The organism is Bradyrhizobium sp. SMVTL-02, from assembly GCF_051853005.1.
GTDB lineage: Bacteria > Pseudomonadota > Alphaproteobacteria > Rhizobiales > Xanthobacteraceae > Bradyrhizobium.
In genome coordinates, this window is record NZ_CP182469.1 from 6,783,923 (window position 1) to 6,832,500 (window position 48,578).

The 48,578-nt window shown below is 64.4% G+C and carries 45 protein-coding genes (2 of these 45 running past the window's edge); 23 read left to right on the top strand and 22 right to left on the bottom strand.

Going from position 1 to position 48,578, the window contains the following annotated elements; translation table 11 throughout:
• The 6 genes from ACNJYB_RS32420 to urtA form a co-directional block, all read right to left on the bottom strand.
• On the bottom strand, positions 1 to 560 hold the 5' portion of the coding sequence (locus tag ACNJYB_RS32420; protein WP_439370570.1) for an urease accessory protein UreD. 271 nt of this gene lie to the left of the window's left edge; 560 of the gene's 831 nt are visible here — the first part of the coding sequence; it begins with the start codon at positions 558 to 560; its stop codon lies beyond the left edge, outside the window.
• A gap of 36 nt (positions 561 to 596) precedes the next feature.
• Entirely contained in the window at positions 597 to 1,292 is a 696-nt protein-coding gene (gene urtE, locus ACNJYB_RS32425; RefSeq protein ID WP_439370571.1) for an urea ABC transporter ATP-binding subunit UrtE, read from the bottom strand.
• Positions 1,293 to 1,295: 3 nt separating this feature from the next.
• Positions 1,296 to 2,057, bottom strand: coding sequence for an urea ABC transporter ATP-binding protein UrtD (gene urtD, locus ACNJYB_RS32430; protein ID WP_439370572.1), 762 nt, complete (start codon positions 2,055 to 2,057; stop codon positions 1,296 to 1,298).
• A gap of 6 nt (positions 2,058 to 2,063) precedes the next feature.
• Positions 2,064 to 3,233, bottom strand: coding sequence for an urea ABC transporter permease subunit UrtC (gene urtC / locus ACNJYB_RS32435; protein WP_439370573.1), 1,170 nt, complete (start codon positions 3,231 to 3,233; stop codon positions 2,064 to 2,066).
• The gene (gene urtB / locus ACNJYB_RS32440) at positions 3,230 to 4,837 is read right to left on the bottom strand and encodes an urea ABC transporter permease subunit UrtB (protein WP_439370574.1); all 1,608 of its coding nucleotides are present in this window, start codon (positions 4,835 to 4,837) and stop codon (positions 3,230 to 3,232) included. The genes urtC and urtB overlap by 4 nt, the downstream gene beginning before the upstream one ends.
• Positions 4,838 to 4,921: 84 nt before the next feature.
• On the bottom strand, positions 4,922 to 6,250 hold the full coding sequence (gene urtA, locus ACNJYB_RS32445; protein WP_439370575.1) for an urea ABC transporter substrate-binding protein: 1,329 nt from the start codon (positions 6,248 to 6,250) through the stop codon (positions 4,922 to 4,924).
• A gap of 480 nt (positions 6,251 to 6,730) precedes the next feature.
• On the opposite strand from urtA, the gene ACNJYB_RS32450 reads away from it, so the two are divergent.
• The 3 genes from ACNJYB_RS32450 (at position 6,731) to ACNJYB_RS32460 (ending at position 9,118) form a co-directional block, all read left to right on the top strand.
• On the top strand, positions 6,731 to 8,317 hold the full coding sequence (locus ACNJYB_RS32450) for a DEAD/DEAH box helicase (RefSeq protein ID WP_439370576.1): 1,587 nt from the start codon (positions 6,731 to 6,733) through the stop codon (positions 8,315 to 8,317).
• Positions 8,318 to 8,340: 23 nt separating this feature from the next.
• Positions 8,341 to 8,631 (top strand): translation initiation factor IF-1, encoded by a 291-nt coding sequence (infA, locus tag ACNJYB_RS32455; protein WP_439370577.1) that lies wholly within the window; start codon positions 8,341 to 8,343, stop codon positions 8,629 to 8,631.
• Between the two features lie 274 nt (positions 8,632 to 8,905).
• Positions 8,906 to 9,118, top strand: coding sequence for a cold-shock protein (locus ACNJYB_RS32460; protein WP_011084262.1), 213 nt, complete (start codon positions 8,906 to 8,908; stop codon positions 9,116 to 9,118).
• 192 nt (positions 9,119 to 9,310) lie between these two features.
• Here the strand turns inward: ACNJYB_RS32460 and ACNJYB_RS32465 are convergent, their stop codons facing one another.
• A complete protein-coding gene (locus tag ACNJYB_RS32465) occupies positions 9,311 to 9,808 on the bottom strand; it encodes a pilus assembly protein N-terminal domain-containing protein (RefSeq protein ID WP_439370578.1) in 498 nt (165 codons plus the stop codon).
• Positions 9,809 to 10,058: 250 nt separating this feature from the next.
• A complete protein-coding gene (locus tag ACNJYB_RS32470) occupies positions 10,059 to 10,886 on the bottom strand; it encodes a sterol desaturase family protein (RefSeq protein ID WP_439370579.1) in 828 nt (275 codons plus the stop codon).
• A 269-nt stretch (positions 10,887 to 11,155) separates the two neighbouring features.
• Here ACNJYB_RS32470 and ACNJYB_RS32475 point away from each other — a divergent pair, with 269 nt between their 5' ends.
• The 10 genes from ACNJYB_RS32475 to ACNJYB_RS32520 all read left to right on the top strand — a co-directional run bounded on the left by ACNJYB_RS32475 (position 11,156) and on the right by ACNJYB_RS32520 (position 20,089).
• Positions 11,156 to 11,320: a Flp family type IVb pilin gene (locus ACNJYB_RS32475; RefSeq protein WP_018646598.1), complete on the top strand. Its 165-nt coding sequence runs from the start codon at positions 11,156 to 11,158 to the stop codon at positions 11,318 to 11,320.
• Positions 11,321 to 11,389: 69 nt separating this feature from the next.
• Positions 11,390 to 11,536: a hypothetical protein gene (locus tag ACNJYB_RS32480; RefSeq protein ID WP_439370580.1), complete on the top strand. Its 147-nt coding sequence runs from the start codon at positions 11,390 to 11,392 to the stop codon at positions 11,534 to 11,536.
• Positions 11,537 to 11,659: 123 nt separating this feature from the next.
• Entirely contained in the window at positions 11,660 to 12,184 is a 525-nt protein-coding gene (locus ACNJYB_RS32485; protein WP_439370581.1) for an A24 family peptidase, read from the top strand.
• Between the two features lie 128 nt (positions 12,185 to 12,312).
• Positions 12,313 to 13,113, top strand: coding sequence for a Flp pilus assembly protein CpaB (gene cpaB / locus ACNJYB_RS32490; protein WP_439370582.1), 801 nt, complete (start codon positions 12,313 to 12,315; stop codon positions 13,111 to 13,113).
• Positions 13,114 to 13,124: 11 nt separating this feature from the next.
• The gene (locus tag ACNJYB_RS32495) at positions 13,125 to 14,600 is read left to right on the top strand and encodes a type II and III secretion system protein family protein (RefSeq protein WP_439370583.1); all 1,476 of its coding nucleotides are present in this window, start codon (positions 13,125 to 13,127) and stop codon (positions 14,598 to 14,600) included.
• Positions 14,601 to 14,620: 20 nt separating this feature from the next.
• Positions 14,621 to 15,355 (top strand): CpaD family pilus assembly protein, encoded by a 735-nt coding sequence (locus tag ACNJYB_RS32500; protein WP_439370584.1) that lies wholly within the window; start codon positions 14,621 to 14,623, stop codon positions 15,353 to 15,355.
• Positions 15,352 to 16,620, top strand: a complete 1,269-nt coding sequence (locus tag ACNJYB_RS32505; RefSeq protein WP_439370585.1) for an AAA family ATPase — start codon at positions 15,352 to 15,354, stop codon at positions 16,618 to 16,620. The genes ACNJYB_RS32500 and ACNJYB_RS32505 overlap by 4 nt, the downstream gene beginning before the upstream one ends.
• A gap of 21 nt (positions 16,621 to 16,641) precedes the next feature.
• Positions 16,642 to 18,111, top strand: a complete 1,470-nt coding sequence (locus ACNJYB_RS32510; RefSeq protein WP_439370586.1) for a CpaF family protein — start codon at positions 16,642 to 16,644, stop codon at positions 18,109 to 18,111.
• 16 nt (positions 18,112 to 18,127) lie between these two features.
• Entirely contained in the window at positions 18,128 to 19,105 is a 978-nt protein-coding gene (locus ACNJYB_RS32515) for a type II secretion system F family protein (protein WP_439370587.1), read from the top strand.
• 9 nt (positions 19,106 to 19,114) lie between these two features.
• The gene (locus ACNJYB_RS32520; protein ID WP_439370588.1) at positions 19,115 to 20,089 is read left to right on the top strand and encodes a type II secretion system F family protein; all 975 of its coding nucleotides are present in this window, start codon (positions 19,115 to 19,117) and stop codon (positions 20,087 to 20,089) included.
• A gap of 63 nt (positions 20,090 to 20,152) precedes the next feature.
• Here the strand turns inward: ACNJYB_RS32520 and ACNJYB_RS32525 are convergent, their stop codons facing one another.
• Together ACNJYB_RS32525 and ACNJYB_RS32530 are read right to left on the bottom strand one after the other, a co-directional pair.
• Positions 20,153 to 20,974, bottom strand: coding sequence for a tetratricopeptide repeat protein (locus ACNJYB_RS32525; protein ID WP_439370589.1), 822 nt, complete (start codon positions 20,972 to 20,974; stop codon positions 20,153 to 20,155).
• Positions 20,975 to 21,238: 264 nt separating this feature from the next.
• Positions 21,239 to 21,442, bottom strand: a complete 204-nt coding sequence (locus ACNJYB_RS32530; RefSeq protein ID WP_018646585.1) for a hypothetical protein — start codon at positions 21,440 to 21,442, stop codon at positions 21,239 to 21,241.
• Positions 21,443 to 21,647: 205 nt separating this feature from the next.
• Between ACNJYB_RS32530 and ACNJYB_RS32535 the strand changes: the two genes are divergently transcribed.
• The 4 genes from ACNJYB_RS32535 (at position 21,648) to ACNJYB_RS32550 (ending at position 24,731) form a co-directional block, all read left to right on the top strand.
• Positions 21,648 to 23,021 carry a leucyl aminopeptidase family protein gene (locus ACNJYB_RS32535; protein ID WP_439370590.1) on the top strand — a complete coding sequence of 458 codons (1,374 nt, stop codon included), beginning with the start codon at positions 21,648 to 21,650 and terminating at the stop codon, positions 23,019 to 23,021.
• Complete coding sequence (locus ACNJYB_RS32540) at positions 23,014 to 23,868, top strand: C40 family peptidase (protein WP_439370591.1); 855 nt, start codon at positions 23,014 to 23,016, stop codon at positions 23,866 to 23,868. The genes ACNJYB_RS32535 and ACNJYB_RS32540 overlap by 8 nt, the downstream gene beginning before the upstream one ends.
• A 318-nt stretch (positions 23,869 to 24,186) precedes the next feature.
• On the top strand, positions 24,187 to 24,465 hold the full coding sequence (locus tag ACNJYB_RS32545) for a hypothetical protein (protein WP_439370592.1): 279 nt from the start codon (positions 24,187 to 24,189) through the stop codon (positions 24,463 to 24,465).
• A 38-nt stretch (positions 24,466 to 24,503) separates the two neighbouring features.
• Positions 24,504 to 24,731 carry a hypothetical protein gene (locus ACNJYB_RS32550; protein ID WP_439370594.1) on the top strand — a complete coding sequence of 76 codons (228 nt, stop codon included), beginning with the start codon at positions 24,504 to 24,506 and terminating at the stop codon, positions 24,729 to 24,731.
• Positions 24,732 to 24,822: 91 nt separating this feature from the next.
• On the opposite strand, the gene ACNJYB_RS32555 is transcribed toward ACNJYB_RS32550, so the two are convergent.
• The 6 genes from ACNJYB_RS32555 to ACNJYB_RS32580 all read right to left on the bottom strand — a co-directional run bounded on the left by ACNJYB_RS32555 (position 24,823) and on the right by ACNJYB_RS32580 (position 33,322).
• Complete coding sequence (locus ACNJYB_RS32555; protein WP_439370596.1) at positions 24,823 to 26,460, bottom strand: ABC transporter ATP-binding protein; 1,638 nt, start codon at positions 26,458 to 26,460, stop codon at positions 24,823 to 24,825.
• 4 nt (positions 26,461 to 26,464) lie between these two features.
• Complete coding sequence (locus ACNJYB_RS32560; RefSeq protein ID WP_439370597.1) at positions 26,465 to 27,643, bottom strand: ABC transporter permease; 1,179 nt, start codon at positions 27,641 to 27,643, stop codon at positions 26,465 to 26,467.
• Positions 27,643 to 28,752, bottom strand: coding sequence for a microcin C ABC transporter permease YejB (locus ACNJYB_RS32565; RefSeq protein WP_439370598.1), 1,110 nt, complete (start codon positions 28,750 to 28,752; stop codon positions 27,643 to 27,645). Before ACNJYB_RS32565 ends, ACNJYB_RS32560 begins: the two co-directional genes overlap by 1 nt.
• Positions 28,753 to 28,754: 2 nt before the next feature.
• Positions 28,755 to 30,629, bottom strand: coding sequence for an extracellular solute-binding protein (locus ACNJYB_RS32570; protein ID WP_439370600.1), 1,875 nt, complete (start codon positions 30,627 to 30,629; stop codon positions 28,755 to 28,757).
• A gap of 14 nt (positions 30,630 to 30,643) precedes the next feature.
• Complete coding sequence (locus ACNJYB_RS32575) at positions 30,644 to 32,560, bottom strand: extracellular solute-binding protein (RefSeq protein ID WP_439370601.1); 1,917 nt, start codon at positions 32,558 to 32,560, stop codon at positions 30,644 to 30,646.
• Between the two features lie 210 nt (positions 32,561 to 32,770).
• Complete coding sequence (locus tag ACNJYB_RS32580) at positions 32,771 to 33,322, bottom strand: c-type cytochrome (RefSeq protein ID WP_439370603.1); 552 nt, start codon at positions 33,320 to 33,322, stop codon at positions 32,771 to 32,773.
• Positions 33,323 to 33,558: 236 nt separating this feature from the next.
• Between ACNJYB_RS32580 and ACNJYB_RS32585 the strand changes: the two genes are divergently transcribed.
• Positions 33,559 to 34,299, top strand: coding sequence for a 3-deoxy-manno-octulosonate cytidylyltransferase (locus tag ACNJYB_RS32585; protein ID WP_439370604.1), 741 nt, complete (start codon positions 33,559 to 33,561; stop codon positions 34,297 to 34,299).
• 37 nt (positions 34,300 to 34,336) lie between these two features.
• The gene (locus tag ACNJYB_RS32590; protein WP_439370606.1) at positions 34,337 to 35,194 is read left to right on the top strand and encodes a prephenate dehydratase; all 858 of its coding nucleotides are present in this window, start codon (positions 34,337 to 34,339) and stop codon (positions 35,192 to 35,194) included.
• Between the two features lie 26 nt (positions 35,195 to 35,220).
• On the opposite strand, the gene ACNJYB_RS32595 is transcribed toward ACNJYB_RS32590, so the two are convergent.
• Positions 35,221 to 36,234: an LLM class flavin-dependent oxidoreductase gene (locus ACNJYB_RS32595; RefSeq protein WP_439370607.1), complete on the bottom strand. Its 1,014-nt coding sequence runs from the start codon at positions 36,232 to 36,234 to the stop codon at positions 35,221 to 35,223.
• A 396-nt stretch (positions 36,235 to 36,630) separates the two neighbouring features.
• Between ACNJYB_RS32595 and metF the strand changes: the two genes are divergently transcribed.
• On the top strand, positions 36,631 to 37,551 hold the full coding sequence (gene metF, locus ACNJYB_RS32600; protein ID WP_439370609.1) for a methylenetetrahydrofolate reductase [NAD(P)H]: 921 nt from the start codon (positions 36,631 to 36,633) through the stop codon (positions 37,549 to 37,551).
• A gap of 6 nt (positions 37,552 to 37,557) precedes the next feature.
• A complete protein-coding gene (gene metH, locus ACNJYB_RS32605; protein WP_439370610.1) occupies positions 37,558 to 41,403 on the top strand; it encodes a methionine synthase in 3,846 nt (1,281 codons plus the stop codon).
• A gap of 260 nt (positions 41,404 to 41,663) precedes the next feature.
• On the opposite strand, the gene ACNJYB_RS32610 is transcribed toward metH, so the two are convergent.
• From ACNJYB_RS32610 to glpK, 3 genes are all read right to left on the bottom strand, one after another.
• A complete protein-coding gene (locus ACNJYB_RS32610; RefSeq protein WP_439370611.1) occupies positions 41,664 to 42,293 on the bottom strand; it encodes a glutathione S-transferase family protein in 630 nt (209 codons plus the stop codon).
• A gap of 244 nt (positions 42,294 to 42,537) precedes the next feature.
• Complete coding sequence (locus ACNJYB_RS32615) at positions 42,538 to 43,131, bottom strand: GNAT family N-acetyltransferase (protein ID WP_439370613.1); 594 nt, start codon at positions 43,129 to 43,131, stop codon at positions 42,538 to 42,540.
• 220 nt (positions 43,132 to 43,351) lie between these two features.
• Positions 43,352 to 44,857 (bottom strand): glycerol kinase GlpK, encoded by a 1,506-nt coding sequence (gene glpK, locus ACNJYB_RS32620; RefSeq protein WP_439370615.1) that lies wholly within the window; start codon positions 44,855 to 44,857, stop codon positions 43,352 to 43,354.
• Between the two features lie 291 nt (positions 44,858 to 45,148).
• On the opposite strand from glpK, the gene ACNJYB_RS32625 reads away from it, so the two are divergent.
• Positions 45,149 to 46,507, top strand: coding sequence for an MBOAT family O-acyltransferase (locus ACNJYB_RS32625; protein WP_439370616.1), 1,359 nt, complete (start codon positions 45,149 to 45,151; stop codon positions 46,505 to 46,507).
• A 119-nt stretch (positions 46,508 to 46,626) separates the two neighbouring features.
• Entirely contained in the window at positions 46,627 to 47,403 is a 777-nt protein-coding gene (locus ACNJYB_RS32630; RefSeq protein ID WP_439370617.1) for a hypothetical protein, read from the top strand.
• A gap of 15 nt (positions 47,404 to 47,418) precedes the next feature.
• Here ACNJYB_RS32630 and ACNJYB_RS32635 read toward each other — a convergent pair whose 3' ends face one another.
• Complete coding sequence (locus tag ACNJYB_RS32635; protein ID WP_439370618.1) at positions 47,419 to 48,192, bottom strand: SDR family NAD(P)-dependent oxidoreductase; 774 nt, start codon at positions 48,190 to 48,192, stop codon at positions 47,419 to 47,421.
• Positions 48,193 to 48,348: 156 nt separating this feature from the next.
• Positions 48,349 to 48,578, bottom strand: the 3' portion of a protein-coding gene (locus tag ACNJYB_RS32640) for a hypothetical protein (RefSeq protein ID WP_439370620.1). It continues 367 nt past the right edge of the window; only the last 230 of its 597 coding nucleotides appear in the window; the start codon falls outside the window, past its right edge — the gene reads right to left on this strand; it ends in the stop codon at positions 48,349 to 48,351.

Genomic DNA, 48,578 nt, shown 5'->3' on the forward strand with positions numbered 1-48,578 from the left:
AGCCGGACGGTTTCTGCGAACACCAGCCTGCCGCCGCGGCGCATTCGCCAGCGGTCGACGAACTCGCCCTGCTCCATCCGCTCGCCCATGGCGGTGCGGCCGAAGACTACGATCTCGCAGAGTAGGAGCGAGGCCGCCTCGTCGACCTCGATGTCGAAGCGGCGTTGCACGCGCGCGCGGTCGAACAGGATGGTCTCCTGCGGCAGCCAGCCAAGATGCGCGCCTGCGGCGGCCTTCAGGGAGATATTGAGCTGCGCCGCCGGCCCCGGCGCGCGATAAACCTTTTCGGCGGCCGCCGTGGTCAGCGTCAGCCGCGCGCGATCGCCTGCCGATATCTCGACATCGAAGCGATCGCCGCCGGCGACCCCGCCAGCGGTGTTGACGAACACGCCGGACAGGCCCTGATCTTCCGGCGAGGGAAACCGTACGCGGAGCGAACCGGACTCATGCAGGGCACCGCGCCGCGTCACGCCATCTCGCGCATGCACGTCGAAGCGCACCGCGCCACGGGCACGGTTGGCTTCGAATATCGTGGACGTGGCTGACAGTTCGCTGCGCATCCGTCTCCCCAGCCGGTCGCGGCAGGATTTTGCGGCTTACAGCGCCATCTGGCGGCTGATTTCGCTCGCGTCGAGATTGGAGCGGTCGCAGGTGAATTTCACCGCGCCGCGATCCATCACCGCGAAACTGTCGCCGAGTTCACAGGCAAAGTCGAGATATTGTTCGACCAGCACGATGGCGATGTTGCCGAGGTTGCGCAGGTACGAGATGGCGCGGCCGATGTCCTTGATGATCGAGGGCTGGATGCCTTCAGTCGGCTCGTCGAGCAAAAGCAGTTTTGGCCGCATCACCAGCGCGCGGCCGATCGCGAGCTGCTGCTGCTGGCCGCCCGAGAGGTCGCCGCCGCGCCGGCCGAGCATGGATTGCAGCACCGGAAACAGCGAGAACACGTCGTCCGGAATGTGCTTGTTCTCGCGCTTGAGCGGGCCGAAGCCGGTCTTGAGGTTCTCCTCGACCGTCAGCAGCGGAAAGATCTCGCGACCCTGCGGCACGAAGCCGATGCCCTTGCGCGCCCGCTCGTAGGGCTTGAGGCCGGTGATGTCGCTGCCGTCGAACACGATCGCGCCCGAGGAGATCGGATATTGCCCGACCATGGCGCGCAGCAGCGACGTCTTGCCGACGCCATTGCGCCCGAGCACGCAGGTCACCTTGCCGGGCTCGGCCGAGATCGAGACGCCGCGCAGCGCCTGCGCCGCGCCGTAGAACAGGTTGATGTCCTTGACCTCAAGCATCGCTCAGCGTCCCAGATAGACTTCGATGACCCGCTCGTTCGACGAAACCTGGTCGATGGTACCTTCCGCGAGCACCGTACCTTCGTGCAGGCAGGTGACCTTGACGCCGAGCTCGCGCACGAACGTCATGTCGTGCTCGACCACCATGACGGTGTGGGTCTTGTTGATCTCCTTGAGCAGTTCGGCGGTGAGATGCGTCTCGACGTCGGTCATCCCCGCGACGGGCTCGTCGACCAGCAGCAATTTCGGATCCTGCGCCAGCAGCATGCCGATCTCGAGCCACTGCTTCTGGCCGTGGCTGAGGCTGCCGGCGAGACGGTTGCGGGCCTCGGTGAGGCGGATCGTCTCCAGCACCTTGTCGATACGCTCGGACTCCGCCTTGCTGCCGCGCCAGAACAGCGTGCCGCGGACGGAGTGGTCGACATTGAGCGCGAGCAGGAGATTGTCCTGCACCGTCTGGCTCTCGAACACGGTCGGTTTCTGGAATTTGCGGCCGATGCCGAGCTCGGCGATACGGGTCTCGTCGAGCCGCGTCAGGTCGGTGACTCCGTCGAACAGCACGGTGCCCTCGTCCGGCTTGGTCTTGCCGGTGATGATGTCCATCATCGTGGTCTTGCCGGCGCCGTTCGGACCGATGATGGCGCGCATCTCGCCGGGGCCGAGCGTCAGCGACAGATTGTTGATGGCGTGGAAGCCGTCGAAGGAGACGTGCACGCCGTCCAGATAGAGCATCGCGGAGGTCGCGCGGGTGTCCATGACGTTCATGACCGCTTACTCCGCCATCTTGGGTTCGGTGACGCCGTCTTCGGCTGCGGCGCTCATCATGGTCGCGGCGGCGCGTTTCTCCTTCGACGAGGCCCACCAGGCATTGAAGGTGCCGACGATGCCCTTGGGCAGCAGCAGCGTCACCAGGATGAACAGCGCGCCCAGCATGAACAGCCAGTACGGCGCCAGCACGCCCGAGGTGAAGAACGTCTTGGCGTAGTTGACGACGACGGCGCCGAGCGCGGCGCCGACCAGCGTGCCACGGCCGCCGACCGCGACCCAGATCACCGCCTCGATCGAATTGCCCGGCGCGAATTCGGACGGATTGATGATGCCGACCTGCGGCACGTAGAGCGCGCCGGCGACGCCGGCCATGCAGGCCGAGACCGTGAACACGAACAGCTTGTAGGATTCGACGCGGTAGCCGAGGAACCGCGTGCGCGATTCCGCGTCACGCACGGCGATCAGCACCTTGCCGAGCTTGGAGGAGACGATCGCGCGGCAGATGAGGAAACCGACGATCAGGGCCAGGCAGCTCAGCGCGAACAGCGCCGCGCGGGTGCCTTCGGCCTGCACGTTGAAGCCCAAAATGTCCTTGAAGTCGGTCAGGCCGTTGTTGCCGCCGAAGCCGAAATCATTGCGGAAGAAGGCGAGCAGCAGCGCATAGGTCATCGCCTGGGTGATGATCGACAGATAAACGCCGGTGACGCGGGAGCGGAACGCGAGCCAGCCAAAGCAGAAGGCGAGCAGGCCGGGCACGACCAGCACCATCAGCGCGGCGAACCAGAACATGTCGAAGCCGTACCAGTACCAGGGCAGCTTCTGCCAGTTCAGGAACACCATGAAGTCCGGAAGGATCGGATTGCCGTAGACGCCGCGGGTGCCGATCTGCCGCATCAGGTACATGCCCATTGCGTAGCCACCGAGCGCGAAAAAGGCGCCGTGGCCGAGCGAGAGGATGCCGCAATAGCCCCAGATCAGGTCGATCGCGAGCGCCAGAATCGCGTAGCAGACATATTTGCCCCAGAGCGCGACGAGATAGGTCGGCACCTGCAGGAACGAGCCGGCAGGCAGCAGCAGGTTGGACAGCGGGATCAGCACGCCGAGCGCGGCGACAACGAGCAGGAAGATCGTCGCGCCACGGTCCAGCGATCGCGTCAGCATGTGAGGGGTCATGCTTCCACCGCACGGCCCTTGAGCGCGAACAGGCCGCGCGGGCGCTTTTGAATGAACAGGATGATGAGAACGAGGATCGCGATCTTGCCGAGCACGGCGCCGGCGACCGGCTCCAGGAACTTGTTGGCGATACCGAGCGTGAAGGCGCCCACGAGGGTCCCCCAGAGATTACCCACGCCGCCGAACACCACGACCATGAAACTGTCGATGATGTAGCTCTGGCCGAGATTGGGGCTGACATTGTCGATCTGCGACAGCGCCACGCCGGCGATGCCGGCAATACCCGAGCCGAGCCCGAAGGTGAGCGCGTCGACGCGCGAGGTGGCGATGCCCATCGAGGCCGCCATGCGACGGTTCTGCGTCACCGCGCGCATTTCGAGACCGAGCGCGGTGTAGCGCAACATCGCGAGCAGGATCGCGAAGACGGCCAGCGTGAAGCAGAGGATCCAGAGCCGGTTATAGGTGATGGTGATCTGGCCGAGCTCGAAAGCGCCGCTCATCCAGGAAGGATTGCCGACCTCGCGGTTGGTCGGGCCGAACATGGTGCGCACCGCCTGCTGCAGCACCAGCGACAGGCCCCAGGTGGCGAGCAGCGTCTCCAGCGGACGGCCATAGAGGAAGCGGATGATGCTGCGCTCGATCAAGACGCCGATCGCGCCCGCGACCAGAAAGGCGAGCGGCACGGCGATGAGCAGCGAATAGTCGAACAAGGCGGGATAGCGGGTACGGATCACCTCCTGCACCACGAACGTGGTGTAGGCGCCGATCATCACCATCTCGCCATGGGCCATGTTGATGACGCCCATCACGCCGAAGGTGATGGCAAGCCCGATCGCGGCGAGCAGCAGCACCGAGCCGAGCGACAGGCCGTACCAGGCGTTCTGCACCGTGGACCAGACCGCGAGCGAAGACTGGATCGAGCTGATTGCACTGGCTGCAGCCTTGGTCACCGAGGGCGGCTGGTCGCCCATGCCGGTGAGCAGCGCCATCGCCTCCTGGTCGCCGCGCGCCTTGAGGGTGGCGACGGCCTCGAGCTTCTCGACCTCCGTGGCATCGGACTTGAACAGCAGGATCGCCGCGCGGGCCTCGCCGAGCGCAGCCTTGACGGACTTGTTGGTTTCCTTGGTGAGCGCGGCATCGACCGCCTCGAGCGCGGTTTCCTCGTGCGACTTGAAGACGGATTGCGCGGCCTGCAGGCGCGTTCCGACATCCGGCGACTGCAACGTCAGGCTGCCGAGTGCGGCATCGACGCTGCGGCGCAGGCGGTTGTTGAGACGAACCGCACTCGCACTGTCGGGAACGCTGGCGACGGCCTCGCCGGTCGCGGCGTCGATCGACTTGCCGTCGGTGCCGGTGACGTAGACCTTCTTGTTGTCAGAATCGGCCATCAACCGGCCGTCCTGGAGCGCGCTGATAATGGGAAAAGCCAGCTTGTTGCCGCTGCTTGCGACCGCACCGATCGCCTCTTCCGTGTCGGAAAAATCGTCGTTGGCGAATTTGGCGACCGCATCCTCGAACGGACCCGCAAAGGCCGGCAGTGCGAACGCAATCAGAAGCAACGAGAGCAGCAGCGAACAGAGACGGGCGGGCAATTTGGCTGGCACTGTGAATGACCCCGGCAGAAATGGGTGGAGAAGGCGGCGGCATCGCCGCCTTCCCCCGATCGTGCAGTGGATGTCAGACCCGGATCAGGAGCCCGAGCCGAGGCACTTGTTCGTCTTGGTGTTGAAGTTGCCGCACTTCTTGCCGACCCAGTCGCCGATCAGGTCCTTGGAACCGTCGAGCTCCTTCGACCAGGCGTCGCCCGCCACGAGGCCCGGGGTCTTCCAGACCACGTCGAACTGGCCGTTGCCCTTGATCTCGCCGATGAACACGGGCTTGGTGATGTGGTGGTTCGGCAGCATCTTCGACACGCCGCCGGTCAGGTTCGGCGCCTCGATGCCGGGTAGCGCATCGATCACCTTGTCCGGATCGGTCGACTTCACCTTCTCGACCGCCTTCACCCACATGGCGAAGCCGATCACGTGCGCTTCCATCGGATCGTTGGTGACGCGCTTCGGATTCTTGGTGTAGGCCTGCCAATCCTTGATGAACTTCTCGTTCGACCCGTCCTTGGTCTTGATCGACTGGAAGTAGTTCCAGGCGGCGAGATGGCCGACCAGCGGCTTGGTGTCGATGCCGGCGAGTTCTTCCTCACCCACCGAGAACGCCACCACCGGGATGTCCTTCGCCTTGATGCCCTGGTTGCCGAGCTCCTTGTAGAACGGAACGTTGGCGTCGCCGTTGATGGTCGAGACCACCGCGGTCTTCTTGCCGGCCGAGCCGAACTTCTTGATGTCGGCCACGATCGTCTGCCAGTCGGAGTGACCGAACGGCGTGTAGTTGATCATGATGTCTTCCTGGGCGACACCCTTCGACTTCAGATAGGCTTCCAGGATCTTGTTGGTGGTGCGCGGATAGACGTAGTCGGTGCCCGCGAGCACCCAGCGCTTCACCTTCTCTTCCTTCATCAGATAGTCGACGGCGGGAATCGCCTGCTGGTTCGGCGCAGCACCCGTGTAGAACACGTTGCGCTCGCTCTCCTCGCCCTCGTACTGCACGGGGTAGAACAGGATGTTGTTGAGCTCCTTGAACACCGGGAGCACCGACTTGCGCGACACCGAGGTCCAGCAGCCGAACACGACCGAGACCTTGTCCTTGGTGATCAGCTCGCGCGCCTTCTCGGCGAACAACGGCCAGTTCGAGGCGGGATCGACCACGACGGCTTCGAGCTTCTTGCCGAGCACGCCGCCCTTCTTGTTCTGTTCGTCGATCAGGAAGAGGATGGTGTCCTTCAGCGTGGTCTCGCTGATGGCCATGGTGCCGGAGAGGGAGTGAAGCACGCCGACCTTGATGGTGTCGTCCGCGGCCTTGGCGCTGGTCAATGAGGCCAGACCGAGCATCAGTCCGGCGGTCGCGGCGAGCACGCCGCGGCGGCTAAATGACGCCGCTCTATCGCGAGTGGATTTGGTAAGCATTTGGTATCATCTCCCTGACGCAGACGTGAAAAGACGCTGCGAAACGGCCCCACGGCCGCCTGCGATTAATCGAATCGCAAGAACCATGCCATGGGCTGAACCCGCCGCGATATATTGATTTCGCTTCGGAATTCGGCAAAAATCAAAGTTTCGCCGCAGTCACAATGCTCAAAACTTAAGCGGACGAAATGTATGCTCATGGGGCATACAGCCCATTTTTTGACCAGAATGGTAATTCTGTCTAAATTTCCGGCACAATTATTTCTGCATTGCGACCTCGGTTTGAGGCGGACTTGCCTTGAAAGCGCCCCGTCGATGTTCCATATGAACGGCCGAGACCTCTTGCGAATCAAGGGGTCGTAGCGAGCCGCGTGTTCTTAAGCCCCCTCCGGGCCTCTGGCTTGCCCATATCATCCAAGCCATCCGACACCCCAAACACGCAGGTGTCTTCTCGACACCCTTTTGCGCGCGCCGCGCTGAATGCGCCGGGCGCCCGCTTTTCACATGGAAAGAACCCATCTTTTGACTTCGTTTCAGGACTTCGGCCTCGCCGAACCCATCGCGCGCGCTCTTCGTGAAGAGAATTACGTCACCCCAACCCCGATCCAGGCCCAGACCATCCCGCTGGCGCTGACCGGCCGCGACGTTATCGGCATCGCCCAGACCGGCACCGGTAAGACCGCCTCCTTCGCGCTGCCGATCCTGCACCGCCTGCTCGAAAACCGCATCAAGCCGCAGCCCAAGACCGCCCGCGTCCTGGTGCTGTCGCCGACCCGCGAGCTTTCGGGGCAGATCCTCGACAGCTTCAGCGCCTATGGCCGCCACATCCGGCTGTCCTCGACCCTCGCCATCGGCGGCGTTCCGATGGGCCGCCAAGTCCGGGCCCTGATGCAGGGCGTCGACGTGCTGGTCGCCACGCCCGGCCGCCTGCTCGACCTCGTGCAGAGCAACGGATTGAAGCTCTCGAGCGTTGAATTCCTGGTGCTCGACGAGGCCGACCGCATGCTCGACATGGGTTTCATCAACGACATCCGCAAAATCGTCGCCAAGCTGCCGATCAAGCGGCAGACGCTGTTCTTCTCGGCCACCATGCCGAAGGACATCGCCGAGCTCGCGGACTCCATGCTGCGCGATCCCGCCCGCGTCGCGGTGACCCCGGTCTCCTCGACCGCCGAGCGGATCAATCAACGCATCCTGCAGGTCGACTTCTCGGCCAAGCCCGGCTTCCTGACCAAGCTGCTGCAGGACGAGCCGATCAACCGTGCGCTTGTCTTCACCCGCACCAAACACGGTGCCGACAAGGTCGTGAAGACGCTCGAAAAGGCCGGCATCCCCGCCAGCGCCATCCATGGCAACAAGTCGCAGAACCATCGCGAGCGCACCCTGGCGCAGTTCCGCTCCGGTGAAATCCGCACCCTGATTGCCACCGACATCGCTGCCCGCGGCATCGACGTCGACGGCATCACCCACGTCATCAATTTCGACCTGCCCAACGTGCCCGAGACCTATGTCCACCGCATCGGCCGTACCGCACGCGCCGGGGCCGACGGCACCGCGATCTCGCTGGTCGCCGGCGGGGAGGAGCTCAGCTACCTCCGCGACATCGAGCGGCTGATCAAGGTGGCGCTGCCGCGCGAAGACCTCCGCACCGATGCCGGCCGCCGCGATGCGGGTCCTCCCGCGCCGCAGCAAAGACATGGCCGCGGAGGCCGCCCCGGCCAGCGTCCGCAAGGCGCACGGCACGGGGACGGACGTCGGGCCGACGAAAGGCACGGCGACGGACGTCACCATAGCGCCGGCAAGCAGGGCGACGGACGCCCCGGTGAAGGCCGCCACGGCGGCGAGGCGCGGCATGTCGACGGACGATTCCACGACGGCCAGAACGCCTCGAAGGGGTCCCGTCGCCGCCGCTCCGGCGCTAATAAGCTGGGACATTCGCAAACCGATCGGTCGGAACAGCGTCCCGCGCATAGCGCCGGCAGGCCTGATGGGATACAAGGCGTGGCCTTTCTGCGCCGTGAGAGTCGGCCGAACGGCCAATCGACCCGCAAACCCTATTCGCACTAGCCGTCCACGACCTGGAGATATCAATGGCTAAGGAAGAGCTGATCCAGTTCGAAGGACTGGTCACCGAAATCCTCCCCGATGCCCGCTACCGCGTGCAGCTCGACGCCGGACACGAGATCGTCGCCTACACCGCCGGCAAGATGAAGAAGAACCGTATCAAGACGCTCGCGGGCGACCGCGTGACGGTGGAGATGTCGCCCTACGACCTCGAGAAGGGCCGGCTGATTTTCCGCCACAAGGACGAGCGTCCCGCAACGCCGGGCGGACCGCCACGCGGTGGGCCGCAGCGCGGTGGCCAGTTCCGCCGCCGCTAAGCGCCGAAACGCCGATCCGCGCGCAAGCGTGGAAGTAAAATCCGACCTAAATGCTGATCTGCCGCGCTCACCGCGGCGGATCAAAAAATCGTGCACCTCACGATTGTTTTGAAGCCTAATTTCCAATAAAATGAATTAATCGATTTTCGGCCGGACGACATTGGCATCCACCGGTACAGCCGGTTCAGACACGCTGACGACCCTTCCAGAAATTCGATCTAACCCGTCCGCGCGAGCGGGCTTTTACATTGTTTATCTGAGAGGGAACTACCCCGTGAGCATGGGAACCGTGAAGTGGTTTAACGCGACCAAGGGCTTCGGCTTCATCCAGCCCGACGATGGCGGCAAGGACGTGTTCGTGCACATCAGCGCCGTCGAGCGCGCCGGCCTCGGCACGCTGCGCGAAGGCCAGAAGATCTCCTACGAGATCGTCGCCGATCGCCGGTCCGGCAAGTCGGCCGCCGACAACCTTCGCTCCGCCGGCTGAGCCCACGGACCTTCAGTCCGGATCGGCTCGAACGAGCAAGCGAAATCAACGATGGAAAAGGCCGTGCGCGACGCACGGCCTTTTCTCATGTTGGACGAGCGACGCCTCAGTAGGTCGTGCAGGCAACCACACTGATCCTGCCCAAGCACCTCGCCGATCTGACTGGCTAGTTGGTCTTGCTAGTTGGTCTTGCTAGTTGGTCTTGGCACCCGCGCTGGCGTTGCCGCTGGCATTGCTGCTCAGCGAACCGGCCTGGCCCATCGTGGTGCTGAAGTAGCTGTCGCTGTCGCCCAGCGTCACGCGGCGCTGGCAAAGCGGCAGGCAGCTGTAGGACTCGCGCTCAACCCCGCGATAGACGGTCACGACCCGGTCGCTCGGGCCTTCGACCTGGATCTGGCGATCGACCAGGATCTCGCCCGCCCGGTCGAGCGCGATGAAATTGGTGGCGCCGTAGCCCTTTCCGGTCACGACGATCATGCCGCCGGGCTGGAGCGTGACGTCGGCGATCAGGGGATTGCCGACCACGATGGTCGACACCTTGCCGGGCAGCCGGACCAGCTTGGCCTGGTCGACATTGACGGCGATGGTGTCGGCGGTGGATTCGGCAAGGCCGGCAGAAGGCCATGCCAGCGCCGTGGACGCAACCAGAAGACAGACGCGCGCATGGCGGCGCAGCAGTTGTTTACGCATACTCTTACCCCCGGGACGTCACAAACCGGCAGAAGGAGATACAGCGGAGCCGGTGCCCGACCTCGCTAACCTGCCTTCAATTCGTGAATGTTCCGCAAACTCGCCGACTATTGTTTGAACGGACTGACGATTTGCCGCTCGGATGCACCCTAAAGCGCGACGAGATTGGGATAAATCATCATCACGCTTTGGATTGTTGTTTACGCATGATCTTTCCGGAAAACCGCTTCGCACTTTTCCGGATCATGCTTTAGCGGCGGAACGGATAGGCAAGCTGCCCTCCGATCTCCTTCGGCATGGTCGCTTCGTCCTTGCCGTAGTCCTGTGGCAGTTTCCCCTCCGGCATGCGGAAGGTGCCGAACAGCACGTCCCAGATCGGGAACGTCCCGGCGAAATTGGTGTCGCCACCCTCTTCGAGCGGGGTGTGATGCCAGCGGTGGAATACCGGCGTCGCCAGCACGTATTTGAACGGCCCGAACGTCCAGTTCAGGTTGGCGTGCACGAATGCCGAATGGAACGTCGTGAACGGGGAAACCCAGATCATGACGTTCGGGGAGATGCCGGCCATCAGCAGCACGACATCGACCCCGATCGTGCCGAGCACGAGATTGACGGGATGGAAGCGGGCCGCCGAAATCCAGCTGATCTCCTCGGAGGAGTGATGGATCGCGTGGTACTTCCAGAACTCGCCGCCATGGAAGAGCCGGTGCAGCCAGTACAGCATGAAGTCCGACAGCACCAGGAACAGCGCGGCCTGAACCCAGAGCGGCAGTTGCGCCAGCGGGCCGTGGCCGTTGTCGTAGAAGGCGATGAGACCGTCGGCGTCGTGGATGTTGAAGAAGACGCCCGCCCCGACGATCAGGAGCCCGATTCGCATGGTCCGGGCGAATACGGGGACGAAGAACCAGTAGCAGATGTCGGTGACGATCTCCCGCTTGCGCCACCACGGCACGCCCGGATTGCAGGCCCAGAAATGCTCGAGCACCGTGAAGACCAGCGCGAGAACGAAGGTGACGGGGACCACCTTCGCGATGGTCTCGCCGAGCATCAGGGCGACTTGCATTGGCAGGCTCGACATCGTCGCCTCTCTTCCGAATTGCTGGTCTTCCTACGCCTACTCCGCGAAATTTAAGGGAGGGTGAAGCCTATCGACGCAGTTGCAGCGCGTCCGGAACGGGAGCGAGTTTCGACGGGTGCCTTAAGGCGAAATTCACTCTGGGCAAAAGCATCGCGCAGCGATCGGGTTTACGCGATCGAATTAACTCCACCGAAAGAGCTCGGCTCTCATGGTCATCGCGTCAACGACAGCGCCGAACGAGGCGATCCCACCCAAGACGGAGTTTGTTCATGAAGAACTTGATTGCACGTTTCGCCAAGGATGAATCCGGCGCCACCGCCATCGAATACGGCCTGATCGCCGCCGGCATCGCGCTGGCCATCATCACCGTCGTCAACAACCTCGGCAGCACGCTGAACACCAAGTTCGGCTCGATCAGCTCTTCGCTGAAGTAAGCGACCGACAAACGACGGCAAAGCCCCGGACCTCCGGGGCCTTTGTTTTTGCGAGTACGGCGAGTTCCAGTGGCGTTGCGCAAGTACAGAACCGATGCCTCGGTTGCGGCGAGCGAGGCGCAGGCGGCGCCGAACGGCTCGCCGGCCTATTGGGTGTGCCTTGCGCTGCTGCTCGCAACGATCGCGCTCGCCGCGCGCATCGCGAGCCTCTGGTGAGCATGACTCTGGCGGGCCATCGCCCGTCCAGGCCGCTGCTGCCGTTGTCGGTTTGTTTAGCACTGCCGGCTAGCATCGCGCGACGCCAGATCCCGCGACAACCCAGGCCTCAAGACGCAGCCCATGATCCTCGACCTTGCGCGCCTCCTGCTCTTCCCGGCCCTGATGGCGTTCGCCGCTGCGAGCGATCTCTTCACGATGACCATCTCGAACCGTGTGTCGCTGGCGCTGGTCGCAGGCTTCTTCGTGCTCGCCTTCGCCGGTGGCATGGCACCTTATGAGATGCTCACGCATGTCGGCGCCGGCGCGCTTCTGCTGGTCGTGGCCTTCACCTGCTTCGCGATGGGCTGGATCGGCGGCGGCGACGCCAAGGTCGCAGCCTCCGTCGCGCTCTGGTTCGGCTTCGCGCATCTGATGAACTTCCTGCTCTACGCCTCGCTCTTCGGCGGAGCGCTGACGCTGCTCCTGCTCCAGCTCCGGCAATGGCCGCTGCCCTACGGCCTCGCGGGCCAGGCCTGGCTTGCACGGCTGCACGCCAAGGAGAGCGGCATTCCCTACGGCATCGCGCTCGCGCTGAGTGCGCTGATGGTCTACCCGGAGACCGAATGGGTGAAGGCGATCGACCTCGCTCACCTCGCCCTGCGCTGAACGCCTCGGGTAAACCCGGCGTTAAGGCGATTTAGATACGCCTCATTAACCATGCTTTGACGAATAGCTGGTCAACTGCCGATTACGGCGGCGGCAGCGTCGCGGCGGCTTGTTGGAAAGTGAAGCGTATGAATAGGGCACGCATTGTCGTCCTGGCGGTCGCCATCTGCGCCGGCGGTGTCGCCGCGTACCTGGCGAGCGGCTCGGACAGTTCTGCGCCGCCTCCGCCGGCTCCGGTCGCGCAGCTTCCGACCGTCGACGTGCTGGTGGCCAAGAATGACATCGGCCTCGGCCAGACCGTCAAGCCTGAAGACGTGCAATGGCAGACCTGGCCAGCCGCGAGCGCCAGCGCCACCTTCATCCGCCGCAACGAGCGCCCGGAGGCCGCGACCCAGGTGACGGGCTCGATCGCGCGCGCCCCCTTCATCCAGGGTGAGCCGATCCGCGACCAGAAGCTGGTCAAGCCGGAGGGCTCCGGCTTCATGGCGGCAATCCTGCCCACCGGCATGCGCGCGATCTCGACCGAAATCTCGCCCGAGACCGGCGCAGGCGGCTTCATCCTGCCCAACGATCGCGTCGACGTGCTTCTGACCCGCCGCCTCAAGAACCCCGACCAAGGCAGCGGCGCCCCCGACATCGTCACCTCCGAGATCATCCTGGCCAACATTCGCGTCCTGGCCATCGACCAGGCGCCGAAGGAAAAGGACGGCCAGAACGCGGTGGTCGGCAAGACCGTCACCCTCGAGCTCAATCCCGCACAGACGGCGACGCTGTCCACCGCGCGGCAGAGCGGCACGCTGTCGCTGGCGCTGCGCAGCATCGTCGACGTCAAGATGAGCGAAATCACGCTCGATGATTCCGCACAGAAGCGCGATGGCGTTTCGATCATTCGCTACGGTATCCCGAGCGCGACGGCAAAGGCACGATGAGGGCAGTCGATATGAAATGCAGGGTTGATTTGCCGACGATGCGAACCACCGTGGTCCGCGCCCTGTCGTACTCGGCCGCCCTGGCGCTGGTGCTCAACTCGGCGCCGACCCCCGCGGTCGCCGCCGACTACCGCCCCGTGGCGCCGGCCGCCGCCGACAGCCAGATGAACGCGCGTTTCCTTTCGCTCGGCGTCGGGAAGTCGATCGTGATCGACCTGCCGCGCGACATCAAGGACGTGCTGGTCGCCGACCCCAAGATCGCCAACGCAGTGGTGCGCTCGGCGCAGCGCGCCTACATCATCGGCGCCTCGGTCGGCCAGACCAACATCGTGTTCTTCGATTCCGCCGGACAGCAGATCGCGGCCTACGACATCGCGGTCAAGCGCGACCTCAACGGCGTGCGCGCCGCATTGAAGCAGGTCCTGCCCAATTCCGACATCCAGATCGACGGGCTCGGCGAGGGTGTCGTGCTGAGCGGCAGCGTGGCGAGTCCAATGGAGGCGCAGCAGGCCAACGAACTCGCCGCGCGGCTCGCCGGCGGCGCCGACAAGGTGTTGAACTCGATCGTGGTCCGCGGCCGCGACCAGGTCATGCTGAAGGTGACGGTGGCCGAGGTCCAGCGCAACATCGTCAAGCAGCTCGGCATCGACCTCTCGGCGAACCTGAACTACGGCACCTCGGTGGTGAGCTTCACCAATTCCAACCCGTTCACCGCGCTCGGCCACAATCTCGTGGACGGCAACAACCTGACCACCAGGTTCGGCGCGACGCCCTCGGTGCAGGCCACCCTGCGCGCGATGGAGGCCGCCGGCGTGATCCGGACGCTGGCGGAGCCGAACCTGACCGCGATCTCCGGGGAGTCGGCGACCTTCATCGCGGGCGGCGAATTCCCGGTCCCCGCAGGCTATGCGTGCGATCCCACCACGCATGTCTGTACCACCCAGATCAGCTTCAAGAAGTTCGGCATCTCGCTCAACTTCACTCCGGTGGTTCTGACCGAAGGCAAGATCAGCCTGCGCGTGATGACCGAAGTCTCGGAGCTTTCGAACGAGAATTCGATCACGCTGTCGCAGGCCGTGACCTCGACGTCGGTGAACTCGGTGACGGTACCCTCGATCCGGACCCGCCGCGCCGAAACCTCGCTGGAAATTCCCTCCGGCGGAGCGATGGCGATGGCCGGCCTGATCCAGCAGCAGACCAAGCAGGCGGTGAGCGGACTGCCGGGCCTGATGCAGCTTCCGGTCCTTGGCACGCTGTTCCGCAGCCGCGACTTCGTCAACAACGCGACCGAGCTGGCCGTGATCGTGACGCCCTATGTCGTTCGCGCGGCGGCGCCGAAGGATCTGTCGCGGCCGGATGACGGCTTCGCCGCGCCTGCCGACCCGCAGGCCGAACTGATCGGCAACATCAACCGCATCTATGGCGTGCCCGGCCGGACCGAACCGACCCGGAACTACCGTGGCACCTACGGCTTCATCACCGACTGAGGCGGAACGGGGACTTCAAGATGATCACAAGACCACCCCAGCTTCGCAAACGCGCCATCGGCTTCGGTGGCGCGCTCGTCGGCATCGCGCTTGCGCTCGGCGGCTGCCAGCACGACGAGGTGACGACCGCCTCCATTCCCGACGACTACAAGCAGCGTCACCCGATCGCGGTCGAGGAGCAGAACCGCTCGATCGTCGTCTTCGTCGGCCACGCCCGCGGCGGGTTGACCGCCGCCCAGCGCGCCGACGTGATGGGCCTGGCATCGGCCTGGCTGCACGAAGGCACCGGCGCCATCCATATCGACGTGCCGTCCGGTACGCCGAATGCGCGCCCGGCCTCGGGGTCGATGCGTGAGATCCAGGCCCTGCTGACGGCCGCGGGCGTTCCCCCACGCGGCATCATCACCCGCTCCTACCAGCCGGAAGACAAGCGCTTCCTGCCGCCGATCCGGCTGACCTATTCCAGGATCGCAGCGGTCGCGGGTCCCTGCGGTCTGTGGCCGGAGGACATCGGCCCCTCGATGAAGAACAAGCGCTGGTTCGAGAACAAGGACTATTACAATTACGGCTGCGCCTATCAGCGCAACATGGCCGCCATGGTCGACAACCCGGCGGACCTCGAGCAGCCGCGTCCGGAAACGCCGTCCTACACGACGCGGCGCACTGCCTTCTTCGAGAAGTACCGCAAGGGAACTCCGACGGCAGTCATGTATCCTGAAGCCGAAAAGGCCAAACTCAGCGACACCGGCAGATGATCAGTTACGCTCGCCAGCCCCAAGAAGAGCAGCCGGAAGCATCGCTCCCGCCGGTCGAGGAGCATATTGCGCCAGCGCCGCGCGTTTCGGTCCAGGCTTTCTGCGAGACCGTGGAGACCGCTGCCGCGGTGCAATCGGCCGGCGAGGATCGCCGCCTCGGCAAGGCCCACCTCAAGATCCAGATGGGCGGCATGGCGGCCGCGATCGAAGCCTACCGCTCGGCGCCCACGCCGAACGTGATCGTGCTCGAGAGCGATGGCCGCAACGACCTCTTGGGCGGCCTCGACCAGCTCGCCACCGTCTGCGACGCCGGCACCCGCGTCGTGGTGATCGGCCGCATCAACGATGTCACGCTCTATCGCGAGCTGGTGCGTCGCGGCGTCAGCGACTACGTGCTCGCGCCGGTCGGCCCCATCGACGTCGTACGCTCGATCTGCAACCTGTTCTCCGCACCGGAAGCCAAGGCGGTCGGCCGCATCATCGCGGTGGTCGGCGCCAAGGGCGGCGTCGGCGCATCCACGATCTCCCACAACGTCGCCTGGGCGATCGCGCGCGATCTCGCCATGGACGCGGTGGTGGCCGATCTCGACCTCGCCTTCGGCACCGCCGGGCTCGACTACAATCAGGACCCGCCGCAGGGCATTGCCGACGCGGTGTTCTCGCCCGATCGCGTCGATACTGCCTTCATCGACCGCCTGCTGTCGAAATGCACCGACCACCTCAGCCTGCTGGCGGCGCCGGCGACGCTCGACCGGGTCTATGATTTCGGCACCGACGCCTTCGATGCCGTGTTCGACACGTTGCGCTCCACCATGCCGTGCATCGTGCTCGACATCCCGCACCAATGGTCGGGCTGGACCAAGCGCGCCCTGATCGGCGCCGACGACATCCTGATCGTGGCGGCGCCCGACCTCGCCAATCTGCGCAATACCAAGAACCTGTTCGATCTGCTGAAGGCCTCGCGCCCGAACGACCGGCCGCCGCTCTACTGCCTGAACCAGGTCGGCGTCCCCAAGCGGCCCGAAATAGCCGCCACCGAGTTCGCCAAGGCGATCGAGAGCCAGCCGGTCGTCTCGATCCCGTTCGAGCCGCAGATCTTCGGCTCGGCAGCCAACAACGGCCAGATGATCGCGGAGATCTCCGCCAACCACAAGTCGATCGAGATGTTCCTCCAGATCGCCCAGCGCCTGACCGGCCGCAGCGAGACGAAGAAACAAAAGTCGTCCTTGCTTTCACCCCTGATTGAGAAGTTGCGGGGAAAATAAGCCGCCGCATGGAGTCGTTAAGTGTTCGGTAAGCGTAGCGGAACAGACACCGACCTACGGGCCCCCAAGCCCGGCGCCGTGTCGCCAGAGCCTGTCGCGGCTCCGGCGCCGACGGTGTCGCGCGCCCCGCCCCCGCCGGCCGTCGCCTCGCCGCCGCTCGCCCCGATCAAAGCCCCGCCGCCGCCTCCCATGGAGAACCGGCGCTCTGACAATTATTACGAGGTCAAGGCGACCATCTTCGGCGCGCTGATCGAGGCGATCGACCTCGCCCAGCTCGCCAAGCTCGATTCTGAATCGGCCCGCGAGGAAATCCGCGACATCGTCAACGAGATCATCGCGATCAAGAACATCGTGATGTCGATCGCCGAGCAGGAGGAGCTGCTCGACGACATCTGCAACGACGTGCTCGGCTATGGTCCGCTGGAGCCGCTGCTGTCGCGCGACGACATCGCGGACATCATGGTCAACGGCGCCAACACGGTCTACATCGAGGTCGCCGGCAAGATCCAGCGTACCGGCATCCGCTTCCGCGACAACCAGCAGCTCCTCAACATCTGCCAGCGCATCGTCAGCCAGGTCGGCCGGCGCGTCGACGAATCATCGCCGATCTGCGACGCACGCCTCGCCGACGGCTCCCGCGTCAATGCGATCGTGCCGCCGCTGTCGATCGACGGGCCCGCGCTCACCATCCGCAAGTTCAAGAAAGACAAGCTGACGCTGGACCAGCTCGTCAAGTTCGGCGCGATCTCGCCGGAAGGCGCCGAGATCCTCCAGATCATCGGCCGCGTCCGCTGCAACGTACTGATCTCCGGCGGTACCGGTTCTGGCAAGACCACGCTGCTCAACTGCCTTACCAACTACATCGAGCACGACGAGCGCATCATCACCTGCGAGGACGCCGCCGAGCTCCAGCTGCAGCAGCCCCATGTGGTGCGCCTCGAGACCCGCCCGCCCAACATCGAGGGCGAGGGCCAGGTCACCATGCGCGAGCTGGTGCGCAACTGCCTGCGTATGCGTCCTGAACGGATCATCGTCGGCGAAGTCCGCGGACCCGAAGCGTTCGACCTGCTGCAGGCCATGAACACCGGCCATGACGGCTCGATGGGCACGCTGCACGCCAACAATCCGCGCGAGGCGCTCTCGCGCTGCGAATCCATGATCACGATGGGCGGCTTCTCCCTGCCCTCGCGCACCATCCGCGAGATGATCTGCGCCTCGATCGACGTCATCGTCCAGGCGGCGCGCCTGCGCGACGGTTCGCGCCGCATCACCCACATCACCGAGGTGATGGGCATGGAAGGCGACACCATCATCACCCAGGACATCTTCGTCTACGACCTGATCGGCGAGGACGCCAACGGCAAGATCATCGGCCGGCACCGCTCGACCGGCATCGGCCGTCCGAGGTTCTGGGAACGCGCCCGCTATTACGGCGACGAGAAGCGCCTTGCCGCCGCGCTGGACGCTGCGGAAGTGGCGCCGACGAAATGAGCGGGTCAGCGACGCCATGAACATGCAGGTCCTCGCCCTCGCCTTCCTCGCCACCGCCGCCGTAGGCGGCATCGCCTGGGTCTTCCTCTATCCGCTGCTATCGGGAGAACGGCAGGCGGAGAACCGGCGCGCCTCGATCGCGCGCGCCGACGCGCCGGCGACCAAGCAGGCCGAAAAGAGCCAGCGATCGCGCCGCGAGCAGGTCGAGAACTCGCTCAAGGATCTCGAAGCACGGCGTCAGCAGGAAAAGAGCGTTCCGCTCAGCGTCCGCCTGTCCCAGGCAGGGCTGGACTGGACACCGCAGAAATTCTGGATCGTGTCCGCCGTCGTGGCGGGCGTGCTGTTCACGGCCGCCATGTTCGTCGGCGGCGGCCTGCTCGGCGCCGCCGGCCTTGCCTTTGCCGGCGGCCTCGGCCTGCCGCGCTGGGCACTCGGCTTCCTGAAGAAGCGTCGAGAAGGCAAATTCCTGCAGGCGCTGCCCGACGCCGTCGACGTGATCGTCCGCGGCATCAAGGCGGGCCTGCCGCTGTTCGAATCGATCAAGGTCGTCGCCGCCGATTCGCCCGAGCCGCTGCGCAGCGAGTTCCTGGCGATCATCGAGACGCAGGCGATCGGCATGCCGCTCGGCGAAGCCTGCTCGCGCCTCTACGAACGCATGCCGCTGCCGGAAGCCAATTTCTTCGGGATCGTCATCTCGATCCAGCAGAAGTCGGGCGGCAATCTCTCCGAAGCGCTCGGCAACCTCTCGAAGGTGCTGCGCGACCGCAAGAAGATGAAGGAAAAGATCCAGGCGATGTCGATGGAAGCCAAGGCCTCTGCCGGCATCATCGGCTCGCTGCCGCCGATCGTGATGTTCCTCGTCTATCTCACGACGCCGCACTACATCTCGCTGCTGTGGACCCATCCTACCGGCCAGCTCATGCTGGTCGGCTGCGTCATCTGGATGTCGATCGGCGTCATGGTGATGAAGAAGATGATCAACTTCGATTTCTGACGGTGGCGCATGGTCGAATTTCTCGTTTCGAAACTTCATGACGTCCGCTTCATGACCATGCTGCTGGCGGCCATCGCCGCCAGCGCCACCGTCTATACGCTGGTGATGCCGCTGTTTGCCGGTGAAGGCCTCTCCAAGCGCATGAAGGCGGTCGCAAGCGAACGCGAACGCATCCGGCAGCGCGAGCGCGACCGCCTCAACAAGAACGAGAAGGTCTCGCTGCGCCAGACGCCGAAGCAGATCGTCTCCAAGGTCGTCGAGGACTTCAATCTCACCAAATGGCTCGCGCAGGAAGCCGCCCGCGACAAGCTCATCATGGCGGGCTACCGCGGCCAGGCGCCCTACATCACCTTCCTGTTTGCGCGCATGGTCGCTCCGCTCGTGCTGTTCATGGGCTCGATCCTGTACGTGTTCCTGATCGCGCACATGGACAAGCCGCTGCCGGTCAAGATCGGTATCTGCATCAGTGCCGCCTATGCCGGCCTGCAGGCGCCGATGCTGTTCCTCAAGAACGCCATCTCCAAGCGCCAGCTCTCGATCAGGCGCGCCTTTCCCGACGCGCTGGACCTGCTGCTGATCTGCATCGAATCCGGCATGTCGGTCGAAATGGCGTTCCGGAAGGTCGCCGCCGAGATCGTCGGCCAGTCGATCGCGCTGTCGGAAGAGTTCGCGCTGACCACCGCCGAACTGTCCTATTTGCAGGACCGCAAGGTGGCCTACGAGAACCTGGCGCGGCGCACCGGGCTCGAGGGCGTCAAATCGGTGTGTCTGGCGCTTCAGCAGGCGGAACGTTACGGCACTCCGCTCGGGCACTCGCTGCGCGTCATGGCGCAGGAAAACCGCGACATGCGCATGAACGAGGCCGAGAAGAAGGCCGCGGCGCTGCCGCCGAAGCTGACGGTGCCGATGATCCTGTTCTTCCTGCCGGTGCTGTTCGTCGTCATTCTCGGGCCAACCGGCATCAAGATCTCCGAGCTGCAATGACGCGAAAGGCGGACCGCGCGCGGTCCGCGTTCCGTGAAGTCAGGCCAAGGCGATCAGGGACGATCAGTCGGACTGGCTGAGCGAGGCGACCGGGGTCCGCTTCGGCGCGCCGCGCTGGCCCTCGCTGCGGTTCAGCATGTCCTTGAGATAAGCGACGTTGGCGGCGGCCTGGTCCGGCGGCAGGTCCGCCTTCACGATGGTCTCGGCCTCGGCGAAGCGGCCCTGGAGACCGACGACCAGACCGAGATTCTGCCGCACCCGACTGCTGGCCCGCGGCGACGCATAGGCCTGCCGCAGTGCTTCCTCGGCCTTGGGCAGATCCCTCGACAGCATGTAGGACAGGCCGAGATTGGAGAGCACGCCGGGGTCGCCCGGTGCGATCTTGAGCGCGCTCGCATAATAGGAACGCGCCTCCTCGTGACGGCCCATCTGATCGAGCGCCGTGCCCTGCACCGAGAGCAGGCGCCAGTCCGGATTGTCGGGCGAATGCGCCTTCGACAGCACGTCGAAGGCCTGCTGGAAATTGCCGTTGTCGGCGAGCGCACGGCCGTATTGGGCGAGCAGCGGCTTGTTGCCGGGATTGGCGATGGTCGCCTGCTCGAGCACGGCGGCGGCCTGGGCGCGCTGGCCGTTGGCGCGCAGGGCCTGGCCATAGCCGAGCGCGGCTTCGGCGTCCTTGGGATTGGCACGGTAGCGCTCGCCATAGACTTCGATGGCGCGCGCGGGATCGGTGGGCGCTGCCTCCGCGCGCGACCCGCTCGACCCGATCGAGCCGGTGACGTCGGAGAGCTTTGACATTGCCGTGCAGCCGCCGAGGCTGACCGCCACCATCGCGACGAGCGAGGCAGACGCAAGAAGCCGGGCAGGACTGAACCGTTGACGCATGACGCTTTGACTCTCGAGCGGATGGATCGAGCCGAACGCGCCAGCAATAGACTGTTAACCCTAATGCCCGGTTAACGCCGCCCGGGCAGGGATTACTCGGCTGCATACCTGCGCTCGATGCGTGCAGAAACACACGGTACAATCTAAAATGCTGGCCAATAACTCCACAACCGAAGCGCTAGTAAAGCCCTGCGAGCGCGCTCTCATGAGCGGCAGTTCTCAACGTGGATACGAGAGCTGCCGCACCGCGTTCGTTTCGTCCGATCAATATTCGATGGCAAGCCGCTTGCGGATTTCGTCGACGCGCTTGTCGAGGGCATCGAAGCGTGCGTGGACGGAGCGATCGTGAAGATAAAAGACGTAGCCGCCGGCAAGAAAGGCAAAGATCCAATGATGATGCTCGACATAGCCAAAGATCGCCTCGACGGCCTGGCCGATGAATGTGACCACGCTCCACAGAAATTCCATTGCATTTCCTCCCGGCAGGGCTCGCCTTCGGCTGCCGGCGATCTCCGTACACCTGGCAGCCATTGCCGGAACCTAGCATGGCCCACCTGCTGCGAGTAGCGGCTCACCGAGCGGTGACGGCAAAGCCGATTGCGGCCATGGCAAAACTCTGCGAAGTCTTCTGGCGTTCGCATGACCTGCCTGACCTGACGATCCGGACCCGCCAATGCCCTCTGTCTTCGAGACGTCCTCGACCGCCATTCCGATCACCTTCGTCACCAAGTCGAGCTGGGATGGGTTGCGTGAGTCGCTGCCGCCGGTCCAACGCCAGTTCGCGACCGCCAGCGCCTATTCCGCCAAGCCCGGCGGCTATCTCGCGCTGCCCGCATCCGATGGGACGATCACACAAGTCCTGTTCGGCCTTGAGGACGATGGGGCAAGGTCGCGCGACCTGTTCCGGCCGGGCGCCCTGCCCGGCCTGCTGCCGCCGGGGACCTATCGCTTCGCCAATTCACCGCACGATGCGCGGCTCGCCGCGCTCGCTTTTGCATTGGGGCGCTACCGCTTTTCCCGCTATCGCAAGGCCGATCGGCCCGAGGTCCGGCTGGTGCCGCCCGACGGCGTCGAGGTTGCCGAGATCGATCGCATCGCGGACGCTGCGATGCTGGCGCGCGACCTCATCAACACGCCCTCCAACGACATGGGCCCGGAGCAGCTCGCCGCAGCCGCACAAGCGCTCGCCGCCGAGTTCGGCGCGAGCTTTGCCTGCACCATCGGCGAGGATCTGAAGAGCAATTTCCCGCTGATCCATGCCGTCGGCATGGCCTCCGACCGCGCACCGCGGCTGATCGACATCGGCTGGGGCGATCCTGCCCATCCCAAGGTGACGCTGGTCGGCAAGGGCGTCTGCTTCGACACCGGCGGGCTCGACCTCAAGCCGTCGAGCGGCATGCTGATCATGAAGAAGGACATGGGCGGCGCCGCGAACGTGCTGGCGCTGGCGCGCATGGTGATGGACGCGAAGCTGAAGGTGCGGCTGCGTGTGCTCATCCCCGCGGTGGAAAATGCGGTCGCCGGCAACGCCTTCCGCCCCCTTGACATCTTTACCTCGCGCAAAGGGATCACGGTCGAAATCGGCAACACGGATGCGGAAGGCCGGCTCGTCCTCGCCGACGCATTGGCGCTGGCCGATGAGGAAAAACCCGACCTGCTGATCGATCTCGGCACGCTGACCGGTGCCGCGCGTGTCGCGCTGGGGCCGGATTTACCGCCCTTTTACACCAATGATGAGACGCTGGCCGCTGAGGTCGCGCGCTGCGCGGTAAAAGAGAACGATCCGTTGTGGCGCATGCCGCTGTGGCCGCCTTACGATGCTTGGCTGGATTCCAAGAGCGCCACCATCACCAACGCACCATCCGGCGGCTTCGCCGGCTCGATCACCTGCGCGCTGTTCCTGCAACGCTTCGTCGAGCACGCCGGCAGCTGGCTGCATGTCGACATCTATGGCTGGACGCCGTCGGCCAAGCCGGCGCGGCCCGAAGGCGGCGAGTGCCAGGCCGCGCGCGCCATCTACGCATTGCTGAGCGAGCGCTATGCGTGATCCAGGATACGACCCACGGCTGACGCCGGCGCGGGGTGACCTCGCCGCGAAATATCTCGAAGGCAGGGTCGAGGCGCAACGCTTCGTCGAGGGCGAAGAGTTCGAGGTGGTCGAGACGATCGCTTCCGTGCGCGAGCAGCCTTCCTCAGGCGCGATGCTGATGACCGAGGCGCTGCGCGGCGAGCGTGTCACGGTCTACGATCGCAACGGCGAGGGCTGGGCCTGGGGCCAGCTCAATGGCGATGGCTATGTCGGCTGGCTGCCCGATGCCGCGCTGATGAAGTCTACGGCTGCGCCGACGCACAAGGTCAGCGCGCTGCGGACGTTCGCGTTCCCCGGTCCTTCCATCAAGCTGCCGCCGACCTCCACGCTCGTACTGGACTCGAGAATTGCGGTCGCACGCGAGGAGGGCGGCTTCGCCGTCATGCACGATGGGACCTTCGTGCCGAAGACGCATCTCGTCCCGCTCGATCATCGCGAGCCGGATTTCGTTACCGTGGCCGAGCGCTTCGTCGGCACGCCCTATCTGTGGGGCGGCAAGAGCAACCTCGGCATCGATTGCTCAGGTCTGGTGCAGGTATCGCTAACGGCCGCGGGCATCGGCTGTCCGCGCGACAGCGACATGCAGCAGACCGGCCTCGGCCGCGCGCTGGAGCCGCGCGAGCGAAGCGGCTTGCTGCGCGGCGATCTGATCTTCTGGAAGGGCCATGTCGCGATCGTCCGCGATCCCGGCTCGATGGTTCACGCCAACGCGCACCACATGGCGACCGTCATCGAGCCGATCCAGCCGGCGATTGCGCGGATCAAGGCGGCCGGCAGCGAGGTCGTTGCGGTCAAGCGGCTGTAGGGCGTCACCACAACTTGCCGCGTCCGCTTTACTTTCGGGAGGCGATGTCGAAATCGATATGGCCGCAGATGTTGCCGTGCACCCTGCTATCGGCGGCTGCGGCACTCTAGTCTAGCGCAGATGCAGCCCCGAAGTCCGGTACGTTCCGCAACAAGCTCTCAGGGAACACGCGCAACATCATTAGGGCAAACCACCGCTCGAACGGCAGCCGGCTGATAGCACCTCGCGGCGCAGCTACGGAACAACGTTACAACTGAGAGATTCGCGGAACGAAACGCGTCGTCGATCTTTCTCTGGCTTTGGGAGGTCGAAGGTCCCATGAGTTCTCAAGCCAGAGAAGGCGCGTGTGCATTCGCGTGGCGGAACTATTTGCTGCTCCATAGCGGCATCAGCGAGAATGACAACAGGCGTTCCGCCCTCTACCGCTACGTCGCCAATCTTGGCGACGTCGGCGAAGATGACTTCGATCTCTTGCAAATAGCCGCGGTCGCTTATTTGAAGAAATTGGATGAACTGCATGACGACCAATGCGCGCGCCTCGCGGCAGACCAGGTTCTCGCCGAGCATTTAGGAGCACGCATTCACGACCAGAGGTGACTTGAGGCCATAACACCCAGAGCGAAGGAGCGAGTACGATGGCAGACAAGACCGCTACCACAAACGATCTCGCACGCGATCCACAACGGCGCGTCGCCGCAGCGACAGCAATCGGCATGAATGCCTTGAAGCCGATGATCCACTTTCAGGCCTCGATGCTGAGGATGTGGGCCGATACTATCGAGAAGTTCGCGGGCAATTACGAAAAGAAGCTGGAAGAAGCGGCGACCACCGTCGAGGAACGAGACAAGCAGCGCGCTGTGTAGATCAACCCGATCGGCAGGTGCAGACCCGCTTTGGCTACAAGCAGAAGCATCCCGGGGGACGCTCTACGCGCGCCCCCTGAATGACGAAACGTTACGTCGCCACCGAGCCGTTCCCTGCCGTCTCCAGTCGGAACGCGGCCGCGAACAGCGCGCGCGTGTAATCCGTCTTCGGATTCTTGAACAGCTCGGCGGCCTGGCCCTCCTCGACCACCTTGCCGCCGCGCATCACGATGAGATGGCTGGCGAGCGAGGCGACGACGCGCAAGTCGTGCGAGATGAACATGTAGGTGAGCTCGCGCTTGCGCTGGAGTTCGCGCAGCAGATCGACCATCTGCGCCTGAAACAGCATGTCGAGCGCGCTGGTCGGCTCGTCCAGCACCACGAAGTCGGGCTCCAGCACCACCGCCCGCGCGATACTGATGCGCTGGCGCTGGCCGCCGGAGAACTCATGCGGATAGCGGAAACGCGTATCCGGATTAAGCCCGACATCCTCGAGCGCCTTCACGACGCGCGCCTCGCGCTCTTCGCCCGACAGCTTCGGCTGATGGACCGAAAGACCTTCGGCGATGATGTCGGCGACCGACATGCGCGGGCTGAGCGAGCCGAACGGATCCTGAAACACGATCTGCATGTCGCGCCGGAACGGCCGCATCTCCTTGAAGCGCAGGCCCTGGATGTCCTTGCCGAGGAACACGATGCGGCCGTTCGAGGAGATCAGCCGCAGCAAGGCGAGCCCGAGCGTCGTTTTGCCGGAGCCGGATTCGCCGACGACTCCGAGCGTCTCGCCCTTGCGCACGGCGACGCTGACGCCGTCGACCGCCTTGATGTGACCGACCGTCTTGCGCATCAGACCGCGCTTGATCGGGAACCACACCTTCAGATCATCGGCCGACATCACCACCGGCGCGCTCGGCTGCGGCGGCGCCGGATCGGGCTTCGGCTCGGCCGCGAGCAGGTCGCGCGTATAGGGATGGCTCGGGCTCTTGAAGACCTGCTCGACCGGCCCCTGCTCGACGATCACGCCGCCCTTCATGACGCAGACGGTGTCGGCGATGCGGCGCACGATGCCGAGGTCGTGGGTGATGAAGAGCAGGCTCATGCCGAGCCGCGAACGGATCTCGGCGAGCAGCGCCAGGATCTGCGCCTGCACGGTGACGTCGAGCGCCGTGGTCGGCTCGTCCGCGATCAACAGGTCCGGCTCGTTGGCGAGCGCCATCGCGATCATCACGCGCTGCCGCTGGCCGCCGGAGAGCTGGTGCGGGTAGCTCTTCAGCCGCGTTTCGGGCTCGGAGATGCCGACCTGCGTCAGCAGCTCCAGGGTCCGCTTGCGCGCCTCGGCATTGCTGGTCGGATTGTGCAGCTGGATGATCTCGCCGATCTGCGCCTCGATCGTGTGCAACGGATTGAGCGAGGTCATCGGCTCCTGGAAGATGATGGAGATGTCGCTGCCTCGGATCTCCCGCATCTGCTGCTCGGACTGGTCGATCAGCTCCTGCCCCTTGAAGCGGATGCTGCCCGAGGGATGGGAGGCGTTCGGATAGGGCAGGAGCTTGAGGATCGACAGCGCGCTGACCGACTTGCCGGAGCCGGATTCGCCGACCAGCGCGACGCATTCGCCGCGCTTGATCTGGAACGAGACCTTGTCGACCGCCAGCGTGGAGGCACCGCCCTGGTGGAAGGCCACCGAGAGGTCGCGCACGCTGAGCAGGGGCTGGTTGATCGCGTCCATGGCCTTACCTGAACGTCTTGCGCGGATCGAAGGCGTCGCGCACGGCTTCGCCGATGAAGATCAGGAGCGACAGCATGATGGCGACCGAGAAGAAGCCGGAGAAGCCGAGCCACGGCGCCTGCACATTGGCCTTGGCCTGCGACAGCAATTCACCGAGCGAGGGCGATCCCGGCGGCAGGCCGAAGCCGAGGAAATCGAGCGCCGTCAGGGTCATCACCGAACTCGACACGATGAAGGGCAGGAACGTCATGGTCGCGACCATCGCGTTCGGCAGCAGGTGGCGGAACATGATGACCGGGTTGGAGACGCCGAGCGCCCGCGCCGCCTGGATGTATTCGAAATTGCGCCCGCGCAGGAATTCGGCCCGCACCAGACCGACCAGCGAGACCCAGGAGAACAGCAGCAGAATACCGAGCAGCACGAAGAAGCCGGGCACCAGCACCGAGGAAAGAATGAGGAGAAGGTAGAGCGAGGGAATTGCCGTCCAGATCTCGATGAAGCGCTGGAAGATGAGGTCGACCCGGCCGCCGAAATAGCCCTGCACCGCGCCCGCCGCGATGCCGACGACGGATGAGACGATGGTGAGGCAAAGACCGAACAGCACGGAGATGCGGAAGCCGTAGATCAGCCGCGCCACCACGTCACGCCCCTGATCGTCGGTGCCGAGCCAGTTGTATTCGAGGTCGCGGCAGCTCTTCAGACCCTTCTTCTCCACCACCGGCTGGCACTGCTTCTCCGTCAGCATCCAGGTCGGGGGCGACGGCGCCGGCGTCGGCAGGTCGAGATTGTGCGTATCGTATGAGTAACGGATCAGCGGCCAGACGATGGTGCCGCCCTTGTCCCTGATCAGCTTCTGCAAATAGGGATCGCGGTAGTCGGCCGCCGTCTCGAAATCGCCGCCGAAGGTCGTCTCCGAATAGGTCACGAAGGCCGGCCAATACAGGTGGCCGTCGAACTTGATCAGGAACGGCCGATCGTTGGCGATCAGCTCGGCAAACAGCGAGATGACGAACAGGATGATGAAGATCCAGAACGACCAGTAGCCCCGGCGGTTGGCCTTGAAGTTCTGCCACCGCCGCCTGTTCAGCGGTGATGGCGCGAACGGCTTGCGCGTGATCGGAACGGCGTCGCCAAGCGGCGACTTCGCTGTGGTCTCGATCGGCGTCGGCGCGGTGATCGTCATCAGACCTCCCGTGCCTCGAAATCGATCCGGGGGTCGATCCACATATAGGTCAGGTCGGAGATCAGGTTGATCACGAGTCCGACCAGCGAAAAGATGTAGAGCGTGCCGAACACCACGGGGTAGTCGCGGTTGAGCACGCTCTCGAAGCTGAGCAGCCCCAGCCCGTCCAGCGAGAAGATGGTCTCGATCAGGAGCGAGCCGGAAAAGAACGCGTGGATGAAGGTCCCGGGGAAGCCGGCGATCACGATCAACATCGCGTTGCGGAAGACGTGGCCGTATAGCACCCGGTTCTCGCTGCAGCCCTTGGCGCGCGCGGTCATGACGTATTGCTTGCGGATCTCGTCGAGGAACGAGTTCTTGGTCAGGAACGTCATGGTGGTGAACGCACCTAGCCCCATGGCGATCAGCGGCAGCGTCAGATGCCAGAAATAATCGATGATTTTCCAGTACCAGGGAAATTGCGACCAGCCGTCCGAGGTCAGTCCGCGCAGCGGAAACCAATTGAAGAACGAGCCGCCGGCAAACAGGATGATGAGAAGGATCGCGAACAGGAAGCCGGGAATCGCATAGCCGAGCACGAGCACGGTCGAGGTCCAGGTGTCGAACCGCGCGCCGTCGTTCACGGCCTTGCGAATGCCGAGCGGGATCGAGATCAGATAGGTCAGAAGTGTCAGCCAGAGGCCAAGCGAGATCGAGACCGGCAACTTCTCCTTGATGAGCTGCAGCACGCTGACGTCGCGAAAATAGCTCTTGCCGAAATCGAAACGGGCGAAATTCCACACCATCAGCAGGAAGCGTTCCGGCGCCGGCTTGTCGAAGCCGAACTGCACCTCCAGCTTCTTGATGAAATCAGGGTCGAGCCCCTGCGCGCCGCGATATTTGGAGTTGATGGCATCCCCGCCGGCGCCGACCTGCCCCGGAGCGCGCTGTGCAAAGTCACCGCCGCCCGAGATGCGCGAGGTGCCGCCGGTGTCGGCGCCCGAGAGCTGCGCGATGACGCGCTCGACCGGGCCGCCCGGCGCGAACTGCACCACGACGAAGGAGACAAAGAGGATCCCGAGCAGGGTCGGGATCATCAGGAGGAGACGGCGGGCGATATAGGCGCTCATGATTATTTCGCCTGCTCGAGCTTGGCCGCCTTGGCGGGTTCATACCACCAGATGTCGGGCGCACCGACGCCATTGGCGTAACGCGGCAGCTTTTGGGGGTGGCCGAACTGATCCCAATAAGCCAGCCGATGGGTCTTGTTATACCATTGTGGCACCCAATAGCGGCCAGCGCGGAACAACCGATCGAACGCACGGCAGGCGACGGTCAATTCCTCGCGGCTGTCGGCCGCCATGATCTTCTCGATCATGGCGTCGATGGCCGGGCTGGCGACGCCCGCGAGATTGTACGAGCCCTTGGTGTTCGCGACCTGCGACGAGAAGAACGCGCGCATGGCATCGCCCGGCGTCGCCGACATGCTGAAGCGCTGGATGGTCAGGTCGAAGTCGAAATCTTCCTGACGCGCCTTGTGCTGCACGGCGTCGACGACGCGCACGCTCGCCTCGATGCCGAGCGTGCCCAGATTCTTGATGTAAGGCGCGTGATGCGGCTGGAACGAGGGCTCGTCCAGCAGGAACTCGATCCTGAAGACTTCGCCGTTCGGCAGCACCCGCTTTCCGTCCTTGATGGGCACGCCGGCCTCATTCAACAGCTGCTGCGCCCTGCGCAGCAGGCTGCGATCCTGCCCGGAACCGTCCGAGACCGGCGGGGTGAACGGCGCCGCGAACACGTCGTCGGGAACCTGGCCGCGGAACGGCTCCAGCAGCTTCAGCTCTTCCGGCGACGGAGGCCCATTGCCGGCCATCAGGTCAGAGTTCTGGAACGGCGACACCGTACGGGCATAGGCTCCGTACATGATGGTCTTGTTGGTCCACTCGAAATCGAAGGCGTTGATCAGGGCCTCGCGCACGCGCGGATCCCTGAACTTGTCACGCCGCGTGTTGATGAACCAGCCCTGCGCACCGGACGGCGTATCGTCGGGCACGACCTCCATCTTGACCCGGCCGTCCTTCACGGCCGGAAAATCGTAACGCGTCGCCCAGATGCGGGACGTGAACTCCTCGCGGTAGAGATAGTTCTTGCCGGTAAAGCCCTCGAAAGCGACATCGCGATCGCGATAGAATTCGTAGCGCACGACATCGAAATTGTAGCTGCCGCGGCAAACCGGCAGATCGGCGGCCCACCAGTCCTTCACCCGCTCGTATTCGATGTAACGATTGACCTCGAACCTGCCGACCTTGTACGGACCGGAACCCAGCGGGATCTCCAGCGACGATTCGTCGAACGGACGGGACGCATAATACGCCTTCGAGAAGATGGGCAGGCCCGCGACATAGAGCGGCACGTCGCGCGCGCGTCCCCTGGCGAAGGTGACCACGAGCGTCGCATCGTCGAGAGCTTCCGCACTGACCATGTCGCGCATCTGCACGATGATCAGCGGATGTCCCTTTGTCTTAAGCGCCGTCAGCGAAAATGCCGCATCGTGGGCGGTGAGCTTGCTGCCGTCGTGGAATTTCGCCTCGGGCCGCATCGTGAAGCGGTAGACCAGCTTGTCCGCCGATACCTGCACGGATTTGGCAATCAGCCCGTACATCGCATCGGGCTCGTCGTTTGCCCGAACCATCAGCGGCGAAAACGTCATGTCCATGCCTTGCGCGCCGTCGCCTTTCAGGATGTAGGCATTGAGCGAGTTGAAGGTCTGGTAGGACTGATTGTAGGCGCGCACCGACGGGATCAGCGAGAAGGTGCCGCCCTTTGGCGCATCGAGGTTGACGTAATCGAAATGGTGGAAGTCGGCGGGATATTTGAGATCGCCGAAGGCGGAGATGCCGTGGGCTTCGGCCGGCCCTTCCGACGCCGCCGCGCCGCGCAACAAGGCGGCGCTGAGTGCACCGCCGGCACTTAAGGCCAGCACATGCCGGCGTGAAAGCTGCGCCATGCGGGGGATATCCTTCACGACTTCTTTGCGATCCGCGCCGCCTTGTCTGCGTCGTACCACCAGATGAACGGAAAGCCGGACTGACCGTATTTGGGCAGTTCCGCCGGCCGGCCGAAGCGATCCCATCGCGCGGTGCGCACCTTGTTGTAGGTCCATTGCGGCACGACGTAGTGGTTCCACAGCAGCACGCGATCCAGTGCCTTGGTGGCCGCGACGAGATCGTCGCGATCCCTGGCGTAGATCAACCGCTCGATCAGCTTGTCGACCGCCGGGTTCTTGATCCCCGCGATGTTGCGCGAGCCGGCAATGTCGGCCGACTTGGACGACCAGAACTCGCGCTGTTCGTTGCCCGGCGATTGCGACTCGCCCCAGGAGTTGGTGACGACGTCGAAATCCCACTCGCGCGTCCGGTTCTCGTATTGGGTCGGATCGACCGTCCGCACGCTGACGGCAATGCCGAGCCGCTCTAGCGACGGCTTGTAGAACAGCGTGACCCGTTCGAAGCTCGGATCCTGGTTCAGCAATTCGAGCGAGAATTGTGCGCCGGTCTTGACGTCGATCAGCTTGCGGTCGCGCACCTCGTAGCCGGCCTCCTTGAACAGGCGCAGCGCCTCGCGGAGATTGTCGCGCACGGCTTCGGGACTGCCGCCGACCGGATTGGTGTAGGCCGTCGTGAAGACTTCGGGCGGCACTTCGGCACGAACGGTCTCGAGGATTTCGAGCTCCTTGCCCTGCGGCACCCCGGTCGCCATGAGCTCGTCGATGCCGTCGAAATAGCTGCTGATGCGCTTGTACTGGCCGTAGAAGATCTGCTTGTTCATCTCCTCGAAGTCGAACGCGTAGTTGAGCGCACGACGCACGCGTGGATCGCTGAACTTGGCGCGGCGCAGGTTGGGGACGAAAGCCTGCATCACGCCGGAGCTGCGATTGGCGAACTCCTCGAGGATCACCCGCTTTTCGGCCACGGCCGGGAAGTCGTAGGCCGTCGCCCAGTTCTTGGCGCTGTTCTCGGTGCGCCAGTCGACCTGGTCGGCCTTGAAGGCCTCGATCGCCACGGTGGCGTCGCGGAAATATTCGTAGCGCAGCTCGTCGAAATTGTTGCGGCCGACGTTGACGGCGAGATCGCGCCCCCAATAATCCTTGACGCGCTCCAGCGCGATCGAGCGTCCGGCGACGAATTCCTTGACCTTGTAGGGGCCGGACCCGAGCGGCACTTCGAGCGTGGTCGCGGAGACATCGCGCTTGCGGCCCTGCGCGTCGGTCCCCTCCCACCAATGCTTCGGCAGAACCGTGAGCTGCCCCACGATCTGCGGCAATTCGCGATTGCCCGGCGCGTCGAACACGAACTTCACCTCGCGCTCGCCTACCTTCTCGGCCTTCACGACATGGCTGTAATAGGCCGAATACATCGGGTGATGCTTCTTGAAGGAATCGAGCGAGAAGATCACGTCCTCGACGGTGACGGGCTTGCCGTCGTGCCATTTGGCCTGCGGCCGCAAGCGATAGGTGACGAAGGAGAAATCGTCGGGGTGGCTGACGGCTTCGGCCAGCGCACCATATTCGGTCGAGACTTCGTCGAGCGCAGGGGTGAGCAGGGATTCGTAGATGAACGCGACCGCTCCGGAGACCTGGCCCTTCACCCCAGACACGACGATGTTGAAATTGTCGAACGTGCCGACGGCGATCTGGCGCGCGACGCCGCCCTTCGGGGCTTCCGGATTGACGTAGTCGAAGCGCTTGAAGTCGGCGGGGTACTTGACCTTGCCGAACAGCGACAGCGCATGACGCCAAGGCAACCCATTCGAGGGCAGCTCACTCGCCGACTGCCCCTGCGCGGCGCCGATGACGGGAACGCCCCCCACGGAACCGAGGGCGGGGAGCGCTGCGGCCGCAGTGCCGGTGAGCAGGAGATCGCGTCGGGTAATGGCCAAATCAACAGTCCTGTCTTGAAGGAGGCTACTCCTTTAAGGTCCCAATATAGGCGAGGTTTCGACGGAATATGTTGCTTTTTCCTCATCTTGGAAGGCCGGACGGCCTGTCGGATGCGGCCAAACGCCCCGATAACGAGCCCGCGAGGCCCGGATACGGAAACGGCCAGGCTTTTCAGCCTGGCCGCTCTTCCAAAATCGGTTCTTGAAGCCTTATTTCGACGCCGTCGGCAGCGGCTGCGGATGATCCGACAGCGAGTTCAGATAGGCGATGACGTCGGCGCGCTCGGAATCCTTCGGGATACCGGCGAAGCCCATCGCGGTGCCCGGAATGAACCCCTTCGGATTGGCGATGAACTTGTTGAGATCCTCGAAGGTCCAGGTGCCGCCCTTGCCCTTCATGGCGGCCGAGAAGTTGAAGCCGCGGCCCTCACCCTTCGGCTCGCCGACAACGCCATAGAGGTTCGGACCGACGCGATTCGGGCCGCCCTTTTCGAAGGTGTGGCAGGCGCCGCACTTCTTGGCGGCGGCCGCGCCCTTGTCGACGGAGGCGGTCTGGAGCAGCTTTTCAATCGGCTCGGAGGAAGCCGCGGCCCCGCCGCCTTCCTTGCCGTGGCCGGCGTCTTCCTTCACCGCGATTTCGAAGCCCGGCTTTTCCGGCATCTTGGGGGAGAACAGTGCCTGGGCGGTGAAGCTCGTCACCAGCAGGATGAGACAGGTGCCGAGCACGGCCCCGAGAATCTTGTTCAGTTCAAACGAGTCCATTTCCGGCCAGGCCCCACACCGCTGAGAAGGATTAAGCGGCCGAAGCGGCCGCCAGGACGAGCCTCGGGAGAATCAGAACGTTCCTTGTTGTTTCCCCGAGTTTTGCCACTGAGATATCGGTTTGCCCAGGGTCTGGCAACCCGTATAAGCGACCCGGCTTCGAACCGGTCCCCACCCCATTTCTCGGCGCGGAAAACGCTCCATTTCCAGGCCCTTGAACCCAGGCCCTTGAACCAATGATCGATCCCCGCATCCTGGTGCTGATCCCGGCCCGCATGGCCGCTACCCGCCTGCCCGGCAAGCCGCTCGCCGACATCGCGGGCCTGCCGATGATCGTGCATGTGCTGCGCCGTGCGGAGGCCGCCGGCATCGGCCGGGTCGCGGTCGCCACCGACACGGACGAGATCGCCTCGGTCGTGACGGCCCATGGCGGGGAGGCGGTGATGACCCGCGCCGAACACCCCTCCGGCTCGGACCGCATCCACGAGGCCATGCTGAAGCTCGACCCCGAGGGCAAGGCCGAGATCGTGATCAACCTGCAGGGCGATTTCCCGACCATTACGCCGCAGACCATCCGCGAGGTGCTGCCGCCGTTTGATGACCCCGCGGTCGACATCGTGACGCTGGCTTCGCAGATCCACACCGAGGAGGAGGACCTCGCGCCGAGCGTGGTGAAAGCGATCGGCTCGCCGATCGGGCCGAAGCGGTTGCGGGCACTTTATTTCACCCGCGCCACCGCCCCTTACGGCGACGGACCGCGATACCACCATATCGGTCTTTATGCCTATCGCCGCACCGCGCTGGAGCGGTTCGTGTCGCTGCCGCCCTCGCCCCTCGAAAAACAGGAAAGCCTGGAGCAGCTTCGGGCGGTCGAGGCCGGCATGCGCATCGACATCATGATCGTCGACAGCGTGCCCCGCGGCGTCGACACGCCGCCCGATCTCGAAACCGCGCGCAGCATCCTTTCCAAATCCTGAGCCGCTGCTACAAGGCCGATCAGGAGCACTGCGAGACATGAGCAAGATGAAGATCGCATTCCAGGGCGAACCCGGAGCCAACTCCCACATCGCCATCGTCGAGGCCTATCCCGACGCCGAGCCGATGCCCTGCGCCACTTTTGAAGACGCGCTGTCGGCGATCTCGTCCGGCGAGGCCGATCTCGGCATGATTCCGATCGAGAATTCGGTCGCCGGCCGCGTCGCCGACATTCACCACCTCTTGCCGGCTTCCGGCCTGTTCATCATCGGCGAATGGTTCCTGCCGGTCCGGCATCAGTTGATGGCGGTGAAGGGAACCAGGATCGAGGACATCAAGAGCGTCGAGAGCCATGTGCACGCGCTCGGCCAGTGCCGGCGCATCATCCGCAAGCTCGGCATCAAGCCCATCGTACACGCCGACACCGCCGGCAGCGCCCGCGACATCTCCGAGCGCAAGAACAAGACCGTCGCCGCGATCGCCTCGCGTCTCGCCGCCAAGATCTATGGCCTCGACATCCTTGCCGAGGACATCGAGGACGAGGCCCACAACACCACGCGCTTCGTGATGCTGGCCCGCGAGCCGAAATGGGCCGCGCAAGGGTCCGGCCCGCTGGTCACCACTTTTGTATTTCGCGTGCGCAACCTGCCCGCCGCGCTCTACAAGGCGCTCGGCGGCTTTGCCACCAACGGCGTCAACATGACCAAACTCGAAAGCTACATGGTCGACGGCAATTTCTTCGCCACGCAGTTTTACGCCGATGTCGACGGCCACCCCGAGGACAAGGGCCTGGCGTTCGCGATCGAGGAGTTGAAATTCTTCTCGCGCGAGTTTCGTATCGTCGGCGTGTATCCAGGCCACCCGTTCCGCGCGACGTTCAGCGAGACGCAGGATTGATCTGCCACCCTCCCCTGGAGGGTAAGCTATGCCGTCGCTCTAAGCCCGAACGCCTCCGCCAGCAGCGAATACGACTTCTTGCGCGCTTCGTGGTCGTACACGGCGGTGATCACCATCAGTTCGTCCGGTTTGCTGGCGTCGATCAGCGGCTGCAGCTTCTGCTGCACCGTCGCGGGATCGCCGACGAACAGGCGCGAACGGTTGCGGGCGATCGAGATCCGCTCGGAATCCGTATAAGGATAAGCCAGCGCCTCCTCGACGCTTGGCAGCGGCAGATATTGGCCGCGGTCGCGGCGCAGGCGATTGAGGTCGAAGGATGTCGCGAGCTTTTCGGCCTCCTCGTCCGTATCAGCCGTAATGACGGCGACCGCGAGGATCGCATGCGGGCTCGGACGCCAGGCCGATGGTTGGAAGCGGTTGCGGTAATGCACCATCGCATCGATCGCATCGTGGGACGCAAAGTGATGCGCGAAGGCGAAGCCCATCCCGACTTGCGCGGCAAGCTCCGACGAATAATCACTGGAGCCGAGCAGCCAGATCGGCGGCAGGGCGGTGTCGTCGGGCATCGCCACGACGTTGTTATAGGGGTGGCCTGCGGGGAATTCGCGGGTCTGCCACAGGATCAGTTCGTGGAGCCGCTCCAGGAAATCGTCGCCCTCGCGGCGGTCGAGCCGGCTGCGCAGCGCGTAGGCCGTGGCACCATCAGTGCCGGGCGCCCGGCCGAGGCCGAGATCGATGCGGCCGGGAAACAGCGCCTCCAGCATCTTGAAGCGCTCGGCCACGGCAAGCGGCGCATGGTTGGGCAGCATCACACCACCTGAGCCGACGCGGATATGCTTCGTCACGGCCGCGATCTGCCCGATCATCACGTCGGGCGCCGGGCTCGCGACCGAGGCCAGGTTGTGATGCTCGGCGAGCCAGTAGCGGACATAGCCGAGACCATCGACGTGGCGCGCCAGGTCGATGCTGTTGCGCAGCGCCGCGGCAGGCTTTGTGCCTGTGGTGACGACGGAGAGGTCGAGGACTGAGAGCGGGATCATGGCGCGTTAACGTAGTGAACGGCCGCGCTGCGGCAATGGGCAGACAGCGCAGATCTGGCGTGTGAGAGCCGCGGCTGCGACCGGCGACGCTGCCATCATTGGGACAAGAACGGCGGCAGTTACAACAACTTCAACCTGCCCACCCAAATTCGAGCGACATAGTGCGTCTCTAAATCGAATTAAGTGCATGAATATAATATGGGATGCAGATACTGGGCCAAAATCCCACATCAGCTTCGAGGCAGCATAAAATACCACTTCCATCAGCGATAGTGGGCTACTTCCCACCGTGGATGGGCTGTCGGCCAGACTGCCTTTGTCCTATCTTGGGCGCTTCCAAACTAGAAACGACGGCCGGCCGGGAAGACCTGGCGGGACCTTTGAGCGAGTGGTGGCATGACTGACCTGACGACGCCTGCAACAGCCGATCGGCAAGACGGGCACCTGAAGCGGCCAGCGATCTCCTTCGAGTTCTTTCCGCCCAAGACCGAGGAGATGGAGCGCAATCTCTGGGAGACCATCAACCGGCTGGCTCCGCTCGATCCGAAATTCGTTTCGGTGACCTATGGCGCCGGCGGCTCGACCCGCGAGCGCACCCATTCCACCATCTCCCGCATCCTCAAGGAAACTGCGCTGCTGCCGGCTGCGCATCTGACCTGCGTCGGCGCCTCGCGCGGCGAGATCGACGAGATCGTCGACCGCTATCACGAGGTCGGCGTCCGTCACATCGTGGCCTTGCGGGGCGATCCCGCCGGCGGCATCGGCACACCCTATTACAGCCATCCCGACGGCTATCAGAGCTCTCCCGACCTCATCGCCGGCATCAAGAAGCGGCACGCGGATATCGAAGTGTCCGTCTCGGCCTATCCCGAGAAGCACCCCGAGGCCCGCGACTTCGACGCCGATATCGACACGCTTCAGGCAAAAGTCGATGCCGGTGCGACGCGCGCGATCACCCAGGTGTTCTTCGACAACGATCTCTACTTCCGTTATCTCGACCGTGTCCGCGCGCGCGGTATCGACATCCCGATCGTGCCGGGCATCATGCCCATGCACAATTTCAAGCAGGCCCGCAATTTCGTGACGCGTGCGGGCACCACCGTGCCCGACTGGTTCGCCGCGAAATTCGAAGGCCTCGATGAGGATGCCGAGACCCGCAAGCTGGTCGCCGCGACGGTTGCGGCCGGCCAGGTGCAGAAGCTGGCCAAGCACGGCGTGGATACCTTCCACTTCTACACCATGAACCGCGCCGATCTCGTGTTCGCGATCAGCCATTTGCTCGGCATTCGCGCCAAGAGCGCCCGGAAGGCTGCGTAAGAGAAAATGACCGCACCCGTTTCCGCCAAGCGAACTGCCCTGCTGAACGCCGCGCGCGAGCGCATCCTCGTGCTTGACGGCGCCATGGGCACGATGATCCAGAACCTGCAGTTCGACGAGAAAGCCTTCCGCGGCGCGCGCTTCAAGAACTTCCATCGCGACCTGCGCGGCAACAATGATCTTCTGATCCTGACCCAGCCGCAGGCGATCGAGGACATCCACGCCGCCTATTTGCGCGCCGGTGCCGACATCGTCGCGACCAACACGTTCTCGACGACGTCCATCGCACAGGCCGATTACGACCTCACCGACATCGTCTACGAGATGGCGCGCGAAGGCGCCCGCCTCGCCGGCAACGCCGCCCGGCGCGTCGCAGCCGAGGACGGCAAGCCGCGCTTCGTCGCCGGTGCCATCGGCCCGACCAACCGCACCGCCTCGATCTCCCCCGATGTTTCCAATCCGGGCTATCGCGCCGTCACCTTCGACGATCTGCGCAAATCCTATGGCGAGCAGATCCGCGGCCTGATCGACGGCGGCGTCGACCTCTTGCTGGTCGAGACCATCTTCGACACGCTGAACGCCAAGGCGGCGCTCTATGCCATCGCCGAGATCACCGAAGAGCTCGGCATCGATATGCCGGTGATGGTCTCGGGCACCATCACCGACAAGTCCGGCCGCCTGCTGTCGGGTCAGATGCCGGAAGCGTTCTGGAATTCGGTGCGGCACGCAAAGCCCATCACCATCGGCTTCAACTGCGCGCTCGGCGCGGAAGATCTGCGCGCTCATATCGCCGATATCGGCCGCGTTGCCGACACGCTTGTGTGCGCCTATCCGAACGCCGGCCTGCCCAACGAGTTCGGCCAGTATGACGAGACGCCGGAGTACATGGCACGCGTGGTCGGCGAGTTCGCGCGGGACGGCCTCGTCAACATCGTCGGCGGCTGCTGCGGCACCACCCCGGACCATATCGCGGCGATCGCGGCGGCCGTCGCCCCGCACAAGCCGCGCATCGTGCCGGAGATCGAACCGCGCCTGCGGCTGTCCGGCCTCGAGCCGTTCGTGCTGACGGATGCCATTCCCTTCGTCAATGTCGGCGAGCGCACCAACGTCACGGGATCGGCCCGCTTCCGCAAGCTGATCACCGCCGGCGACTACACCGCCGCGCTCCAGGTCGCGCGCGACCAGGTCGAGAACGGCGCGCAGATCATCGACGTCAACATGGACGAGGGCCTGCTCGACTCCGAGGCCGCCATGGTGACGTTCCTCAACCTCGTCGCCGCCGAGCCCGACATCGCCCGCGTCCCCGTCATGGTGGACTCCTCGAAATTCTCGGTGATCGAAGCCGGCCTGAAATGCGTGCAGGGCAAGCCGGTCGTCAACTCGATCTCGATGAAGGAAGGCGAGGAGAAGTTCATCCACGAGGCGAAGATCGCGCGGCGCCACGGCGCGGCCGTGGTGGTGATGGCGTTCGACGAGGCCGGCCAGGCCGACACCTTCGCGCGCAAGACCGAGATCTGCAAGCGCGCCTACGACATCCTGGTGAACAAGGTCGGCTTCCCGCCTGAAGACATCATCTTCGATCCGAACATTTTCGCGATCGCGACCGGCATCGAGGAGCACAACAATTACGGCGTCGATTTCATCGAGGCGACGCGCTGGATCCGCAAGAACCTGCCTGGCGCGCATATTTCGGGCGGCGTCTCCAACCTTTCGTTCTCGTTCCGCGGCAACGAGCCGGTGCGCGAGGCCATGCACTCGGTGTTCCTGTATCACGCCATCAAGGCCGGCATGGACATGGGCATCGTCAACGCCGGGCAGATGATCGTCTATGACGACATCGATCCCGAGCTGCGCCAAACCTGCGAGGATGTCGTCCTCAACCGCGATCCCGGCGCCTCCGAGCGCCTGCTGGCGCTCGCCGAGAAATTCCGCGGCAAGAAGACCGAAAGCAAGGAAGCCGATCTCGCCTGGCGCGAATGGCCGGTGGAGAAGCGGCTGTCGCATTCGCTGGTGCACGGCATCACCGAGTTCATCGAGCAGGACACCGAAGAAGCCCGCAAGAACTCCTCGCGTCCGCTCGACGTGATCGAGGGACCGCTGATGGCCGGCATGAACGTGGTCGGCGACCTCTTTGGCGACGGCAGGATGTTCCTGCCACAGGTGGTGAAGTCCGCGCGCGTCATGAAGCAGGCCGTTGCCTACCTCATGCCGTTCATGGAGGAGGAGAAGGCGCGCAACCTCGCCAGCGGCATCGCCACCGAGGGCTCCTCGTCCGCCGGCAAGATCGTGCTCGCGACGGTGAAGGGCGACGTCCACGACATCGGCAAGAACATCGTCGGCATCGTGCTCCAGTGCAATAATTTCGAGGTCATCGACCTCGGCGTGATGGTGCCGGCCGCCAAGATCGTCGAGACGGTGAAGGCCGAGAAGGCCGACATCGTCGGGCTATCAGGCCTGATCACGCCTTCGCTCGACGAGATGGCGTTCTTCGCCGGCGAGTTGCAGCGCGAGGGACTGAAGCTGCCGCTGCTGATCGGCGGCGCCACCACGAGCCGTGTGCATACGGCGGTGAAGATCGACCCGAGCTATCGCGCCGGCCCTGTCGTGCACGTCAACGACGCCAGCCGCGCCGTCGGCGTCGCCTCCTCGCTGCTCTCGCCCGAGAAGCGCGAGGCCTACGCCGCCGAGGTCCGCGCCGAATACGCTAAGATCTCGGAAGCGCATCTGCGCGCGCAGGCCGACAAGAAGCGGCTGAAGCTCGCAGATGCCCGCGCCAACCGCGTGCCGGTCGACTTCGCCAGGAACAAGCCGGTGAAACCGACCTTCCTCGGGACCCGCAGCTTCGACGCATACGATCTCGCCGAGCTCGTGCCGTATATCGACTGGACGCCGTTCTTCCAGACCTGGGAGCTCGCCGGCCGTTTCCCCGCTGTTCTCGAAGATGCCAAGGTCGGCGAGGTCGCGCGCTCGCTCTATGACGATGCGCGCAAGATGCTCGATACCATCGTCGAGGAGAAATGGTTCCGGGCCCGCGCGACGATCGGCTTCTGGCCGGCGAATGCGCAAGGCGATGACATCGTGCTCTATGCCGACGAGAGCCGCACCAAGAGCATCGCGACGCTGCACACGCTGCGCCAGCAGCTCGAGAAGCGCGAGGGCCGCTTCAACGCGGCGCTCGCCGACTTCATCGCGCCCGCCGGCGTGGCCGACTATGTCGGTGGCTTCGTCGTCACCGCAGGCATCGGCGAGGATGCCGTCGCCGACCGCTTCAAGATGGCCAATGACGACTACTCCTCGATCCTGTGCAAGGCGCTGGCCGATCGCCTCGCGGAGGCCTTCGCCGAGCGCATGCATGCCCGCGTGCGCCGCGAGTTCTGGGCCTACGCGCCGGACGAGGCGCTCTCCAACGACGAGCTGATCCTCGAAAAGTATCAGGGCATCCGTCCTGCGCCCGGCTATCCCGCGCAGCCCGATCACACCGAGAAGGCGACGTTGTTCGAGCTGCTCGATGCGGAAGCGACCGCCGGCGTGAAGCTGACCGAGAGCTTTGCGATGTGGCCGGGCTCTTCCGTGTCCGGGCTCTATTTCGCGAGCCCTGAGAGCTATTATTTCGGCGTGGGCAAGATCGAGCGCGATCAGGTCGAGGACTATGCGGCGCGCAAGGGCATGACGGTGGCGGAAGCCGAGCGCTGGCTCGCGCCGGTGCTCAACTACATCCCGTCGCAACAGGACAAGGCCTTCGCGGCGACGCCGGCGAACGACGAGGCGTCGAACGACCTCGCCTCGCATCCGCCGGGCTGCACCTGCGCGGTGCATCTGGTCTGGCAGAAGAAGCGCGCAGGCGCGGGGTAAGTCTCGCTCCAAAACAAAATGCGAAAACAACCCCATGCACAGTAGGATGGGGTTGAAGGGATAGAAGAATTTCGGTCTTGCCTAATTTCGTTGCGGCGTCGGGCAAAACAGGGGTATTCTTCCATCATCAGCAGCTGTGGCCGTCCGACACGCTCGCCAGGCCAGCGCTGTCATTCCGAGGCGCGCCTCTTAGCGCGAGCCTCCCGCTGCACGATGGATTCCGGGTTCGCGCTACGCGCGCCCCGGAATGACAGACGACCTCACCCCTTCGGCGGGGCCAGCGGCTGCACGATCTCCTGGAACGGCGCCAGCGCCTCGCAACGCTCGGCGTGCGCGCTGAGCGCCGGATAGCGTGCGGCATCGAACAGAGGCGGATGTGCCTCGCGGGTGAAGCGCACGACGCAGGCGACCGCGATGTCGGCGTGGCCGATGCGATCGCCGAGCCAGTAGGGCGTCGTCACCCTGGCCCGCTCGGCCTCCAATACGCCGAGGACGTCCGCGATCTGCGCCTGGCAGCGCTCGACCCACAGCGCAAGCTGCTCCTTCCGCAGCACGCGCTCGTAGAGCAGGCTCACCGCCTTGTCGCCGAGGCCGGAGGCGAGCGCGCAGATACGCAGATGCTTGCGCCGCTCTGCGCCGCTGCGCGGCAGCATCGCCTTCCCCTCGCCGACGAGCTCATCGAGATAGTCCAGGATGATCGTGCTCTCGATCAGCGCCTCGCCGTCGTCGAGCACCAGGGTCGGCACGCGGCGCAGCGGGTTATACGGCGCGATCTTGTTGGCATCGCCGAAGGTCGACCACGGCCTGTGCTCGAAAGCGAGCCCGTAAAGCCGCAGCGCAATCGCAACGCGGCGAACGAAGGGGGAGTCGTATTGGCCGATCAGGAACATGGTTCGCGCTCTTGTCAGTCGTGGGAGATGGCGAGGCCGTCCAGTTCATCGCCAATGCGGGCCTGCCGCAACAGATATCTTGGAAGAAGAGCGTTGCGGATCCCGCAACAAAGCGCAGTCAATGCTCAGATACCACGCTCCGTCATTGCGAGTGCAGCGAAGCAATCCAGAATCCTTCCGCGGAAAGACTCTGGATTGCTTCGTCGCAAGGGCTCCTCGCAATGACGTTGGGGAGGCAGCCGGGCTACTCGATGATCGGCACCTGCTTCGCCGCATCGCGCGGCGCCGTGCCGTCGAGGCGCGGATCGTCGGCGATCTCGACCTGGCGGCGGAAAGGGCGGAAGCCGGAGCGCTGGTAGAATGCGATGGCGGAGGGATGATCGAAGGTGCAGGTATGGCCCCAGACGCGGCGGACATCGCGTGACCACGCGAGCTCCAGTGCGCGGTTCATCAGGAAGCGGGCGGCGCCGGTGCCGATCAAGCCGGCGGTGACGCCGAAATAGACCAGCTCGCATTGGCCGGGTTCGCGGAAGTCCAGCTCCAGCAGGCCTTCGTCGCGGCCTTCCACGGCCAGTGCATAGACTTCGATTCCCGGCGCGTGGATGATTGCGGCGAGCTCCGTGTCGCTCATGCGTGCGCGCGAGAACCACAGCCATTCCTCGCCGACGCGGCGGTAGAGGTCGCGATACCAAGCGGGCGCGGGGGCATCGACCTTGCGCAGGGTCCAGGTGCCTGGCGGATCGTCCCGACGCACGGGAGGTGCGTTCATCTCGAGATGCGTGACGACGGCGGCGATCTTGCCTGTGGGGACGTCGGAATAGCCGTCGGGGAGGATCATTCTTGGTTGCTTCTTTCGTTATAGGCGAGCGGGCGGCGCCGTTTGAGGCACCACAGCAGCGACACTCCGTCATTGCGAGCCACCGGTCCGCAAAGCGTGGCCCGATGACAGGCTCCGCGAAGCAATCCAGGATTTTTCCGCAGAGGCGGTCTGGATTGCTTCGTCGCAGAGCTCCTCGCAATGACGACGTGGAGGCAGTTGAGCGAGGCTGTACCTACGCCTACCCCTCCCCCTCGTCGCTCGCGAGCACGCCCTTCACCGCCCTTGCCCAGCCGGCGAGCTTTCGCTCGCGCGTCGCCTCGCTCATGTTCGGCTTGAAGCGGTGCTCGAGGCGCCAGTTGTCGGCGAACCTGGTCGGCTCGGGGTAGACGCCCGCATTGAGGCCGGCCAGATAGGCGGCGCCGAGCGCCGTGGTCTCCTGGATCACGGGCCGGTCGACCGGGGCGTTGAGGAGATCGGCGAGGCGCTGCATGGTCCAGTCGGACGCCGTCATGCCGCCGTCGACGCGGAGCACGACGCTGGCCGTTTCCGAACTTGGCCAGTCCGCGCGCATGGCGGCCCAGAGGTCAAAGGTCTGGTAGCAGACGCTTTCGAGCGCGGCGTGGGCGAGCTCGGCGGGGCCGGTGTTGCGGGTGAGGCCGAACAGCGCGCCGCGCACGCGCGGATTCCAGTAGGGCGCGCCCATGCCGACGAAGGCGGGGACGAGATAGACGCTCTGCATGGAGTCCGACTGGTCGGCGAGCGGACCGGTCTCGGCGGCATGCTTGATGATGCCGAGGCCGTCGCGCAACCACTGCACCGCCGAGCCGGCGACGAAGATCGAGCCTTCGAGCGCGTAAGTGCGTTTGCCATCGAGCTGGTAGGCGACGGTGGTGAGCAGCTTGTTCTTGGAGACAACGGGAGTCGTGCCGGTGTTGAGCAGCGCGAAACAGCCGGTGCCATAGGTGGACTTCATCATGCCCGGGCGGAAGCAGGCCTGGCCGATGGTCGCGGCCTGCTGGTCGCCGGCAATCCCGGAGATCGCGATCGCGCCGCCGAACAGGTCCGGCGTGCTCTCGCCGAAGCGTGCGGAAGAATCCTTCACCTCGGGGAGCATCGAGCGCGGCACGCCGATGATCTCCAGCAGCTCGTCGTCCCACTGGCCCGTGTGGATGTTGAACAGCAGCGTGCGCGAGGCATTGGTGGCGTCGGTGGCGTGCACCTTGCCGCCCGTGAGGCGCCAGAGCAGATAGCAATCGATGGTCCCGAACATCAGCTCGCCACGCGCGGCGCGGGCGCGGGCGCCGGGAACGTGGTCGAGGATCCAGGCGACCTTGGTGCCGGAGAAATAGGGGTCGATGATCAGGCCGGTCTTCTGGGAGATCACCGGCTCGTGGCCGTCGTGCTTCAGCTTGGCGCAGATGTCGGCGGTGCGGCGGTCCTGCCAGACGATGGCGCGGTGCACGGCCTGGCCCGTGGCGCGATCCCAAACCACGGTGGTCTCGCGCTGGTTGGTGATGCCGATCGCGGCGATGTCCTTTGCGCTGATGCCGGCATGCTCGATCGCCTCGCGGCAGACCATCACGGTCGAGGTCCAGATGTCCTCCGGCTCGTGCTCGACCCAGCCCGAGGCCGGAAAGTGCTGCGGAAACTCGGCCTGCGCCTTCGCCGCGATGGAAATATCGCCGCGAAACAGGATCGCGCGCGAGGAGGTGGTGCCCTGGTCGATGGCGAGGACGAAAGACATGGCGGCTTACCTTCACGTTTTTCTTGGCGTTTTCCCTGAGAGGATCATTGTGTCGCGGCAAAGGGAGCGGATTGGAGGCGGAAGGTCAAGGCCCGCCGCTGGTATCGCGGCGTTTGACAATGCACATTGCACCCGATCCGCGAGACTAAAGCGCGATGAGATTGGGATGGATGCTTTAGGTTGTTGTTTAAGCATGATCTTTTCAGAAGACCGCTGCACACTTTTCAGGATCATGCTCTAGAACGACGGGAGCGAAGATGGTACATCCCGGAGCGGTCCAGTCGGGGCGGCATGACATTCACTTCCTTCCAGTTCGGCGTCTTCGTCGCGATCGTGTTCGGCGCCTATTATCTGCCGCCTCTGCGCCGCTTTCAGGTCCAGCTGCTCGTGCTGGCGAGCCTGGTTTTCTATGGCTCGGGCCAGCCGGAGCTGCTGCCGCTGCTGCTGCTCGCCGTATTCGGAACATATGTCTGCCTGGTCCTGGCGTTCGACAATCGCACGGTGTGGACGCCTGCCGGAATCGCCTTCAATCTCGCCGTGCTGGCGTTCTTCAAGTACAAGCTGCTCTTCCTCGACACCGCCTCGGCTCATCTGACCGGCGTCGCGCCGCTGGATTTCCTGCTGCGACTACCGCTGCCGATCGGCATCTCGTTCTTCGTGTTCCACAACATCAGCCTGCTGGTCGATCTCACGCGGGAGAAGCGGCCGCCGCCGCTGCGGGACGTCTTCCTCTACATCATCTTCTTTCCGCAGCTCGTGTCCGGGCCGATCACGCGCGCCGGCCAGTTCATGCCGCAGATCGTGCCCAAGCGGCTCTCCGACGTCGACTTCGTGGAGGCGGCCAAATGGATCCTGACCGGATTCTTTTTCAAGCTCTACGTCGCCAACAATCTCAACGAGATGACGTCCTACATGGACTATCCGCTCTATGAGACGGTGCGGACGCAGGATCGCTGGCTGCTCGTCTTCCTGTACAGCTACCAGATCTACGCCGACTTCTTCGGCTATTCGGCGATCGCACTCGGCCTCGGGCTGCTGTTCGGATATCGCCTGCCTGTCAACTTCAACCTGCCCTACATCTCCGGGTCTTTCTCCGAGTTCTGGACGCGCTGGCACATCTCGCTGTCGACGTGGCTCAGGACCTATCTCTACATCCCGCTCGGCGGCAACAGGCATGGACCGGCCAGAACCTGCCTCAACCTGATGATCGTGATGACGCTCGGAGGGCTCTGGCACGGCGCCAGCCTGAGCTACGCGCTGTGGGGCATGCTGCACGGTCTCCTGCTCGTCATCGAGCGGCCCTTCCTGAAGGTGCTGGGCGAGGCCGGCGCCGTCGTGCGGGTCGTTCGCATCGGCATCGTCTTCCTGTGCGTGACGATGCTCTGGATCTTCTTCAAGCTGCCGAACTTCGACCACGCGCTGGCCTACCTGACGGGGATGTTCAAGCCGACGGACAATCCGAATCCGACGAAGCTGTTCTATAATCTCGCCCTGCTCTATGCCTTGCCCGTCATCATCCAGCATCTCGGCTTCGGGGCGCTGTTGGAGGGAAGGCTGCGGCGCTGGGAGCCTTATCTGTATGGTGCGCTCGCGGCGCTGGCCTATCTGGAGGCCGGGCCTGACGCTGCCTTCATTTACTTCCAGTTCTGACGATGCCGCAGGCCTCAAAGCTCCCATGGCTGATCAAATGCGCGGGCGTCGCGGCGGCGCTGCTGCTTGCCTGCGGCCTTGCCACGCCGCGTTTCGGCGCCACGCTGCAGCAGCCAGCCGTGACCACCCGCGACGGTAGGTTCATCGCGCTCAACCGCTATGTGCACGAGCCGGCGCCCGATATCGTGCTGGTCGGCAGCTCGCTCACCTGGCGTCTCAGGGAGGAGTATTTCTCGCTGCCCCGTATCCGCAATCTGGCGCTGGCGGGAGGCTCGCCGCTGACCGGCCTCGAGATCGTCGCAAGACAGCCAAACCTGCCGAAGATCGTCCTGATCGAGACCAACTTCCTCACGCGTGAGGCCGACGGCGCTCTGGTCGAAAGTTTTTCCGGCGGCGCGCCCGCCGATGTGCCGCTGCTGCGCCCGGTGCGGACGGCGATCGCAGCCTACGAGACGTGGAAGCACGGCCCGCCGAATCCCGCGCAGGCGCGCGCCGAGCAAGAACGCCTGCTGAGCCAGCCGCCTGATAACTTCGATAACAAGGCCTATCTCGACCGCGCGCTGGAACAGATGAACGGGATCGACCCCACCTTGTCGGCGCGCGCGAATGTGGCCATCATCAGACGGCTTACCGACGAGCTCCAGCGACGTGGGGCCCGCGTCTTTCTGATCGAAGTGCCATTCGCCGCGGAGATCGAGAACGCCCGCCCCGTCACCATCAGCAAGGCGATCGTCCACGACGCGTTCCCGGATCCAGAACTCTGGCTGCCGATCAATCCGCCAAGGAGCGAGTTGCGTTGGGCCGACGGCGTGCATCTGGACCAACGAAGCGGCCTGATCGTCGTACGTGCTATCGAGGTGGCTTTGGCCGAGCGCGACGGCATGCGCCAGCCGTGAGTGAACGGGCCGCGGTTAAACCGCCGCCGTCGTGACGCCGCCGTCGATGACGATGGTCTGGCCGGTCATGAAGCTCGAGGCATCCGAAGCAAGATAGGCCACGGCGCCTGCGATTTCGTCGGGTTCGCCGATACGGCGAAGCGGCGTGGTGGCGGTGCGGCGCTTGAGCAGGGCTTCGTCTTCCCAGAGCGCGCGGGCGAAATCGGTTTTGACGAGCCCGGGCGCGATGCAGTTGACGCGCACGCCTTTCGGGCCCCATTCGCCGGCGAGCGAACGGCACAGCGCGAAATCGGCGGCCTTGGAGATGCCATAGGCGCCGATGACGGTCGAGCCGCGCAGGCCACCGATCGAGGAGATGATGATCACCGAGCCGTTGCCGCGCTCGGCCATTTGCGGGATCGCGAGCGCGGAGAGCCAGATGTTGCTCTTCACGTTGGAGCCCATGATCTTGTCGAAGGCCTCATCGGTGATGTCCAACAGCGGGCCGTAATACGGATTGACCGCGGCGTTGCAGACGAGGATGTCGATCTTGCCGTAGTGCTTCGTGCTGCCTGCTATCAGCGCCTCGACCTCATTCCTGCGCGCGATGTTGCAGGGGATGACGACGGCGTCACCGCCGGCGGCATTGATGCGGTCGGCGACCTCCTTACAGGCGTCCGCCTTGCGCGAGGACACCACGACCTTTGCGCCGAGCTTGGCCAGCAGCTCGGCAGACGAACGGCCGATGCCGCGGCTGGAGCCGGTGACGACGGCGACCTTGCCGGTGAGATCGAATGGAGTGTTTTTCATTGTTGTCGGCCTCGCTACGTCCGCCTGTTCGTCATCGCCCCGGCCCGATCGTCACAAAGCCCGGCCGCGGCTTGACCGGGGCGTGGGCAAGACTGCGGAGAGTGTGGCGTGCGCCGCCCCGTCTGTCGAGAGCGGGCGACGCCGTGTTGCGGCCGCTCAGTTCTGATCGTCGCCGAGCGCCGCGACCAGCTTGTCGTAGTACTTGCCGACGAGATCGATGTTGCCCTTGTTCTCGATCGCCGGCGCCGGCGTCTTCAGCGCTTCATTGAGCTCGTCGAGGGCCTGCTTCTTTTCCTTGGCCGGCATCTTCTTGTCGGCCTGGACCTGCGCGATCTGCGCCTTGATGACGGCTTCGGTGCCGACATATTTCTTGGTCGCGGGATCGA

Coding starts and splice junctions, on each gene's coding strand:
- ACNJYB_RS32500 (WP_439370584.1), top strand. CDS start 14,621: ATGATCACAAGACCACCCCAGCTTCGCAAACGCGCCATCGGCTTCGGT.
- ACNJYB_RS32590 (WP_439370606.1), top strand. CDS start 34,337: ATGAGCAAGATGAAGATCGCATTCCAGGGCGAACCCGGAGCCAACTCC.
- ACNJYB_RS32585 (WP_439370604.1), top strand. CDS start 33,559: ATGATCGATCCCCGCATCCTGGTGCTGATCCCGGCCCGCATGGCCGCT.
- ACNJYB_RS32485 (WP_439370581.1), top strand. CDS start 11,660: ATGATCCTCGACCTTGCGCGCCTCCTGCTCTTCCCGGCCCTGATGGCG.
- ACNJYB_RS32540 (WP_439370591.1), top strand. CDS start 23,014: ATGCGTGATCCAGGATACGACCCACGGCTGACGCCGGCGCGGGGTGAC.
- ACNJYB_RS32550 (WP_439370594.1), top strand. CDS start 24,504: ATGGCAGACAAGACCGCTACCACAAACGATCTCGCACGCGATCCACAA.
- ACNJYB_RS32615 (WP_439370613.1), bottom strand. CDS start 43,131: ATGATCCTCCCCGACGGCTATTCCGACGTCCCCACAGGCAAGATCGCC.
- ACNJYB_RS32530 (WP_018646585.1), bottom strand. CDS start 21,442: ATGGAATTTCTGTGGAGCGTGGTCACATTCATCGGCCAGGCCGTCGAG.
- ACNJYB_RS32565 (WP_439370598.1), bottom strand. CDS start 28,752: ATGAGCGCCTATATCGCCCGCCGTCTCCTCCTGATGATCCCGACCCTG.
- ACNJYB_RS32580 (WP_439370603.1), bottom strand. CDS start 33,322: ATGGACTCGTTTGAACTGAACAAGATTCTCGGGGCCGTGCTCGGCACC.
- ACNJYB_RS32560 (WP_439370597.1), bottom strand. CDS start 27,643: ATGACGATCACCGCGCCGACGCCGATCGAGACCACAGCGAAGTCGCCG.
- ACNJYB_RS32465 (WP_439370578.1), bottom strand. CDS start 9,808: ATGCGTAAACAACTGCTGCGCCGCCATGCGCGCGTCTGTCTTCTGGTT.
- ACNJYB_RS32610 (WP_439370611.1), bottom strand. CDS start 42,293: ATGTTCCTGATCGGCCAATACGACTCCCCCTTCGTTCGCCGCGTTGCG.
- ACNJYB_RS32495 (WP_439370583.1), top strand. CDS start 13,125: ATGAAATGCAGGGTTGATTTGCCGACGATGCGAACCACCGTGGTCCGC.
- ACNJYB_RS32450 (WP_439370576.1), top strand. CDS start 6,731: ATGCGCCGGGCGCCCGCTTTTCACATGGAAAGAACCCATCTTTTGACT.
- urtA (WP_439370575.1), bottom strand. CDS start 6,250: ATGCTTACCAAATCCACTCGCGATAGAGCGGCGTCATTTAGCCGCCGC.
- metH (WP_439370610.1), top strand. CDS start 37,558: ATGACCGCACCCGTTTCCGCCAAGCGAACTGCCCTGCTGAACGCCGCG.
- urtE (WP_439370571.1), bottom strand. CDS start 1,292: ATGCTTGAGGTCAAGGACATCAACCTGTTCTACGGCGCGGCGCAGGCG.
- ACNJYB_RS32535 (WP_439370590.1), top strand. CDS start 21,648: ATGCCCTCTGTCTTCGAGACGTCCTCGACCGCCATTCCGATCACCTTC.
- ACNJYB_RS32475 (WP_018646598.1), top strand. CDS start 11,156: ATGAAGAACTTGATTGCACGTTTCGCCAAGGATGAATCCGGCGCCACC.
- infA (WP_439370577.1), top strand. CDS start 8,341: ATGGCTAAGGAAGAGCTGATCCAGTTCGAAGGACTGGTCACCGAAATC.
- urtD (WP_439370572.1), bottom strand. CDS start 2,057: ATGAACGTCATGGACACCCGCGCGACCTCCGCGATGCTCTATCTGGAC.
- ACNJYB_RS32505 (WP_439370585.1), top strand. CDS start 15,352: ATGATCAGTTACGCTCGCCAGCCCCAAGAAGAGCAGCCGGAAGCATCG.
- ACNJYB_RS32635 (WP_439370618.1), bottom strand. CDS start 48,192: ATGAAAAACACTCCATTCGATCTCACCGGCAAGGTCGCCGTCGTCACC.
- ACNJYB_RS32625 (WP_439370616.1), top strand. CDS start 45,149: ATGACATTCACTTCCTTCCAGTTCGGCGTCTTCGTCGCGATCGTGTTC.
- urtC (WP_439370573.1), bottom strand. CDS start 3,233: ATGACCCCTCACATGCTGACGCGATCGCTGGACCGTGGCGCGACGATC.
- ACNJYB_RS32470 (WP_439370579.1), bottom strand. CDS start 10,886: ATGTCGAGCCTGCCAATGCAAGTCGCCCTGATGCTCGGCGAGACCATC.
- ACNJYB_RS32545 (WP_439370592.1), top strand. CDS start 24,187: ATGAGTTCTCAAGCCAGAGAAGGCGCGTGTGCATTCGCGTGGCGGAAC.
- metF (WP_439370609.1), top strand. CDS start 36,631: ATGACTGACCTGACGACGCCTGCAACAGCCGATCGGCAAGACGGGCAC.
- ACNJYB_RS32525 (WP_439370589.1), bottom strand. CDS start 20,974: ATGCGTCAACGGTTCAGTCCTGCCCGGCTTCTTGCGTCTGCCTCGCTC.
- ACNJYB_RS32515 (WP_439370587.1), top strand. CDS start 18,128: ATGAACATGCAGGTCCTCGCCCTCGCCTTCCTCGCCACCGCCGCCGTA.
- cpaB (WP_439370582.1), top strand. CDS start 12,313: ATGAATAGGGCACGCATTGTCGTCCTGGCGGTCGCCATCTGCGCCGGC.
- ACNJYB_RS32595 (WP_439370607.1), bottom strand. CDS start 36,234: ATGATCCCGCTCTCAGTCCTCGACCTCTCCGTCGTCACCACAGGCACA.
- ACNJYB_RS32520 (WP_439370588.1), top strand. CDS start 19,115: ATGGTCGAATTTCTCGTTTCGAAACTTCATGACGTCCGCTTCATGACC.
- glpK (WP_439370615.1), bottom strand. CDS start 44,857: ATGTCTTTCGTCCTCGCCATCGACCAGGGCACCACCTCCTCGCGCGCG.
- ACNJYB_RS32555 (WP_439370596.1), bottom strand. CDS start 26,460: ATGGACGCGATCAACCAGCCCCTGCTCAGCGTGCGCGACCTCTCGGTG.
- ACNJYB_RS32570 (WP_439370600.1), bottom strand. CDS start 30,629: ATGGCGCAGCTTTCACGCCGGCATGTGCTGGCCTTAAGTGCCGGCGGT.